General features: G+C 63.7%; 47 protein-coding genes. 30 read left to right on the top strand and 17 right to left on the bottom strand.

All coding sequences use genetic code 11. The features are described 5' to 3' along the window. The 6 genes from RMO18_RS12500 to RMO18_RS12475 form a co-directional block, all read left to right on the top strand. Positions 1–346, top strand: a 346-nt coding sequence (locus tag RMO18_RS12500) for a hypothetical protein (protein ID WP_309666298.1), incomplete at its 5' end; no start/stop codon positions are given. Continuing rightward, positions 343–1,056, top strand: a complete 714-nt coding sequence (locus tag RMO18_RS12495) for a DUF3307 domain-containing protein (protein WP_309666296.1) — start codon at positions 343–345, stop codon at positions 1,054–1,056. The genes RMO18_RS12500 and RMO18_RS12495, both read left to right, overlap by 4 nt. Positions 1,057–1,078: 22 nt before the next feature. After that, complete coding sequence (locus tag RMO18_RS12490) at positions 1,079–1,438, top strand: iron-sulfur cluster assembly accessory protein (protein ID WP_309666295.1); 360 nt, start codon at positions 1,079–1,081, stop codon at positions 1,436–1,438. Positions 1,439–1,677: 239 nt separating this feature from the next. After that, positions 1,678–2,418, top strand: coding sequence for a triose-phosphate isomerase (tpiA, locus tag RMO18_RS12485; protein WP_309666294.1), 741 nt, complete (start codon positions 1,678–1,680; stop codon positions 2,416–2,418). Between the two features lie 87 nt (positions 2,419–2,505). Continuing rightward, positions 2,506–3,420: a DMT family transporter gene (locus RMO18_RS12480; RefSeq protein WP_309666293.1), complete on the top strand. Its 915-nt coding sequence runs from the start codon at positions 2,506–2,508 to the stop codon at positions 3,418–3,420. 4 nt (positions 3,421–3,424) lie between these two features. Continuing rightward, positions 3,425–4,606 (top strand): cytochrome P450, encoded by a 1,182-nt coding sequence (locus tag RMO18_RS12475; protein ID WP_309666292.1) that lies wholly within the window; start codon positions 3,425–3,427, stop codon positions 4,604–4,606. 63 nt (positions 4,607–4,669) lie between these two features. On the opposite strand, the gene RMO18_RS12470 is transcribed toward RMO18_RS12475, so the two are convergent. Beyond that, the gene (locus RMO18_RS12470; protein WP_309666290.1) at positions 4,670–5,131 is read right to left on the bottom strand and encodes an Lrp/AsnC family transcriptional regulator; all 462 of its coding nucleotides are present in this window, start codon (positions 5,129–5,131) and stop codon (positions 4,670–4,672) included. 137 nt (positions 5,132–5,268) lie between these two features. Between RMO18_RS12470 and cobA the strand changes: the two genes are divergently transcribed. From cobA to RMO18_RS12440, 6 genes are read left to right on the top strand one after another with little or no spacing between them, the layout of a single operon-like run. After that, positions 5,269–6,030, top strand: coding sequence for a uroporphyrinogen-III C-methyltransferase (gene cobA, locus RMO18_RS12465; protein ID WP_309666288.1), 762 nt, complete (start codon positions 5,269–5,271; stop codon positions 6,028–6,030). After that, positions 6,027–6,332 carry a DUF2849 domain-containing protein gene (locus RMO18_RS12460; RefSeq protein WP_309666287.1) on the top strand — a complete coding sequence of 102 codons (306 nt, stop codon included), beginning with the start codon at positions 6,027–6,029 and terminating at the stop codon, positions 6,330–6,332. Before cobA ends, RMO18_RS12460 begins: the two co-directional genes overlap by 4 nt. Positions 6,333–6,341: 9 nt before the next feature. Further along, positions 6,342–8,012 carry a nitrite/sulfite reductase gene (locus RMO18_RS12455; protein ID WP_309666285.1) on the top strand — a complete coding sequence of 557 codons (1,671 nt, stop codon included), beginning with the start codon at positions 6,342–6,344 and terminating at the stop codon, positions 8,010–8,012. Further along, positions 8,002–8,760, top strand: a complete 759-nt coding sequence (locus RMO18_RS12450) for a phosphoadenylyl-sulfate reductase (protein ID WP_309666283.1) — start codon at positions 8,002–8,004, stop codon at positions 8,758–8,760. The genes RMO18_RS12455 and RMO18_RS12450 overlap by 11 nt, the downstream gene beginning before the upstream one ends. Then, positions 8,757–9,161: a DUF934 domain-containing protein gene (locus tag RMO18_RS12445; protein ID WP_309666281.1), complete on the top strand. Its 405-nt coding sequence runs from the start codon at positions 8,757–8,759 to the stop codon at positions 9,159–9,161. Before RMO18_RS12450 ends, RMO18_RS12445 begins: the two co-directional genes overlap by 4 nt. 55 nt (positions 9,162–9,216) lie before the next feature. Next, the gene (locus tag RMO18_RS12440) at positions 9,217–10,038 is read left to right on the top strand and encodes a ferredoxin--NADP reductase (RefSeq protein ID WP_309666279.1); all 822 of its coding nucleotides are present in this window, start codon (positions 9,217–9,219) and stop codon (positions 10,036–10,038) included. An 86-nt stretch (positions 10,039–10,124) separates the two neighbouring features. Here RMO18_RS12440 and RMO18_RS12435 read toward each other — a convergent pair whose 3' ends face one another. After that, entirely contained in the window at positions 10,125–10,544 is a 420-nt protein-coding gene (locus RMO18_RS12435; protein ID WP_309666277.1) for a hypothetical protein, read from the bottom strand. A 212-nt stretch (positions 10,545–10,756) separates the two neighbouring features. Between RMO18_RS12435 and infC the strand changes: the two genes are divergently transcribed. Further along, on the top strand, positions 10,757–11,296 hold the full coding sequence (gene infC / locus RMO18_RS12430) for a translation initiation factor IF-3 (RefSeq protein WP_405054066.1): 540 nt from the start codon (positions 10,757–10,759) through the stop codon (positions 11,294–11,296). Between the two features lie 88 nt (positions 11,297–11,384). Here infC and RMO18_RS12425 read toward each other — a convergent pair whose 3' ends face one another. From RMO18_RS12425 to RMO18_RS12390, 8 genes are all read right to left on the bottom strand, one after another. Beyond that, positions 11,385–12,392 (bottom strand): molybdopterin-binding protein, encoded by a 1,008-nt coding sequence (locus RMO18_RS12425; protein WP_309666275.1) that lies wholly within the window; start codon positions 12,390–12,392, stop codon positions 11,385–11,387. Continuing rightward, positions 12,392–13,378 carry an XdhC family protein gene (locus RMO18_RS12420; protein WP_309666274.1) on the bottom strand — a complete coding sequence of 329 codons (987 nt, stop codon included), beginning with the start codon at positions 13,376–13,378 and terminating at the stop codon, positions 12,392–12,394. Before RMO18_RS12420 ends, RMO18_RS12425 begins: the two co-directional genes overlap by 1 nt. Positions 13,379–13,492: 114 nt before the next feature. After that, positions 13,493–14,977, bottom strand: coding sequence for an OmpA family protein (locus tag RMO18_RS12415; protein ID WP_309666273.1), 1,485 nt, complete (start codon positions 14,975–14,977; stop codon positions 13,493–13,495). Then, on the bottom strand, positions 14,884–15,390 hold the full coding sequence (locus RMO18_RS12410; RefSeq protein WP_309666272.1) for a hypothetical protein: 507 nt from the start codon (positions 15,388–15,390) through the stop codon (positions 14,884–14,886). Before RMO18_RS12410 ends, RMO18_RS12415 begins: the two co-directional genes overlap by 94 nt. 479 nt (positions 15,391–15,869) lie before the next feature. Then, positions 15,870–17,135 carry a VWA domain-containing protein gene (locus RMO18_RS12405; protein ID WP_309666271.1) on the bottom strand — a complete coding sequence of 422 codons (1,266 nt, stop codon included), beginning with the start codon at positions 17,133–17,135 and terminating at the stop codon, positions 15,870–15,872. Beyond that, complete coding sequence (locus RMO18_RS12400; protein WP_309666269.1) at positions 17,125–18,009, bottom strand: MBL fold metallo-hydrolase; 885 nt, start codon at positions 18,007–18,009, stop codon at positions 17,125–17,127. Before RMO18_RS12400 ends, RMO18_RS12405 begins: the two co-directional genes overlap by 11 nt. Before the next feature lie 67 nt (positions 18,010–18,076). After that, on the bottom strand, positions 18,077–18,949 hold the full coding sequence (locus tag RMO18_RS12395; protein ID WP_309666301.1) for a MoxR family ATPase: 873 nt from the start codon (positions 18,947–18,949) through the stop codon (positions 18,077–18,079). Positions 18,950–19,000: 51 nt separating this feature from the next. Continuing rightward, complete coding sequence (locus RMO18_RS12390) at positions 19,001–19,933, bottom strand: LysR substrate-binding domain-containing protein (RefSeq protein ID WP_309666299.1); 933 nt, start codon at positions 19,931–19,933, stop codon at positions 19,001–19,003. An 89-nt stretch (positions 19,934–20,022) separates the two neighbouring features. Between RMO18_RS12390 and RMO18_RS12385 the strand changes: the two genes are divergently transcribed. From RMO18_RS12385 to RMO18_RS12375, 3 genes are all read left to right on the top strand, one after another. After that, positions 20,023–21,243: an acyl-CoA dehydrogenase gene (locus RMO18_RS12385; RefSeq protein WP_309666267.1), complete on the top strand. Its 1,221-nt coding sequence runs from the start codon at positions 20,023–20,025 to the stop codon at positions 21,241–21,243. 106 nt (positions 21,244–21,349) lie between these two features. Then, positions 21,350–22,369, top strand: coding sequence for a glycosyltransferase family 2 protein (locus tag RMO18_RS12380; protein WP_309666266.1), 1,020 nt, complete (start codon positions 21,350–21,352; stop codon positions 22,367–22,369). Between the two features lie 202 nt (positions 22,370–22,571). Next, positions 22,572–23,474, top strand: coding sequence for a phosphoadenosine phosphosulfate reductase (locus tag RMO18_RS12375; RefSeq protein WP_309666265.1), 903 nt, complete (start codon positions 22,572–22,574; stop codon positions 23,472–23,474). A 6-nt stretch (positions 23,475–23,480) separates the two neighbouring features. On the opposite strand, the gene RMO18_RS12370 is transcribed toward RMO18_RS12375, so the two are convergent. Together RMO18_RS12370 and RMO18_RS12365 are read right to left on the bottom strand one after the other, a co-directional pair. Further along, the gene (locus tag RMO18_RS12370) at positions 23,481–23,876 is read right to left on the bottom strand and encodes a lysozyme inhibitor LprI family protein (protein WP_309666264.1); all 396 of its coding nucleotides are present in this window, start codon (positions 23,874–23,876) and stop codon (positions 23,481–23,483) included. Between the two features lie 22 nt (positions 23,877–23,898). Continuing rightward, positions 23,899–24,261, bottom strand: a complete 363-nt coding sequence (locus tag RMO18_RS12365) for a lysozyme inhibitor LprI family protein (RefSeq protein ID WP_309666262.1) — start codon at positions 24,259–24,261, stop codon at positions 23,899–23,901. An 89-nt stretch (positions 24,262–24,350) separates the two neighbouring features. On the opposite strand from RMO18_RS12365, the gene pyrC reads away from it, so the two are divergent. From pyrC to RMO18_RS12345, 4 genes are all read left to right on the top strand, one after another. Further along, positions 24,351–25,391 (top strand): dihydroorotase, encoded by a 1,041-nt coding sequence (pyrC, locus tag RMO18_RS12360; protein WP_309666260.1) that lies wholly within the window; start codon positions 24,351–24,353, stop codon positions 25,389–25,391. A gap of 17 nt (positions 25,392–25,408) precedes the next feature. Beyond that, positions 25,409–26,089, top strand: a complete 681-nt coding sequence (locus RMO18_RS12355; protein ID WP_309666257.1) for an orotate phosphoribosyltransferase — start codon at positions 25,409–25,411, stop codon at positions 26,087–26,089. A gap of 231 nt (positions 26,090–26,320) precedes the next feature. Beyond that, positions 26,321–27,820, top strand: a complete 1,500-nt coding sequence (locus RMO18_RS12350; protein ID WP_309666256.1) for a replicative DNA helicase — start codon at positions 26,321–26,323, stop codon at positions 27,818–27,820. Between the two features lie 217 nt (positions 27,821–28,037). After that, a complete protein-coding gene (locus RMO18_RS12345) occupies positions 28,038–28,817 on the top strand; it encodes an SDR family oxidoreductase (protein ID WP_309666255.1) in 780 nt (259 codons plus the stop codon). A 102-nt stretch (positions 28,818–28,919) separates the two neighbouring features. Here the strand turns inward: RMO18_RS12345 and RMO18_RS12340 are convergent, their stop codons facing one another. Then, positions 28,920–29,051 carry a hypothetical protein gene (locus RMO18_RS12340; protein ID WP_309666254.1) on the bottom strand — a complete coding sequence of 44 codons (132 nt, stop codon included), beginning with the start codon at positions 29,049–29,051 and terminating at the stop codon, positions 28,920–28,922. Between the two features lie 206 nt (positions 29,052–29,257). On the opposite strand from RMO18_RS12340, the gene alr reads away from it, so the two are divergent. From alr to RMO18_RS12290, 10 genes are all read left to right on the top strand, one after another. Beyond that, positions 29,258–30,307 (top strand): alanine racemase, encoded by a 1,050-nt coding sequence (gene alr / locus RMO18_RS12335; protein ID WP_309666253.1) that lies wholly within the window; start codon positions 29,258–29,260, stop codon positions 30,305–30,307. Further along, positions 30,304–31,086, top strand: a complete 783-nt coding sequence (locus tag RMO18_RS12330; RefSeq protein WP_309666252.1) for an ABC transporter permease — start codon at positions 30,304–30,306, stop codon at positions 31,084–31,086. Before alr ends, RMO18_RS12330 begins: the two co-directional genes overlap by 4 nt. Further along, on the top strand, positions 31,083–31,829 hold the full coding sequence (locus RMO18_RS12325; RefSeq protein ID WP_309666251.1) for an ATP-binding cassette domain-containing protein: 747 nt from the start codon (positions 31,083–31,085) through the stop codon (positions 31,827–31,829). The genes RMO18_RS12330 and RMO18_RS12325 overlap by 4 nt, the downstream gene beginning before the upstream one ends. A 107-nt stretch (positions 31,830–31,936) precedes the next feature. Beyond that, the gene (locus RMO18_RS12320; RefSeq protein ID WP_309666250.1) at positions 31,937–32,371 is read left to right on the top strand and encodes a paraquat-inducible protein A; all 435 of its coding nucleotides are present in this window, start codon (positions 31,937–31,939) and stop codon (positions 32,369–32,371) included. Positions 32,372–32,418: 47 nt separating this feature from the next. Beyond that, positions 32,419–33,777: a DNA repair protein RadA gene (gene radA, locus RMO18_RS12315; protein ID WP_309666249.1), complete on the top strand. Its 1,359-nt coding sequence runs from the start codon at positions 32,419–32,421 to the stop codon at positions 33,775–33,777. Between the two features lie 33 nt (positions 33,778–33,810). Beyond that, positions 33,811–34,407, top strand: a complete 597-nt coding sequence (locus tag RMO18_RS12310; RefSeq protein ID WP_309666248.1) for a CvpA family protein — start codon at positions 33,811–33,813, stop codon at positions 34,405–34,407. A gap of 87 nt (positions 34,408–34,494) precedes the next feature. After that, positions 34,495–35,958: an amidophosphoribosyltransferase gene (gene purF, locus RMO18_RS12305; protein ID WP_309666246.1), complete on the top strand. Its 1,464-nt coding sequence runs from the start codon at positions 34,495–34,497 to the stop codon at positions 35,956–35,958. Position 35,959: 1 nt separating this feature from the next. Next, on the top strand, positions 35,960–36,520 hold the full coding sequence (locus RMO18_RS12300) for a DUF2199 domain-containing protein (RefSeq protein ID WP_309666244.1): 561 nt from the start codon (positions 35,960–35,962) through the stop codon (positions 36,518–36,520). Between the two features lie 17 nt (positions 36,521–36,537). Then, a complete protein-coding gene (locus RMO18_RS12295; protein WP_309666241.1) occupies positions 36,538–36,903 on the top strand; it encodes a DUF1801 domain-containing protein in 366 nt (121 codons plus the stop codon). Positions 36,904–36,972: 69 nt separating this feature from the next. Beyond that, on the top strand, positions 36,973–37,650 hold the full coding sequence (locus RMO18_RS12290; RefSeq protein ID WP_309666239.1) for an SDR family oxidoreductase: 678 nt from the start codon (positions 36,973–36,975) through the stop codon (positions 37,648–37,650). Positions 37,651–37,737: 87 nt separating this feature from the next. On the opposite strand, the gene RMO18_RS12285 is transcribed toward RMO18_RS12290, so the two are convergent. The 4 genes from RMO18_RS12285 to RMO18_RS12270 all read right to left on the bottom strand — a co-directional run. Further along, positions 37,738–38,850, bottom strand: a complete 1,113-nt coding sequence (locus RMO18_RS12285) for a cystathionine gamma-lyase (protein ID WP_309666237.1) — start codon at positions 38,848–38,850, stop codon at positions 37,738–37,740. Beyond that, positions 38,847–39,746, bottom strand: a complete 900-nt coding sequence (locus RMO18_RS12280; protein ID WP_309666235.1) for an NAD(P)-dependent oxidoreductase — start codon at positions 39,744–39,746, stop codon at positions 38,847–38,849. The genes RMO18_RS12285 and RMO18_RS12280 overlap by 4 nt, the downstream gene beginning before the upstream one ends. 47 nt (positions 39,747–39,793) lie before the next feature. Further along, positions 39,794–41,224: an aldehyde dehydrogenase family protein gene (locus RMO18_RS12275; RefSeq protein ID WP_309666233.1), complete on the bottom strand. Its 1,431-nt coding sequence runs from the start codon at positions 41,222–41,224 to the stop codon at positions 39,794–39,796. Between the two features lie 7 nt (positions 41,225–41,231). Further along, positions 41,232–42,045: trimethylamine methyltransferase family protein (locus RMO18_RS12270; RefSeq protein ID WP_309666231.1), on the bottom strand; the 814-nt coding region annotated here is incomplete at its 5' end.

Raw genomic sequence — 42,045 nt, 5'->3', positions numbered from 1 at the left:
CACGAGAGATCAAGCAATGATGATTGCGGGTGACGCAGTCGCTGGACTCGGGCAATCGGCAAGGGCCGAAAGACTGCGTGGCGTGATCGAGTGGTCTGACGCTGCAATGTTGCCAATGTTGGGCTTCATCGCTCGGCGGTGGAGCCACGCGCAAGCAGAGGCAATCGCCATCGCGCTTAAAAATGACAATCAGACGCAAGCAACCATTGCCGCGAAACTTGGTATCACACGCCAAGCCCTAAATCTGCGACTGACCGGTGCAGGGTATGGTCCGATTCTAGACGCGATCAAGCTTACCGAAACCTTTTTTGAGGACACCAGCAACGAAGACGGACATAACGCATGATCCAAACCCTCACAGCCCTGCTCCTCGCCCATGCCCTCGCCGATTTCCTGTTTCAGACCGACTGGATGGTCGCGAACAAAAGCCGGCCCACGGCCATGCTGGCGCATATCGCGGTGGTGCTGGCGTCTGCGATCCTGATCACCGGATCATTGCATCCGCTGATCTTTGCGCTGGCCGGGGTGCACATGGTGGTTGATGCCGTCAAGGCGGGGTATTTCCCGAACCGTCTGGGCCCGTTTCTGGCGGATCAGGCGGCGCATCTGGCGAGCATTGTTGCGCTGGCAATGTTCCAGCCAGACCTGTGGTCTGGGGGGATCTGGGCAAGCATTCAATGGCTTCCGAGTGTGATGCTGGCCCTGGCAGGGCTGATCCTGGCAACCCAGGCGGGCGGCTTTGCGGTGGGCCTGTTGATGCAGCCATGGGCAGATGCCACACCGGCGGGCCTGCGCAACGGTGGCCGGGTCATCGGAACGTTGGAACGCGGGCTGATCTATCTGCTGGTGCTGACCGGGCAAGCCGCCGGGATCGGCTTTCTGATCGCGGCAAAATCGGTTCTGCGCTTTGGCGCGGTCAAGGATGAAGGCAAGCTCAGCGAATATGTGATCATCGGCACGCTGGCCTCTTTCGGTTGGGCGATTGCAGTCTCGGCGGGCGTCATCTGGATGATGAAACTGCTGCCTTCTCTTGGAATTCCCGATCTGCTACCTTAACTAGAGGAAAAGCGAGGTTTCCATGTTCGGCATTCCCGGCAAAGCAGCAGTGACCATCACCCCATCCGCCAGTCGCCAGATCGCGCGACTGATGGAAAAGCAAAGCGCGACCGGATTGCGCATTGGCGTAAAGAAGGGCGGCTGCGCGGGGATGGAATACACGATGGACTACGTGTCCTCGATGAACCCGCTGGATGAGGTGGTGGAACAGGACGGAGCGCGGGTGATGATTGCACCCATGGCGCAGATGTTCCTCATCGGCACCGAGATCGACTATGAAACCGGGCTTCTGGAGGCCGGGTTCAAGTTCCGCAATCCGAATGTGGCCGAAGCCTGCGGATGCGGCGAATCGATCAAGTTCAAGGACCAGCCCGCCGCCTGACGGGTTTGCGGCCGTCTGACGGGTTTCGGCGCCTGACGAGTTCCGGGCGGAGCGGCAGAGCCGCAAGCCGTTTGTCTCGCCGCAGCGCCAAGGCGCTTTGGCTCGGGGTTAGGGGGCGTTCCGCCCCCTCGCCGTTCCGGCTCACCCCCTGAGGATATTTGTGGAAAGGGAAGGGCACAGGTCTTTCCCTTTTGCAGGTGAGGCGCTACGCCTTGCGGTACCTTTGGGGGAGACTGGCGATGAAAAAGCTTGCAGCGGGAAACTGGAAGATGAACGGCACGGCGGCGGCTTTGGCCGAGGTTCAGGCGCTGATCGCTGCGCACCCTGCCCCGGCCTGTGAGATGCTGCTGTGCCCGCCCGCCACGCTGATCGGGCATATGGCCAGCCTCGCAAAGGATAGCGCGCTGTGTGTGGGCGGGCAGGATTGCCACCCCAAGGCATCTGGTGCGCATACCGGCGACATTTCTGCGATCATGCTGAAGGATGCCGGGGCCAGCCATGTGATCGTCGGCCATTCCGAGCGCCGCACCGATCATGGCGAGACGGATGCATTGGTGCAGGCCAAGGCTGTGGCGGCGGTTTCTGCGGGGCTGGTCGCGATTGTCTGCGTCGGCGAGACCGAGGCCGAGCGTGACGCGGGCCGCACGCTGGCGGTGATTGGCGGGCAGTTGGACGGATCGGTGCCTGCGGGTGCGGTGGCGGCCTCGCTGGTCGTGGCTTACGAGCCGGTCTGGGCGATCGGCACCGGGCGCACACCGACCCTTGCCGAGATTGCCGAGGTGCATGCTTTCATCCGTGCCCGCCTGACCGCCCGGATCGGGGTCGAGGCAGCCGGGGTGCGGCTGCTGTATGGCGGGTCGGTGAAGCCGTCCAACGCCGCAGAAATCTTTGCCGTGCCCGATGTCGATGGTGCGCTGGTGGGCGGGGCGAGCTTGAAGGCCGCAGATTTTGGAGCAATCGTGGCAGCCCTGGGCACCTGACGAAACGATTTCCGCATCGTTCTTTCGACGACACCGGCTGTCGCGCGCATGACAGCATTTCAGCACCTGTGGCGCTAAGGCTGACCCATGACACTCACTGACATTGCGGCACGCCGCTCGCTTCTTTCGGCCAATCTGATCTGTCTTGCGTCGATGGTGACGTGGGCTGCAGGTTTGCCCGCGGCTGATCTGATCGTGCCGCACATGCCACCGATTGCCCTTACGGCAGGGCGGGCGACGCTTGCAGCACTGGTGCTGCTGCCGATCTGGTGGGCCGTCGAAGGGACCCAGGGCCTGCGCCACGCCAACTGGCTGCGCGGTGCTTGGGTTGGCTTTGTGGCGCTTGGGCTGGCGTCGTTTTTCGTGATCATCGCGCTGACGCTGACCGATGCGGTTACGGTCGCCATCGTCACCGCCATCATGCCGGTTGCGGGGATTGCGCTGGAATGTGTGGCTGACCGGCGGCCGTTGACGCGCGCGGTGGTGCTGGGGCTGGTATTGTCGCTGGCCGGGGGGCTGATCGGGCTGTCGGGCGGGATGACGTCGGTCAACCTTGGATTCGGGGCGCTGGCGGCACTGGCATCGGTGCTGTGCTATACTTGGGGCTCGCGGGAAACGGTGCGGGCCTTGCCGCAGATGACGGCGCTTGGTCGCAGCACGGTGACGGTGACAGGGGCGGCGGCAGTGATGCTGGTCGCAGCGCTGGCCGATGGCGTGATACGGGACGCCTGGCCGGACTGGTCAGCCATCGGGATGAACGAGATGGCGGGACTTGCGATCTTCGGCATTGGCTCAATGGCGGTCAGTCAATTGCTGTGGATCATTTCGGTCGGGCGCATCGGCATCGGGGCGGCCAGCCTGCATATGAATGCGGTGCCGTTCTATGTGATGGCAATCGTGTTTGCGCTTGGGGGCGCGTGGAACTGGTGGCAAACCGCGGGGGCGGTGGTTGTCGTGACAGGGGCGCTGGTGGCGCAGGGGTTGTTGAAGGTGACCCGGTAAGTCAATGGAAACGCTGTCGCAATCTCCGCAAGACCCCAGGTTCGTGCAAGACCCTTATCCGTTTTACGAGACCGCCCGCAGTCATGGGCCGTTCTTTCGCTGGGCCGAGTATGGGATGGTTTGCACCGGCAATGCGGCTGCCGTGAACGCCATCTTCCGCGACCGCCGTTTCGGCCGCGAAGCGCCCGTTGAATTGACCCCCGTCTTCCCCCCGCATCTTGTGCCGTTCTTTGCGGTCGAGGCGCATTCGATGCTGGAGCTGGAGCCGCCGCGCCATACCCGCCTGCGCAGCCTTGTCTTGCGGGCCTTCACCTCGCGCCGGATTGCCGCCCTGCAGCCCGAGATCGAAAGCCTGAGCCACCAGTTGGTCGACCGCTTTCCGTCCGGCCCGTTTGACCTGCTGCAAGCGTTCGGCCAGCCGCTGCCGGTAATCATCATCGCCCGGCTTCTGGGCGTGCCCGAAGCGATGGCCCCCGATCTGTTGCGCTGGTCCAACGCGATGGTCGGCATGTATCAGGCCAGCCGCACGCCCGCGATGGAAGCCGCCGCCATAGGCGCGACAGAGGCCTTCGTGGCCTTCCTCACCGGCTACATCGCCGAACGCCGCGCCCGGCCCGCCGACGACCTGATCACCCACCTCATCGCTGCCGAAAGCGAGGGCCAGCGGCTTTCGACCGAAGAGCTGATCTCCACCTGCATCCTTTTGCTGAACGCCGGTCATGAGGCGACCGTGCACACCTTCGGCAACGGGGTGAAGGCGCTGCTAGAGGGCGCCACGTCCCCGCAGCTGCTCGCACCCGAGGCGGTTGAGGGCACGGTGGAGGAAATCCTGCGCTTTGATCCGGCGCTGCACATGTTCACCCGCTGGGCTTATGAAGATGTCGAGGTGATGCGGCATACCTTCCGGCGCGGCGATCGCGTGGCGCTGCTCTTGGCTGCGGCAAACCGCGACCCCGGCCAGTGGCATCATCCTGACCGGTTTCAGCCTGACCGTCGCATCAAGCCGCACGCAAGCTTCGGGGCCGGGTTGCACTTCTGCGTGGGCGCCTCTCTGGCCCGGCTGGAACTGCAGACCGCATTGCCGATCCTGTTCCAGCGCCACGCTAGCCTGCGTCTGGCAGAGCCACCGCGCTATGCAGACGTTTACCATTTCCACGGGTTGCAGCGCTTGATGGTCAATACCTAACGCTGAATGGCTTCCTGTTCCCCAAGTATCCCGGGGGTCCGGGGGCTGGCCCCCGGCTTGCAGTCACAAAGGCAATACGGTCGTCGATTTGATCTCTTCCATGCTCAGCAGCGCAGTCACGTTGTAGATCCGCACCTCCGAAATCAGCGCCTGATAAAACGTATCGTAAGCCCGCGCGTTCTTGACCCTTACCTTCAGGATGTAGTCGATGTCGCCCGCCAGCCGGTGCGCCTCCAGCACCTCAGGGCGGGACCGCAGGGCGTTCAGGAACTTGCGCTGCCATTCTGCCTCGTGTTCGCTGGTGCGGATAAGCACGAAAAAACACGCCTCAAGCCCCAATGCCTCAGGATCAAGAATCGCGGTCTGCCGGGTGATGACGCCCTGCTCTTTCATCCGGCGGATGCGGTTCCAGACCGGGGTCTTGGAGGAGCCGACTTTGCGGGCAATCTCGTCCAGCGATTGCTCGGCATCGGTTTGCAGTTCGGACAGGATTTTCCGGTCCAGATCATCCAGCTGGGCAGCCATTCGCCTGATCCTTCCGCTTGCGGAACCACGTTCCGATCCGGGGCAGTATCGGAACAAACATCCTTATCTGCAAGGCCCCCTCGCCTCAGGCCGGGAAAATCTTCTATATTGAGGGTCTAATTCAAGGAAATTCCGTCATGTCCCGCCTACCCGCCCTGTCCCCGGTTACCTTTGTTGGCGCAGGCCCCGGTGCGGCTGCGCATCTGACATTGGGCGCCTACCGCGCGCTGACCGAGGCCGAGGTGGTGATCCATGACCGGCTGGTCGGATCGCAGGTGCTGGCGCTGATCCCCGCGCATGTGACCCGCGTCGATGTCGGCAAGGAAGGTTTCGGTCCCTCGACCGCGCAGGCCACAATCAATGCAGCCATTGTCGCACGTGCGCTGACCGGCAAGCGCGTGGTGCGGCTGAAGGGCGGCGATTGCGGCATCTTCGGGCGCCTGGACGAGGAGATCGAGGCGCTGGAAGCGGCGGGTCTGACCTTCACCATCCTTCCCGGCCTGACCTCTGCCACTGTGGCCGCAGCCAGCATCGGCCAATCGCTGACCCGGCGCGGGCGCAACGCCAGCCTGCGTATCCTTACCGGCCACGATATGGCGGGGTTTGCCGAACAGGACTGGCGCGGTCTGGCGCGTCCGGGCGAAGTGGCGGCGATCTACATGGGCAAGAAATCGGCCCGCTTCATTCAGGGCCGCCTGATGATGCACGGCGCCAGCGGTGATACGCCTGTTACCGTTGTCGAATACATCTCGCGGCCTGAGGAGCGGGTGATCCCCGCCACCCTTGCCACCCTGCCCGAAGCAGCGGCCAAGGCGCAAGGCCCGGCAGTGATCCTGTTCGGCCTTGCCCCGCGCCGCGCCGCCGCTGCCCTGTCAACATTGAAGGAGGTCCGCGCATGAGCCGTCGATTCACCCCGAAGATCGTCACTGCCAACCTGCTGCGCGAAGGCGATGTCGTCTACCTGACCGCCGATGACCAGTGGTCCCCCCTGCACACCAAAGCCGAGTTGATCGAGGATGAGGCCCATGCCCAGATGCGGCTTTTGCATGCGTCCGCGCAGAAATTGCTTGTCGTCGGCGCCTATCTCGCCGATGCAAAGGCCGGGTCGAACGGCCCTGAACCAACGCATTTCCGCGAGGAGTTCCGCACCCGCGGCCCCTCCAACTATAACCACGGCAAACAGGCCGATCTGACGAGCTGAGGCGAGCGCATGTATTCCTATTCCGATTTCGACGAGGCCTTCGTGCGGTCGCGCGTGGCGCAGTTCACCCAGCAGGTGGAACGCCGCCTTGACGGTTCGTTGACCGAAGACGAATTTCGTCCGCTGCGCCTGATGAACGGGCTGTATCTGCAACTGCATGCCTACATGCTGCGCGTGGCCATTCCCTACGGTACCGTCAGTCCGCGGCAGATGCGGCAACTGGCGCTGATTGCCGACACTTGGGACAAGGGCTATGGCCACTTTACCACCCGGCAGAACATCCAGTTCAACTGGCCGAAACTGCCCGACGTGCCCGCAATCCTGGGCGCGCTGGCCGATGTGGAAATGCACGCGATCCAGACCAGCGGAAACTGTGTGCGCAACGTCACCGCTGACCATTTCGCCGGGGCTGCCGCCGATGAGATCGAAGATCCGCGCCCCTATGCCGAGCTGCTGCGCCAATGGTCCACTGACCATCCCGAGTTTCAGTTCCTGCCACGCAAGTTCAAGATCGCCATCACCGGCAGCCCCAATGACCGCGCCGTGACCAAGGCGCATGACATCGGCCTGCGCATGCACCGCAATGCCGCGGGCGAACCGGGGTTCGAGGTGATGGTCGGCGGTGGCCTTGGCCGCACCCCGATGATCGGCCATACGGTGCGTGATTTCCTGCCCGTGGCCGACCTGTTGCCCTACGTTGAAGCGGTGCTCAGCGTCTACAACACGCTCGGGCGGCGCGACAACAAGTACAAGGCGCGCATCAAGATCACGGTGTTTGAGACCGGGGTGGAAGAGATCACCCGGATGATCGAAGACCGCTTTGCCGACCTGCGCCCTGAATTCCACGGCAACGACATCAAGCTTTTGGCCGAAATCACCGAGGCTTTTGCCCCGCCGGCCTTTCGTAACGCGCCGGTCGATGCCTATGACGCCTTCTACAAGGCCGACCCGACGTTCCGCGCCTGGGCCGACACGAACCTCGCCCAACACCGCAATGCGCAATACGCCATTGTCACCATCAGCCTGAAGGCGCATGGCGAAACCCCCGGCGACGCGACCAGTGCCCAGATGCGGCTGATGGCGGATCTTGCGGAAACCTATGGCTATTCTGACCTGCGCATCAGCCATGAGCAGAACGTGATCCTGCCGCATGTCCACAAGTCCGACCTGCCGGCCGTGCATGCGGCGTTGATGCAGGCGGGGCTTGGCACCGCCAATGTCGGGCTATTGTCCGACATCATCGCCTGCCCCGGCATGGATTATTGCAGTCTGGCCACGGCCAGCTCGATCCCCGTGGCACAAGAACTGGCGCTGCATTTCGAAGCGCTGAAACTGGAGCATGAGATTGGTCCCCTGAAGATCAAGATCTCGGGCTGCATCAACGCTTGCGGGCACCACCATGTCGGCCATATCGGCATCCTTGGGCTGGACCGCGCCGGGGTGGAGAATTACCAGATCACGCTGGGCGGCGACGGCACCGAAACCGCGGTGATTGGCGACAAGATCGGGCCGGGCTTTTCTTACGAAGAGATCACCCCTGCGATTGAGCGCATTCTGCGCGCCTATCTGGCCCTGCGGACAGAGCCGACCGAGACCTTCTTGCAAGCCTACCGCCGCGTCGGGCTTACGCCGTTCAAGCTGGCCCTTTACGGGGCCGAGGGAGCCCAGGATGCCGCGTGATCTTCATTTAGGTGCGGTGGCCGACCGGGTCGCGGCGCTGAATGCCCGCTATCGCCACCATTCAGCGACGGCGGTGCTGGAGCATTCGCTGAACGACGCTGATCTGGGCCAAGTGGCGCTGGTGTCGTCTTTCGGCGCGGAATCGGTGGTCTTGCTGCACCTTGTCAGCGTGATCGCGCCGGAAACGCCGGTCTTGTTCATCGACACCCGGATGCTGTTTCCCGAAACCCTGGATTACCAGCGCGAGGTGGCCGAGAAGCTGCACCTGTGCGATCTGCGCACCATCCGCGCCGCCCAACCCCGTGTGGCGTTTGAAGACCCCGACAACACGTTGCACCAGTTCAACACCGACGCTTGCTGCAACGTGCGCAAGGTCGAACCGCTGGAGCGGGCGCTGTCCTCCTTTGACGGCTGGATCACCGGTCGCAAACGCTATCAAGGCACCAGCCGCGGATCAGTGGAGTTCTTTGAGGCGGAAGGTGACACCCGGATCAAGGTGAACCCGCTGGCCCACTGGGGCCGTGAAGATATCGAAGAATACATGGTCGAGAACCGGCTTCCCCGCCATCCGCTGGTGGCCAAGGGCTTTCCCTCAATCGGCTGCGCCCCCTGCACCACGGCGGTGAAACCGGGCGAAGATCCCCGCGCAGGTCGTTGGCGCGGCAGCGAAAAGGTCGAATGCGGCATTCACTTCATTGACGGCAAGGCCGTTCGCGTCCCCCTGACCAAAACGGAGTCCGCCGCATGAGCGTTCTTGTCACCGACACTGGCTTTCACCCCGCAACGCAAGCGCCAACCGTCGCCTTTGCGGACATTGCCACCCATCAGGGCGCACTGGACATGGCCAACACCGATGATCCGGCGCTGCTGGAACCCTATCTACCCGCCCTGACCCTGATCCGCGTCGCCTTTCCCGCCTTCAATGATGGGCGCGCCTTTACCATCGCGCGCCGCCTGCGGATGATGGGCTATACCGGCAGGCTGATCGCCCTTGGCCCGGTGATCGCCGACCAATATGCCATGGCGCGGCGCGTCGGCTTTGACGCGGTGGAAATCCCGGATGACCTTGCCGCCCGCCAGCCTGAGGATCAGTGGAGATTCCGCGCCGACTGGCGCGCGCATGACTATCAGTCGCGCCTGCGCGCCTGACACGCAGGCTTTCCCCCGGCGCATATTCGCCCTATCACACAAAGAACGCATGCAAATGAACGAAGTCCGCGCCATGACCACCGACGCCGCCAAGCCGCATCTGCCCGACGCCCAGACCGTGACCGCCGTCACCCACTGGACCGACCGGCTGTTTTCCTTCCGCGTGACGCGGCCGCAGTCCTTGCGCTTTCGGTCCGGCGAGTTTGTGATGATCGGCCTGTTGGGCGACACCGGCAAACCGCTGCTGCGCGCCTATTCCATCGCCTCGCCCGCCTGGGATGAGGAGCTGGAGTTCTATTCGATCAAGGTGCCGGACGGCCCGCTGACGTCAAGGCTGCAGCACATCCAGCCGGGAGACGAGATCATCCTGCGCCCCAAACCGGTGGGCACGCTGGTGCATGACGCGCTGCTTCCGGGCAGCCGGCTGTGGTTTCTGGCCACCGGTACCGGGATTGCCCCCTTCGCCAGCCTGATGCGAGAGCCGGAGACCTATGAGAAATACGATCAGGTCATCATGATGCACACCTGCCGCGAGGTGGCGGAGCTGGAATATGGCCGGCAGCTGGTGGAAAGTCTGAAGGATGACCCGCTGATCGGCGACATGGTGGGCGACAAGCTGAAATACTACCCGACCACTACGCGCGAACCGTTTCACCATATGGGCCGGATCACCGACAACCTCACCTCGGGCAAGGTGTTCGCCGATCTCGGCCTTGCCCCGATGGACCCGGAAGACGACCGTGCGATGGTCTGCGGCAGTCTTGCCTTCAACCATGACGTCAAAGCGGTTCTGGAGACATTCGGGCTGCGCGAAGGTGCCAATTCCGAACCGCTGGAATATGTGGTCGAAAAGGCCTTCGTCGGCGACGGCATCTGATCGTCAGCAGAGCACCCGACCGCGCAGACATGAAAACGGCCGCAGGATCGCCCCTGCGGCCTTTGTCGTTTGCAGTGCCGTCTGGCTTACATGCCGAGCGCGGTTTTCACCTGAGCGATGGTGTCAGCCACCAGTGCCGGGTTGGTCCTTGCAGCTTCGACAGCGGTCTTGAGCGTGGTTTTCGTCGCATCATCGAGGGTCGATCCGTCGATCAGCGCAACAACTGCGTCGGCGTTGAAGTTTGCCGGGTCCAGTGCAGCGGCTGCGGCAGGCGCTGCATCAGCAGCGGCAGCGGCAGCGGCGGCAGCCTCGTCAGCAGCGGTCTTTGCGGCGGCGGCGGCAGCGTCTTCCGCGGCCTTTGCAGCAGCAGCGGCTTCTTCTTCAGCCTTTGCCGCGGCGTCAGCAGCAGCCTGAGCGGCTTCTTGTGCCGGCTTGTAGCTGAATTGATAATATCCGCCGGCGGCCAGCAGAACAATGATGGCACCGATGATTACATTTCTGTTCATGTCTAAGACTCCCATAACCGGAGGAAGGATCCGGATGGCAGTTGATATGGCAGTTTGGCGGCCAGTTGAAAAGACCGCAGCGCAGGATCGGCAGGAAAAACCGCGCATTGACACCCATTCGCGCCATAAAAACGCCCGGTCGCGGGTTGAAGTGGCGCGCCCAGCCGTTTAGATTGCGCCCGCAAGCGACAACAACCCGAAGGACGCACACCATAGCCCGCAGACCCCACAATGCGCCGCCCCAGCGCGAAACCGGCCCAAGAATCAATGACCGCATCCGGTCTCCGGAAATTCGCCTAATCGGCGCAGATGGCGAAAACGTTGGTGTGGTCACGCCTGCCCGGGCGATGGCCCTGGCCGAAGAAGCCGGGCTGGATCTGGTCGAGATTTCTCCGAATGCCGAACCGCCGGTCTGCAAGATCATGGACTTCGGCAAGTTCAAGTATGAGAACCAGAAGCGCGAAGCCGAGGCCCGCAAAAAGCAGAAGATCATCGAGATCAAGGAAATCAAGTTCCGTCCGGGAACTGATACCCATGATTACGACGTGAAGATGCGCTCGGTGATGAAGTTTCTGGATGAGGGCGACAAGGTCAAGGTGACCCTGCGCTTTCGCGGCCGCGAAATGGCCCACCAGGAACTGGGGCTGGAGCTGTTGAAGCGGGTTGAAGAAGACGTGGCAGAGGTCGGCAAGATCGAATCTTTCCCGCGCCTTGAAGGCCGTCAGATGGTGATGATGATCGGCCCGCGCTGACGGGCATCCACAGCATGGATAGGCTGCGGGGGCCAATCGGCCCCCGTTTTCATTAGCGGCCCACCCCCGCAGGTCTAATCCAACTGGTCTAATCCGCCCGGGCCTCGCGTGGGCGCCCCCGCGACGGGATTTCCTTCAGCAGCCCGCCGACCCCCATCGCCATGATCTGTTCGGGACCGACCGCCACGCCGCATATCACCCGTTCCATCACCCAATCGGCCCCGTTCAGGGCCGGGCTGCGCGCGCAGCCCGGCAGGCCGATCACCGGGATCACCCCCAAATGGCCCAGAAACAGCAGGTTTCCCGGATCCACCGGCATCCCGAAATGGGTCAGCACGCCACCTGCGACGCCCAGCGCCTGCGGTGCCACGTCACGATGGTCCGACGTGGCAGAGCTGGTCAGGATCAGGATCAGTTCCGTCCCGGACGCCGCCGCATCGCGGATCGCGGCTGCCAATGGTGCGATCTGGTGCGGCACCACCCGTTTCGGCGCAAGCGTCACCGAAAGGCGGTGCAGGCGGTCTTGAATGGCGCGGTGGCCTTTTTCCCCGTCATCCATGGCTGGAGACGTCTGGATCAACGTGGTCCGCGACAAGGCAACCGGACGCATCCGCAATGCCGCAGCCCCTGCCGCACAGGCGGCCAGGACCGCCGACCGCGCGACGCCATAAGAGATGATTTTGACTGTGGCCATCATCTCGCCCTGCGCCAGCCGCTGCCATTCCGGCACGGTGGCCACGGTGATCATCGGGTCTACCGCGTTCATCGCATCGATGCGGGCGGGCAGAATTTCCGCCAGTCCGGTGACATCGGCGTGTATGTTCACCCGCCCGGTGCCGACCGCCCGCAGGCTCAGCCCCGCCGCAAGCGGACCGGGCACCAGCGCTTGGGCCAGCAGCAGCGCCGCCTCATCCTCGGCAATATCATCCGGGCCAAGCCGGGCTACGGTGACCTCACTCAATCCGACGGCGGCCAGACGCCCGAGATCAGCTTCGGTCAACACCGCGCCCTTGCGCAAGCGGCCTTCGGGCAGCGGAACCGAATGGGCCAGCACCGCACCCAAGGCCTGCACCAAAGGAACCGGGCCGAAGTCCATCACTGCCGCAGCACGGCGGTAATCTGGGCCAGCACCGACACAGCAATTTCGGCGGGGGTTTTCGCGCCGATATTCAGGCCGACCGGGGCGTTGATCCGCGCGATCTCGGCTTCACTGAAGCCAGCCTGCAGCAACCGGTCAACCCGCTTGGCATGGGTCTTTTTGGAGCCCAGCGCCCCGATGTAGAACACCGGGGCGCGCAGGGCAAAGCACAAGGCGGGGTCATCAAGCTTGGGATCATGGGTCAGCGTCACCACAGCGGTCCGCGTGTCGGGGGCAAGGGTCGCCAGCGCATCATCGGGCCAGTCATCCAGGATCGTCTCGCCCGGAAACCGTGCGTGCGATCCAAAAGCCGCGCGCGGGTCGATCAGGGTGCAGGCATAGCCACAGGTCCGCGCAATGGTCAAAAGCGGTTGGGCAATATGCACAGCCCCGACCACGATCAACCGCAGCGGCGGGTTGTGGACTGCGATGAACCGGCCGTCCTCTTCCATCCCCGATCGGTCAGCACGCAGCCGCGCATCCACCGCAGCCTCCGCCCCCGCCGACACAAGAGTGCGGGCCCAGCCTTCGGGCCGCGTCACCAAAGCCACGGCCCGGGCACTGGCGCGGGCAGCCACCAGTTCGGCCAGCAGTGCTTCTGGCAGCGCCTCTGTCCCCTCGCCCACCGGTTCCACCAGCACCCGGATCGTGCCGCCGCAGGCAAGGCCCACGTTGAACGCCGTCTCGTCGCTGACGCCATAGGTCAGCATCCTTGCACGCCCGTCGGCCAGCGCCTCCAACGCCTCGGTGACCACTGCGCCCTCGACGCAGCCGCCTGAGACTGAGCCGACCATTTCGCCAGACCCGGATATCGCCAGTTGGCTGCCCGCCTGACGTGGCGCTGATCCCCAGGTTTCCATCACTGTCGCAAGCGCTGCCCCTTGGCCGGCGCAATGCCAGGCAAGGGCGGCCTCGGGGATGCTGTCATGTGCGGCTCGGGTCATCGATCATCCTCCGTCACGCCGAATATGATCCCGCCGCGACCGTGCCGCCAGTGGCAAATGCAACCGCCGCGGACCATTGGCCCGCGGCGCAGCTGCTTTCTTATGGCAGGTGGCTTAGTTCCGGGCCACGTTGCGCAGAAGCGGCGTGATCACGCGCACTTCCACCCGCCTGTTCAGCGGCTCGTTTTCCAAGGTGTCGATCAGCAGTTCGGTTTCACCGTAGCCTTGGATCACCATGTTTTCCGGCGGAATGTCGAAGTATTCCGTCAGCGCCAGCGCTACCGATTCCGCACGCCGGTCTGACAGCGCAAGGTTCATCGCAGCCTTGCCGGTGGCATCCGTGTGGCCCTCGATGAGGAACATCTCGCCGGGGTTTTCATCCAGCAAGTCCTGCATCACCCGGCCAAGATCGGCCAGATTGCGCGCTTCGGCTGCAGCAATTGCCGCCGATCCGCTGGCGAAGGTCACGCTTTCGACGTCGATCGTGGCCGCAAGCGCCCGCACTTCCGGGATCTCGCGGATCTGACGCAGCGAGAACTTGCGCCCCGCCTTGTCAGCCTCAAGCCCAGCCAGTTCCCGCTTCAGCGCCGCGTCATTGTCCTTGGAGGAGATCACGATGCGCTCTTTCGGTATCGGCAGGTCACGGATCACCACGACCTCTTCTTCGGCCAGATCATCGATCAGAATAATCTCGCGGCCAAGCCGGTCATATTGCGCACGGCGCAACACACGGCCTGTGGCGTCACGAATGGTCACGACCTGAGTGCCGTCCGCACGCTCTACAATGGTCCGGGTCGAACCGTCGCGGTAGGTTTCAGTCCGCACTGTCGATCCGGGCTGGCGGATGATGCTGTCGTCATCCCGGTAGACCTGGTAGGTGCCGTCCGGCTTTAGCACGATCACCCGGTCGCCAGTGTTCGACACGACGCGGCTGTCGCCAACCGGGCCTTCGTTGACTGAATTGTTAATCCGATTGTTCTTGATGATCGCGCCGACGACAAGCGCCCCCAGCACGATCAAGCCGGCCTTTTCCAGATCCGACAGTTTGTTCTTCTTGCCGCTCGCCAATGCCACCGGCGCTGCACCAAATTCTTCAGCCGAGGTGCGGCGGCTGTCTTCGGTCAGCACTTCGGTCACCGCACTCACCGCATCGGCGGGGGCTGCGGTTTCCAGCAGGGATGTCCCTTCGGCAGGCGGCGCTTCGGCCAGAGTTTCGGCAGCACCCAGCGCCGTCGCATCGCCAAGGGCCGGGTCGGCTGTCAAAAGCTCGGTCAGCGTTTCGACTTCGGTTTCGCTGACGACTGGTGCATCGACAGGTTCCACCACCACCGAAGCGTCAACTTCGGCGGTTTTCAGGCCGGCAGCCGGGTCCGCAACGGTTCCGTCATCGGTGATGGCAAGCTCTGCCTCAGCCGCAGCAAGCGCCTCAGCTTCAGCAGCCAGAACAGCCGGGTCTTCAACAACCGGCGCTTCGGCCACAGGTTCTTCGGTGACCGGCTCTTCAGTTACAGCCTCCTCGGCAACCGGCTCTTCAGCAACTGGCTCTTCAGCCACAGGCTCTTCGGCCACAGGCTCTTCGGCAACCGGTTCTTCAGCCACCGGTTCTTCAGCAACAGGCTCTTGCGCGGCGGCGGCGGCTGCATCTGCTTCGGCCTGCGCTGCAGCGGCTGCATCTGCTTCAGCTTGCGCTGCGGCAGCGGCGGCGGCTGCGTCTGCCGCGGCCTGTGCGGCGGCTGCATCTGCTTCGGCCTGTGCTGCAGCGGCTGCAGCGGCTGCATCTGCTTCAGCTTGCGCTGCGGCAGCGGCAGCGGCAGCGGCAGCGGCATCCGCTTCGGCCTGTGCGGCTGCGGCTGCATCAGCTTCCGCTTGCGCAGCGGCAGCGGCGGCCTCTGCTTCAGCTTGTACTGCAGCGGCAGCATCTGCTTCCGCTTGCGCTGCGGCAGCTGCGGCAGCTGCTTCAGCTTGTTCTGCAGCGGCAGCATCTGCTTCCGCTTGCGCAGCGGCAGCGGCATCAGCTTCTACCTGTCCGGCGGCAGCGGCATCTGCTTCGGCCTTTGCAGCTGCGGCTGCGTCGGCTTCCGCTTGCGCTGCGGCCGCAGCTTCGGCTTGGGCTGCGGCGTCTGCGGCAGCGGCGGCCTCTGCGTCTTTCAGAATGGCCATGATCGCGTCAAGATCGCAGGGGGCCTCCGCCGTCGGCACACAGAGCACCGATCCATCCGGGCCGATGACCGATCCGTCCTCGGCCACGGTTTGGGCAAAGCTGGGAAACGTGCTGAACGGGGATAGCGCCACAGACAATGCCGTGGTCGAAATCAGAAGCTTTCTCATACCAAATCCTCTTGCTGGCAGACCCTTGGTAACGCGGACCGATTCGATCTGGTTCCCTCGTGGGTCTCTACCCGTCCTAACAAAGCGCCAATTGATCCGATATGCGATATCACCCGGCGGCAATGCGATAGCATTGGGCGGGCTGCCGCTTAGCCAAGCGCGGTCAGGCGGCCCCGATCATCGCCATCAGCCGTGCCTTTTCACCGGCATCACCGGGGTCGGATATGGCACGCCCCAGGTCCTCCAGCGAGGCAATCGAATGGCCCGCGCGAAAGCTGTCGACATGCGGCAGCATGGCGCGGATGCCGCTGGCCTTTGGCGCAAAGCCGGTCCAGCGCAACAAAGGGTTCAACCAGATCAGCCGGCGGCACGACAGATGTAGGCGCTGCATTTCGCCACCCAGCAGATCGGTGGCGTCGCGGTCCAGCCCGTCGGTGATCAGCAGGACCACCGCCCCCTGCCCCAGAACCCGGCGCGACCAATCGCGGTTGAAGGCCCGGAGCGACGCCCCGATCCGGGTGCCGCCAGACCAATCCTGCGCCTCGGCCCCCGCCGATTTCAGGGCTGCATCCACGTCGCGGCTGCGCAGATGGCGGGTGATGTTGGTCAGCCGGGTACCGAAGGTAAAGGCATGCACCCGTGCCCAGCCCTGCCCTTTGCGGTTGGCCACCGCATGCACGAAATGCAGCACCATCCGGCTGTAATCCGACATCGAGCCGGAAATGTCACAGAGCACGATCAGGTTCGGCCAGCGGATTGCCGGGGCCTTGTGCGCTAGTGCCGTGATCTCGCCCCCGGTCTGCAGGCTGGCGCGCAAAGTGCGGCGCACATCAATGCGGGGGCCGTGCACAGCTGCGCGGCCACGCCGGGTGACCAGCGGCTTCACCGGCAGCGACAACTGCGCCAGCATGCGCTTGGCATCCGCCATTTCGGCCATCGACATCAGTTCGAAATCCAGCGTGCGCAGCCTTTCGTCCGACGACATCGTGACCGAGGCGTCGATCTCGATCTCGTCGCCGTCCTCGGCGGCAGTGTCGGGCTTTGGCGGTGGCGGCTGGGCACCGTCAAGCAGCGCTTCGGCGGCGCGGCGCTCGGCGGCCTCGGCGGGGCGGTCCTCCTGCACGCCACGGATCTGCGGCAACAGCAGCGACATCATGTGTTCCAGATACCGCGGGTCGCGCCAAAAGAGGCGAAAGACCTGTTCGAACACCCGGCGTTCCTCGGGCCGGCTGACAAGGCAGGCTTGCAGCACATGAAAGAAGTCGCGCCGCTGGCTGAACCCCGCAGCTTCGACCGCGCGGATGGTGTCGATCACCCGGCCGGGGCCGATGGGCAGCCCGGCCTTGCGCAAGGCGCGGGCAAAATGGGTGATGTTATGGGCCAGCTTGCCATCCTCGGGGATGTCGAGGGGGGCATAGTTAGCGGGCATTGCCAGACAAGACCTCGGTCACGTTCGATGTGTGTACCCGCGCGTAGGGTTCAAACCAGTGCAGATCGCCAGCGGCAAGATCTGGGGCGAGAATGTCTTGCAACGGGGTATTGCCGCGTTCGGGATGATCCTTCAGAGCGACCAGAAAGCCCACATAGCGCGCGGTGGCCGCAATCAGGCCCGGCCCGTAGCCACCTTTGGCGATGATATCCGGATCGCCATGGCAGGGCAGGATATGCGCGGGGCCAAGGGCTGCGAGCCGTGCAAGATCGGCCAAGTGGGTGGCGAAATGTTCAGGTTCGCCGACATAGGTCAGCGTGTCTTCCATCGTGTCACCGGCAAGCAGGATGCGCGCGGCGGGCAGCCACAAGACCGTGGCATCGTCGGAATGGATGTTCACTTCGATCAGCTCGACCGCGAGGGTGCCAAGGGTCAGCGACAGGTGGTTCGAATAGGTGGTGGTGGGCAGGACCAGCGGCTTGATCGGCGGCCACTCAGCCCCTCCCTCGATCTGTTCCCGGCGGGCGGCAAGATGGGCCGCCGTTTTGGCCGTGGCAATCACCTCCACCCCGGCGAATGCCGCCGTGCCGGCCACATGATCCTTGTGCCAATGGCTGAGGATCACGCGCATGTGCCGCACGCCAAGCCCGTCAAGATGCGCCCGGATCGCCTGGCCGTGGGCGAGCGTTGTGCCGGTGTCATAAACCAGCGCCTGATCGCCCTGCACCAGCGCAAAGCTGGCGATTCCCAGCGACAGCGCGCCGTCATCAACCCAGTTTTCACGCAAATCGAAGCGGTAGCCGGGAACACGGCCGTCGTAATAGGCATAGAGGCCGGGATGCGCGGTCAGGATGCGCAGGTGTGGCGGGTGCATGGCGGGCCTTTGTGCGGGATGAAAGTGCGGATGCCTCCGGCGGGGATATTTTTGGACGGATGAAGACCTAAGCGGAGGGCAGCTCCTTGCGAACCTCGTCAAGGATGCGTTTGGCTTCAGAGCCTTGCAGTTTCTCAATGTCGTCCTGGTATTTCAGGATGGCGCCCAGCGTATCGGCGATCACCTCTGGCGACAGTTGCACGCAGTCCAAAGCGAGCAGGCATTTCGCCCAGTCGATGGTTTCGGCCACCCCGGGGCGCTTGAACAGATCCTCGCGGCGCAAGCGCTGGACGAAGGCCACCACCTCGCGGCTGAGCCGGTCTTGCGCTTCGGGGGCGCGGGCCTGCAGGATCTGCAGTTCGCGGGCAAAATCGGGAAAATCGACCCAGTGATAGAGGCAACGGCGTTTCAGCGCGTCATGCACTTCGCGGGTGCGGTTGGAGGTGAGAATGACGATGGGCGGTTCGGGGGCCTTGATGGTGCCAAGTTCGGGGATGGTGACTTGGAAGTCCGACAATGCCTCCAGCAGGAAAGCCTCGAACGGTTCATCGGTGCGGTCAAGTTCGTCGATCAGCAGCACCGGCGCGCCGCCCACCTGCGGGCGCATTGCGGCCAGCAGCGGGCGTTCGATCAGATATTCCTCGGTGAACAGCTCGGTCTTCAGGGCGTTGCGGTCGGCCCCGCCGCCTGCCTCTGCTGTGCGGATGGCGATCATCTGGGCAGCAAAGTTCCATTCGGCCACCGCCGAGGCCGCATCAAGCCCCTCATAGCATTGCAGCCGGATCAGACGGCGACCAAGGCCCGTGGCGATGGCCTTGGCGATCTCGGTCTTGCCGACGCCGGCCTCGCCTTCCAGAAACAGCGGCCGACCAAGCTTCAGCGCCAGAAAGACCACCGTCGCCAGGGGGCGCGAGGCGACATAGTTCTGCCCGGCCAGCATGGTTTCAACTGCGTCGATGGAGGTTGGGGCGGCGGTCAAGGTCTGCTCCGGTCAGGACACGCCATGCTTGGCCGCACCTTGCGGCCCGGTCAAGGCGGCATTCTGCGCTTCGGCTTCGGCCCAGCGGCGGAAGGAGGCCAAGGGCGCGCGCGGCGGCTGATCCTTTGGCCAGACGAGGTAGTAGCTGCCCAAGGCAGGGATTGGCCCGCCGAAGGCCGGAATCAGGCGGCCTTCGGCCAGCTCACGCGCAATCAGGAAGGTCGGCACCAGCGCCAGACCCAACCCGTGCACCGCGCCCTGCGTCATCGTGGCGAACTGGTCAAACAGCATGCCCGGCGGCTTTTGCCCCGCCACCCCATGATGCGCGAGCCAGCGACCCCAATCCCCGGTGCGGCTTTCCATCTGCAACAGCGGAAGGCGCAGGATGTCCTCGGCGCCGGCAAGCGGGGCCGAAAGCAGTCCGGGCGCACCCACCGCCAGGATCGCCTCGTCCATGAGTTTCAGGTAGTCCACCCCCGGCCAATCCTGCCGCCCGTAATGGATGGCGGCATCAAAGCCGGAGCCCGCGAAATCAAACGGGCGCAGCCGGGTGGACAGATTCACCGTCACCTCGGGGTGGCGCTGCGCAAAGCCCGCTAGACGCGGTGCCAGCCAGTGCATCCCGAAGGCGGGCAGGATGGCTAGGTTCAGGCTGCCGCCCGTAGGGTTGGCGCGCAGGGTCAGCGAGGCGGAGGCCAGTGTTTGCAGGGCGCGGCGCACCTCGCGGACGTAATCCTCGGCAGCCGGGGTCAGGCGCAGGCGCTGCCGCTCACGCATCAGCAGGGGCACGCCAAGTTGGTCCTCCAGCACTTGCAGCTGGCGGCTGATCGCGCCTTGGGTCAACGCCAGTTCCGCGGCAGCGGCAGAGGCGGTTCCCAGACGGCCGACCGCCTCCAGCGCCATCAGCGACGGGATCGAGGGCAGATAGCGGCGTGGTAGCATTATGAGTTTTCCTCATGACTCTGCGACCGGCTTTCGATAGCGCGCGGCGGCGTTTCATGCAATCCTAAGTGTAACAGATACCGGAGGATGCCATGCTTGATGCCCCGCAACTGAAATCCAAAGATGCGCCCGACCTTGCCAAGTTCGATTGGGAGGATCCATTTCGCCTGAATGACCAGCTGACCGAGGAAGAGCGGCTGCTGCGGGATGGCGCGCGCGCCTATGCGCAGGAAAAGCTGCAACCCCGGGTGATTGCCGCCTACCGCGAGGAGAGCACCGACCCCGCGATCTTCCGCGAGATGGGCGAGATGGGCCTTCTGGGCACCACGATCCCCGAGGAATACGGCGGGTTGGGTGCAAGCTATGTCGCCTACGGCTTGATCGCGCGCGAAGTGGAGCGGGTCGACAGCGGCTATCGCAGCATGATGTCGGTGCAGTCCAGTCTGGTGATGTACCCGATCTACGCCTATGGCACCGAGGCGCAGCGGCAGAAATTTCTGCCTAAACTCGCCTCAGGCGAGTGGATCGGCTGCTTTGGTCTGACCGAACCGGATGCAGGGTCTGACCCCTCCGGCATGAAAACCACGGCGAAGAAGACGGCCAATGGCTACGTGCTGAATGGCGCAAAGATGTGGATTTCCAACGCGCCGATTGCCGATGTCTTCGTGGTCTGGGCGAAATCCGAGGCACATGGCGGCAAGATCAAGGGATTTGTGCTTGAAAAGGGCATGACCGGGCTGTCTGCGCCGAAAATCGGGGGCAAGCTGTCGCTTCGCGCCTCGGTCACCGGCGAGATCGTAATGAAGGACGTTGCGGTCGGCGAGGACGCGCTGTTGCCCTTTGTCGAGGGGCTGAAAGGTCCGTTCGGCTGCCTGAATCGGGCGCGCTATGGCATCAGCTGGGGCGTGATGGGCGCGGCGGAGTTCTGCATGCATGCCGCGCGCCAGTATGGGCTGGACCGCAAGCAGTTCGGCAGGCCACTGGCACAGACGCAATTGTTTCAGCTGAAGCTTGCCAACATGATGACCGAGATTTCGCTGGGCCTGCAGGCCAGCCTGCGGGTCGGTCGGTTGCTGGACGAAGCCAATGCCGCGCCCGAGATGATTTCGATCATCAAGCGCAACAACTGCGGCAAGGCGCTGGATGCAGCCCGCATGGCACGTGACATGCACGGCGGCAACGGCATTCAGGAAGACTACCAGATCATACGCCATATGGTGAACCTGGAAACCGTGAACACCTATGAAGGCACGCATGACGTGCACGCGCTGATCCTGGGGCGGGCGATCACCGGGCTGCAGGCGTTTTTCTGATTTTGTCAGCCTGCGAGTGCCGTGCTAGGCCTGCACCGGTGCGCGCGGTGGTGGCTTCGGAAGCCTCTGGCGGGGATATTTGGGGACAGATGAAACGGGCAGGCAAATGCGGGTGACGGCCGTTCTGACGGTGCGCAATGAAGGCGCATTCCTGCTGGAATGGCTGGCGCATCACCGCGCCTGCGGCATTACCGATTTTCTGGTGTTCTCCAACGATTGTGACGACGGTACCGATGCCATGCTGGACCGGCTGGCCGCGATGGGCTGGCTTACCCACCTGCGCAATGACGGGCCGCATGACGGTGGCCCGCAATGGGCGGCGCTGAAGCAGGCGGATCGGCACCCGTTGGTGCGGGAGGCGGATTGGCTGCTGCCGATCGACGTCGACGAGTTCGTCAACATTCATGTTGGCGACCGCACCGTCACTGCCCTGCTGGGTGCTCTGCCCGAGGCGACTGCCATTCCGCTGACCTGGCGGCTGTTCGGCAACGCGGGCGTGGTCAGTTATGAAGACCGCCCGATCACCGAAACCTTCACCTTTGCGGCCCCTGCCGTGCTGCATTGGCCGTGGCGCGCGGCGCTGTTCAAGACGCTTTACCGCAACGACGGCACCTATGCGAAACTTGGGGTGCATCGCCCGCGCAGCCCCAAGACGGACCGGTTGGCGGCCCAGCGCTGGTTTGACGGTGCCGGGCGACCGCTGTCCGATACATTTCTTACCAAACGGATCTTCTCCGATTTCGGGCGTGACAACCACACTCTCGTCCAGTTGAACCATTATCCGCTTGGCGCGATGGAAAGCTTCTTGCTGAAATGTGACCGGGGACGTGCCGTGCACGAGGACACGGGGCTTGATGTGGGCTATTGGGTAGAACGGAATTTCAATCAGGACGAAGACGCGTCGATCCTGCGTTTGAACAGCGCCGAGATCCGGCGCGCGTTGCACAGCGATCTGGTTTTGGGGCCATTGCACCGTGCCGCAGTGCAGTGGCGGAGGGACCGGTTTCTGACGCTGATGAAGCAAGAATCATGGCGTTCGATCTTCGGTAAACTTCTGATGACACCCGCCTCACGTGCCATCAGTCGCGCCGAGGCGGAACTTGTCTGGCAGCATGGCAAAACGTGAATACAATCCTGAGTTGTACGGATCATTCCGTACCGTGATCTTTTCGCCTTAAGCGGGAAAATCTGGAACCTGACGAAACAATGCTGGTTCGTTGTTCGCTGCCTGCGCAGGCCGGAAAGCCGGTGGCACCTTGTTCGCATCGACGCAACAGGCGAAACTCTTGGCTAACTGCTTGCAAGTAGGATGGAAAGCCAAGTTCTCGATGACGGACGTCCAAGACCCAGGACCTGAGGCCGTTGTCGACTGGCAACGCGCCATGGAAGTTGCGACCGTCGAGAATGGCGATCTCTTGCCTTTGGGCAATCGCCACTGGGCGTTCTTTCTGGAGCAGAAGCCGATCCTATTGGTGACTTTCGAGCTGGCCGAAGACATCCGCAGCCGCGAAGGCAACATGCCCGCGCATCAGGCTTTGGCAAACGCCCGGGGCTGGTCGCACCTGTGCATCATCGCCGAGGGTGAGACGTGGTGGCGTGACCCGGCGGTGTACCGCTATTTTGACAGGCTGGTCGACGACGGATTTCTCGAGGAGTTCGACCACGTGCTGTTTTACGGGTCGGGCCCGGCGGGCTATGCGGCCGCAGCCTTTTCGGCGTCGGCCCCCGGTGCCGAGCTGGTTCTGGTCGCCCCGTGCGCGACGATGGACCCCGCACGCGCAGGATGGGACAAGCGTCATCTGAAAGCCCGCAAGTTCAACTTTACCGACCGCTACGGCTATGCCCCTGACATGACCGAAGGCGCCAACCGGGTCTGGCTGATCCATGATCCGCTGAACAGCCGCGACGCGATGCATGCCGCCCTGTTCGACCGTCCATGGGTCACGCAGCTGCGCGCCCGCCATACTGGTGAGGGTACCGAGGATACACTGATCGAGATGCAGGTGCTTGACCGCATCCTTGCCGCGGTGATGGACGGCAAGATGACCGCTTTCGGCTTTTCACGGCTTTGGCGCGGGCGGCGGTCCAACGCCAGCTACCTGCGGGCGTTGCTGTATGCGGCCGAACGCAGCGGCCATCCTGCCCGCGAGGTGATGATCTGCCGGTCAGTCACCGCACGGCTACGCGCACCGCGATTTGCCAAGCGGCTTGCCGATCTGACCGGCGGCTGAACCCGTTCAGAACTGGTTCAGCTCGGCCAGTTCTTGGGTCCGATCGACAGTCATCCGGCGCAGGCAGCCATAGACCAGCAACGCCTCGGCAGACCCGCCCCGCATCTCGAACCCGGCCGCTTCGCAATTTGCGTCGCGAAACGCCACCCAGGCGCGCTGCGCCTCGCGCAGCGCCGCCTCCGCGCCTTGCAGCTCTTCCGGCAGACCTTCATCCATTGCCTTCATTTCGGCCATCACCTCTTTGTAGGTAATGTTCAGGGCGATGTCGGCCTTCTGCCAGTCCTGTTCAGCGCAGATGTTCAGCTCTTGCTGGGCCATGGCGTTGGCGCAATCCACCTCTTGCGCGGTGGCGGGCGCACAAAGCAGGCAAAGCAAGGCAGCAAGGCGCAGGCTGTGGGTCATGGGATCTCTTTCATCATTGGTTTCAGCGGTTAGGAACACCGGAAAGCTCTGCCGTCCGCCGTTTGGTTTCTTCGATCTTGCAGCTCAGCGCATTGACCGGGGCGATAGTGCCACCATCGTCCCAGGCAACCATGAAATGGCACTGCGCATCCCGATAGCGAAACCAGTTTTCCTGCGCGATATCAACATTGAACGCATATTTCGGAAAAGCCGCGCGGGCGTCATCGGCAGCTAGTGCCAATTCGCGCTCTGCTTCGGCCAGCCAGAACTGCTGGCACTCAATCATTTCCAGCGTGGTCTTTTGGGTGATGCAGGCGGCAGGCTCGGTCTGGGCCGTTGCCTGCCCTGCTGCCAACACTGCTGCAAACATCACTGGAATGCGCATGTTCCCATCCTCGTTTGCGGCCTATCATAGCCGGAAATTGCGCCACGAAGCCACTGGCCTTGGGGTCTGGTTTGCGCTACCCGAGGGGCATGCAACAGATCACGATCCGCCGCCCCGACGACTGGCACCTGCATCTGCGCGACGGGGCGATGCTGCGCGCCGTATTGCCCGAGACCGCCCGCGATTTCGCCCGCGCGATCATCATGCCGAACCTTGTGCCGCCGGTGGTGACGCTGGCCGATACAGTTGGCTACCGTGACCGGATTTTGGCGGCGCTGCCCAAAGGGGCGGTGTTTGAACCGCTGATGACGTTGTATCTGACCGAAGACACCGATCCCGCCGATGTTGCCGCCGCAGCAGCCTCTGGCGTTGTGAAGGCGGTCAAGCTGTACCCGGCCGGGGCCACCACCAATTCCCACGGCGGGGTGCGCGATCTGACCCGCGTCTTGCCAGTGCTGGAAAAGATGGCCGAAGTCGGTCTGCCCCTGTGCGTGCACGGCGAGGTTACCACGCCCGAGGTCGACATTTTCGACCGCGAGGCCGTGTTCATCGACACCGTGCTTGATCCCTTGCGCCGCCGCTTGCCCGGCCTGCGCGTGGTGATGGAGCATATCACGACAGAGGAAGGCGTGGCTTACGCCAGCAGCGCCGGCCCGACGCTTGGGGCGACCATCACCACGCATCACCTGATCCTCAACCGCAACCACATCCTCGCAGGCGGGATCAGGCCGCATTATTACTGCCTGCCGGTGGCCAAGCGCGAAAAGCACCGCCTTGCCCTGCGCGCCGCGGCGACCTCGGGCAATCCGCAATTTTTCCTCGGCACCGATTCCGCGCCGCATACTGACGCGCTGAAGGAACAGGCCTGCGGCTGTGCCGGCTGCTTCACCGCGACCAACACCATGCCGCTCTTGGCCCATGTCTTCGAAGAGGACGGCGCGCTGGACCGGCTGGAGGCCTTCACCTCGCTGAACGGCCCGGCCTTCTACCGGCTGCCCGTGAACCAGACGACGTTGCGCCTGGTCAAACACGCCACCCCCCCGCCTTTCCCCGACAAGATCGTTACCGAGGCAGGCCCCGTCACCGTCTTCAACCCCGGTTTCCCCGTGCACTGGCGCGTCGAAGCCTGATCCTTGCGAGCCCTGCCATGATCCCCAGCGCCTTCCCGCCCCGTGACGAAATCGCCCGCCTGACGGCCCGCGCCTTGCTGGAAATCAAGGCCGTGCATTTCAACGCCGAAACCCCGTTCACGCTGGCCTCCGGCCTGCCGTCGCCGACCTACATCGATTGCCGCAAGCTGATCAGCTACCCGCGTATCCGCGCAACTTTAATGAATTTCCTGACCATCACCGTGATGCGAGACGCCGGGTTTGAGGCGTTTGATAACATCGCGGGGGGCGAAACCGCAGGCATCCCGTTTGCAGCGCTGGTGGCTGAACGGATGGCCCTGCCAATGACCTATGTGCGCAAAAAGCCAAAGGGTTATGGCCGCAACGCCCGCATCGAAGGGGTAATGACACCCGGCCAGCGCGTGCTGTTGGTCGAAGACCTTACCACCGACGGTGGCTCTAAGCTTTCGTTCGTTGACGCAATCCGGGAAACCGGTGCCACCTGCTCTCATACGGCGGTGATCTTTTACTACGGCATCTTCCCCGAAACCACCCAGCGGCTCGCCGATCACGGCATTGCCTTGCACCACCTCTGTACCTGGTGGGACGTGCTGGCCGAGGCTCGCGCGCAAAATAGCTTTGATGCCGCCACGTTGACCGAGGTCGAAGCCTTCCTCACTTCGCCCCGTGCCTGGCAGGATGCGCGCAAACCGGCCTGACGCGGCAGTCAGCGCAAACAAACCGGTGGGCGGCGCTGTGGGGCAATTGTGGATAAGCCTGGTTCCGAATCGATATCGTTGCGGCGGACTTCGCCTGCCTCGCAAGATGTGGTAGGCTAACCCGCAAACCACGGGCAAAAGCCCCAATCGACCCCGGCTTATCCCCAGACTTGTCCTGATTGCAGGAACAGGCGCGGATCAGGCAGAGAAGGCGCTTGGCAGGAGGCAGAGATGACCGAGATCACCGCATTCAGACCCCTCGTCCCGGCCCCCCCCGCCGACGCCGACGTGCTGCCGCACAACATCGAGGCCGAACAGCAACTGCTCGGCGCGATCCTCACCAACAACGACACCTATGATCGGGTGTCCTCGGTCATCAAGGCCGACCATTTCTTTGACCCCGTGCATCAGCGCATTTTCGAGATTGCCGCCGCTCGCATCCAGAAAAACGCCCTCGCCTCCCCGGTCACGCTCAAGGCGTTCCTTGAGGATGACGCCGGCCTGAAGGAACTGGGCGGGCCGTCCTACCTTGTACGCCTCGCCGGGGCCGCGATTTCGGCCTATGCGGCGCGTGATTACGCGCAGATGATCTATGACCTCGCGGTGCGGCGCGAACTGATCCAGCTTGGCCGCGATATCTCGGCAATGGCGGCAAAAGTGGATATCGAGTCCGAGCCGAAGGACCAGATTATCGAGGCGGAACAGCGGCTCTATCAGCTGGGCGAACAGGGTGTCACTGAACGTGGATTTCAAAGCTTTCTCAAAGCGGTAACCGACGCTGTTAACATGGCCAACGCCGCCTACCAGCGCGATGGTGGCATGGCAGGCACCGCCACCGGCCTGATCGATCTGGACAAGAAACTGGGCGGTTTGCACCCCTCTGACCTGCTGATCCTTGCCGGACGCCCGTCGATGGGCAAGACCTCGTTGGCCACCAACATCGCCTTCAACATCGCCAAGGCGCATCGCCGCGGCCGCCTGCCAGATGGCAGCGATGGTTCTGTCGAAGGCGGGGTCGTCGGCTTTTTCAGCCTCGAGATGTCGGCCGAACAACTGGCCGCACGGATCCTGTCCGAAGCCTCCGAAGTGCCCTCCGAACAGATCCGCCGCGGCGACATGACCGAAATCGAATTTCGCCGCTTTGTCGAGGCCGCCAAGGCGCTGGAGGCCTGCCCGCTTTACATTGACGACACCCCCGCGCTGCCGATCAGCCAGGTCGCTGCCCGTGCGCGGCGACTGAAACGCACGCATGGCCTCGACGTGCTGATCATCGATTACCTGCAGCTTCTGAAAGGCTCCTCCAAGGAAAACCGGGTGCAGGAAGTCTCCGAGATCACCCAGGGCCTGAAAGCCATCGCCAAAGAGTTGAACATCCCGGTGATCGCCCTCAGCCAGCTGTCGCGCGCCGTGGAAAGCCGCGACGACAAGCGCCCGATGCTCAGCGACCTGCGCGAATCCGGCTCGATCGAGCAGGATGCCGATGTGGTGATGTTCGTGTTCCGAGAGGAATACTACCGCGAACGCGAAAAGCCCGCGGATCACGAGCTGGAGAAGATGGCGCAATGGCAGGTGCTGATGGAAAATGTGCATGGCAAGGCCGAAGTGATCATCGGCAAGCAGCGGCACGGTCCGATCGGCACAGTGGAACTGAGCTTCGAAGGCCGCTTCACCCGCTTTGGCAACCTTGCCAAACCCTGGCAGGGATCGGGCGGGCCGGACGTCGGGTTCTGATGCCAAGGTGTTGGTGGTGACCGCGCGCCAAAGATGAGTATTTTCGCAAAGAGCAAGCCCATTTGCCTTTCGCCCAAATACTCATGCTGCAACTTGCGCCGCCAGACGCCATCTCTCCGTGGCAACGCCGCCGCGCGGGGCTCGATGCCCGGCGCGGTGGCTCCCCCTTTGCAAGCAGCGCCGTCTCGGCCATGGTTTGGCAAAGGGGAGACACAGCATGGATCTGGGACTTCAAGGCAAGGTCGTGATTGTGACCGGTGGCGGCGCCGGCATCGGCGGGGCAATATCGCAGGCATTGGCCGATGAAGGTGCGATCCCGGTGATCCTGTCACGCCGCGCGCCAGAGCCAGAGTTTCTGCACGCCCTTGCCGCAGTCCAGCCGCGAACCACCTGGATCAAGACGGATCTCGCCCACGACCAGGATTGCCGTGCCGCCGTCGTGGAAGTCCGCGCCCGCTTTGGGCGCATCGACGGGCTGGTCAACAACGCTGGAACCAATGACGGCGTTGGGCTCGATGCCGGGCCGGAGGCGTTCCGCGCGTCACTGGACCAGAACCTGGTGCATTACTACACACTTGCGCATCTTTGTCTGGAGGATCTGAAGACTGCTACTGGCGCCATCGTCAATATCTCGTCGAAAACGGCGCTGACCGGCCAAGGCTCCACTTCGGCCTATGTTGCGGCCAAGGCGGCGCAACTTGGCCTCACGCGGGAATGGGCTGCGGCCCTGGCACCATTCGGCGTCCGTGTGAACGCGGTGATCCCGGCCGAGGTGATGACGCCGATGTATGCCCGCTGGCTGGACAGCCTCCCCGATCCTGACGCAGCCCTTGCCAGCATTACCGCCCGTATTCCGTTGGGCCAGCGGATGACCGAGCCTGCCGAAATCGCCGCCACGACGATCTTCTTGCTGTCGCCGAAATCCGGCCACACCACGGGGCAGTGGTTGTTTGTGGATGGCGGCTATGTCCATCTCGACCGGGCGCTGGGGCGTTAACCGCCCCGGTGGATGTCATCCGCCAGGCGGCGCTACCCCGTTCGGCAGCACTGCCAAAGAGCCGCCAGACCACCGCCGATGAACCTTTGTCCGCGCCAACACTCAGTGGATCACCACCACAAAGCGGCTTGCCGTCACCTGCAGCAGAACCACCCGGCTCGGCGCAGCGAAGACCACCCAGCAGGCGTTGGTCGCGGTGTCGCGTCCGGCGTGGCCAACCGCAGCCCGATCCACTTCGGCGCGGCCAGCGGCGCATCCGTGGCAGTGTCTTCCGTGGCGGCAACGGCTCTGTCATCCTGCCGGTGCACCATGAAAGTCATCTCGGCCGAATGCCGGGATGCTTGCACAAGTCCGCGCAGACACCGGCACCATGGAGCCAAGCCTCGGCCCGCACCATGTTTTCCCTTGACCCGGCCCGTCTGCCAGTCAAAACACGCAAAATGGCTTCAGCAATCCTCACCATTGATCTCGATGCCGTCGGCGCAAACTGGCGTGCCCTTGACCGGCTGTCTGGCCCCGAAGTGCAGACTGCGGCAGTCGTCAAGGCCGATGCCTATGGTCTTGGCGTCACCCGCGTCGCACGGGCGCTGGCGCAGGCCGGGGCGCGCAGGTTCTTTGTGGCCCAGGCCGAAGAAGGTGCCGCCGTGCGTCAGGCACTTGGCCCCGGCCCGCAAATCTCGGTGCTATCCGGCCACATGTCGGGCGATACCGAGATGATCCACGATCTCGACCTCACGCCGATGCTGAACAGCCTAGAACAAATCACCCGCCATCTGGAATCGCTGCCCGGCCATCCTTTCGGGGTGCAACTGGATACCGGGTTGAACCGGCTGGGCGTGGAAATGCTGGAATGGCAGGCCGTTGCCGCCATCATTATCGACGCTGGTCCGGCCTTGCTGATGAGCCATCTCGCCTGCGCAGACGAGCCTGACCACCCGTTGAACCTGGCGCAGCTTGAGGCGTTCCACGAAATGACCGACGGCACTGGTCTGCCCCGCAGCCTTGCGGCCACTGGCGGCATTCAGCTAGGCCCGAAGTACCACTTCGATCTGACACGCCCCGGCATCGGTCTTTACGGCGGGCTGCCGTTTGCCACAGCCGCCCCGGCGGTCACCTTGTCGCTGCCCGTCATCCAGACCCGCGAGGTCGATCCCGGCGAAAGCGTTGGCTACGGCTGCACCTGGGTGGCAGAAAGCACCGCAATCATCGCCACCCTTGCAGCCGGCTATGCCGATGGGCTGCCCCGGACCCTGTCGAACACCGCGATGTTGTGGGACGGTGACATCCCTTGCCCGATCGTCGGCCGGGTTTCGATGGACCTGATCACCGTCGACATCACCCACCTGCGCGAAATTCCTCGCAGCCTCGATATTCTGGGCCCGCACCAAACGGTCGATGAACTGGCCGAGGCTGCGGGCACCATTGGCTACGAACTGCTGACCGCGCTGGGCCCGCGCTATACGCGCCGCTATCTGGAACATTCGGCATGACCGCCACAGGCGCGCTTGCCTCGCTGGGCCGCCCGGTTTTGGCCGCCTTTGCGGCCATCGGGCGGGTGACGCTGTTTGCCGGGGCGATCCTTGGTCACATCCTGCGCCCGCCGTTTTACCTGCGCGAATTTGGCCAGGCTGTGCTGCAAATCGGCTGGTTTTCGCTGCCGGTGGTCGGGCTGACCGCAATCTTCACCGGCGGCGCACTGGCGTTGCAGATCTACGCCGGTGGCTCGCGCTTCAACGCCGAAAGCGTGGTTCCCTCGATCGTCGCCATTGGCATGACGCGTGAACTTGGCCCCGTCCTTGGCGGACTGATGGTGGCGGCCCGTGTCGCAAGCTCCATCGCCGCCGAAATCGGCACGATGAAGGTCACCGAACAGATCGACGCGCTCGTCACACTGTCGACCAACCCATTGAAATACCTTGCCGTTCCGCGCGTTCTTGCGGCAACGCTGACCATGCCGGTGCTGGTCGCGGTGGGCGACGCCATCGGCATCATGGGCGGCTGGCTGGTCGGGATCACCAGGCTCGACTTCAACTCGGCCACCTACCTGAAGAACACTTCGGATTTTCTTGAGACCTGGGATGTCGGCTCCGGTCTGGTCAAGGGTGCGGCCTTCGGTTTCATCGTGGCACTGATGGGCTGCTACCATGGCATGGCTTCGGCGCGCGGCGCGCAAGGGGTGGGGGCGGCGACCAAATCCGCCGTCGTTTCCGCCTCGGTGCTGATCCTTGCCGCGAACTACGTGCTGACCGAACTGTTCTTTACCTCATGATACAGCTGTCCCGCGTCACCAAGACCTTCGGGTCCAACCGGGTGCTGCGGGGGGTGGATCTCACCCTGCCCTCCGGCTCGTCGATGGTGATCATCGGCGGCTCGGGCACCGGCAAGTCGGTGCTGTTGAAATGCATCCTCGGCCTCGTGCGCCCGGATGCGGGCACCATCACCCTCGACGGCGAGGATGTGACCAAGACCGACCGCGATGCCTTTCTCGCCCGCTTCGGGATGCTGTTTCAGGGCGGCGCGCTGTTTGATTCGCTGCGCGTCTGGGAAAACGTTGCCTTCCGTCTGCTGCGCGGCGCGAAAGCACTGCCGAAATCGCAAGCCCGCGAGATCGCCATCGAAAAACTGCGCCGTGTCGGCCTCAAGCCTGAAACTGCCGACCTTTTCCCGGCCGAGCTGTCAGGCGGCATGCAAAAGCGCGTGGGCCTCGCACGCGCCATCGCAGCGGAACCCGAGATCATCTTTTTCGACGAACCCACCACCGGCCTCGACCCGATCATGGCCGGCGTGATCAACGACCTGATCCGTGAAATCGTGGTCGAAATGGGCGCCACCGCGATGACCATCACGCACGACATGTCCTCGGTCCGCGCCATCGCCGACCGCGTCGCCATGCTGCATGACGGGGTCATCCAATGGACTGGCCCGGTCGGCGAAATGGATGCCACCCCGGACCCCTACGTGCAACAGTTCATCCATGGCAGTGCCACCGGCCCCATCGCCACCGTCCGCTAAGCGCCAACACTTTGAATAAAATTTGACTTCCTCTTCGCCAAATATCCCACGGGTGGTCCGGAGGGTGTGAAACCCTCCGGTCCCGCAGCCAACCAAAGGGCCAAACGATGAAATATCTCAACCTCACCCTCCTGATCCTGTTCCCGATCTCCTGGTTCGCGCCGTTGCTGCGTGCAGCCCTCCTGCCGATCTTCGGGATGGACGAAATCTCGGTCGTGACCGGCCTGCAAAGCCTTTGGGAATCGGACGCCGCCCTGGCACTCCTTGTCACCTTCCTTGCGATCTTCGCGCCCTACGCCAAGACCATCGGCCTCGCCCTGCTGCACTTCGGCCTGCTCAGCCCGAAAACCCTGCCGACGCTCAATTTCCTTGGCAAACTGGCGATGGCCGACATCTTTCTGATCGCCATCTACATCGTGCTGGTCAAAGGTGCTGGCTTTGTCACCATCGAAACCGCCTGGGGCCTGTACCTGTTTTCCGGCTGCGTCCTCGCGTCGATCCTGATCTCGTGGCAAAGCCGCCCCGATTCAAGCCAACCTTGACGCAAGCCAGCCTTGATGCCACGCGCCTTTCCGGGCACTAAAGCGGCATGAGCAAATCCTCCCCCAGTTTCACCTGCACCACCTGCGGCACCGCCTATCGCAAATGGATCGGCAAATGCGAGGCTTGCGGCGGCTGGAACACCATCATCGAAGAGGCGCCGCTGTCCACCGGGCCAAAGTCGCTTGGGGCCAAGGGGCGCACCATCCCCCTCACCGATCTTGCGACCGAGGAAAACCCGCCGCCGCGCGCCTCCTCCGGCATTGACGAGCTGGACCGCGTGCTCGGTGGCGGCCTTGTGCCGGCCTCGGCCATCCTTGTCGGTGGTGATCCCGGAATCGGCAAGTCGACGCTGCTCTTGCAAGCCGCCGCAAGTTTTGCCAACATGGGCCTGAAATGCCTGTATATTTCCGGCGAAGAGGCCGCCGCTCAGATCCGCATGCGTGCCCTGCGCCTTGGCTTGCAGGACGCGCCGGTGATCCTTGGCGCCGAAACCAACCTGCGCGATATTCTGACCACGCTTGATGCCGAACGTCCGGCGCTGGCCATCATCGATTCAATCCAGACCATGTGGCTCGATTCCGTCGAGGCCGCACCGGGTTCGGTCAGCCAGGTCCGCGCCGCCTGCCATGAGCTGGTGACCTTCGCCAAACGGCGCGGCGTGGCGGTCATTCTGGTGGGCCACGTGACCAAAGATGGCCAGATCGCCGGTCCCCGCGTGGTGGAGCACATGGTCGATACCGTGCTCTATTTCGAAGGCGAGCGTGGTCACCAGTTCCGTATCCTGCGCGCGGTGAAAAACCGCTTCGGCCCGGCGGACGAAATTGGCGTGTTCGAGATGACTGGCGCGGGTCTGGCGCAGGTTCTGAACCCGTCGGCGCTGTTTCTGTCCAACCGCGACCAGCCCGCACCGGGATCGGCGGTCTTTGCCGGGATCGAGGGCACGCGACCGGTCCTCACCGAGATTCAGGCCCTCGTCGCGCCCTCCACCCTTGGCACGCCGCGCCGCACCGTGGTGGGCCTCGACAGTGGCCGCCTCTCCACCATCCTTGCGGTGCTGGAAGCGCGCTGCGGCATCCCCTTTACCGGCCTTGACGTTTTTCTCAACGTTGCCGGGGGCCTGCGGGTTTCCGAACCGGCAGCCGATCTGGCCGTGGCCGGGGCGCTGCTTTCGGCACGAGAAGATGTGGCAATTCCGCCAGATATGGTGCTTTTCGGTGAAATCAGCCTCTCTGGCGCGCTGCGGCCGGTAGGTCAGACCGAAAACAGGTTGAAAGAAGCCTCAAAACTTGGTTTTTCACAGGCGACAGTGCCGAGCCACTCCAAGATCGAAGGGGCTAGCGGGATCAAGGTTCGCCAGATGCCAGATCTCACGGCTTTTGTCGGCGAAATGTTCGGGGCTGGTTGAGCCTTTGCAAAAAGACGGAATGGGAACGGAACGATGGAAAACTTGACTGCAGTTGATGGCGTGGCCGCGCTGATCGTCGTAATCTCGTCTGTTCTCGCCTTCTCGCGCGGGCTGGTGCGCGAACTCCTGGCCATCCTCGGCTGGGTCGGTGCGGCGATCGCCGCCTTCATCTTCGCCCCTTCAGTGCAGCCGCTGGTCAAGGAATTGCCAATCGTCGGCGATTTTCTGGCCGACAGTTGCGAACTCTCCGTGGTCGCGGCCTTCGCTGGCGTCTTTGCCATCGGGCTGATTGTGGCGGCATTGTTCACACCGCTGTTTTCCTCTGCCGTGCAACGTTCGGCCTTGGGGGGCATCGATCAGGCGCTGGGCTTTCTGTTCGGGGCGCTGCGTGGCGTGTTGCTGATCGCCGTCGCGTTCATCGTTTACGACCGCGTGTTGTCTGACCAGAAGATCGCGATGATCGACGATTCCCGCACAGCAAAGGTCTTTGCCAACTTTCAGGCGAACATCGACGAGAACATCCCGACCGACGCGCCCGGCTGGATTGTCGCGCGCTACAACGAATTGACCACCCTGTGCTCCGGCGGCGCCGCGCTTCCCGGCGAAACCGCCCCCGCTCTAGGAAACTGATCCCGCCGCAGCGCGGCAATGGGGGCGTGACACCGGGCAACCGGTGCCCTAAATCAGTGGCATCTTCCCGAAAGGATTCGCAAAGCCATGCGGCCATTCCTGTCCCACCCCTTCGATGACGACAAGCTGAAGGAGGAGTGTGGGATTTTCGGCGTGACCGGCGTCGCCGATGCATCCAACTTCGTGGCCCTCGGTCTGCACGCCCTGCAACATCGGGGCCAAGAGGCCGGCGGCATCGTCAGTTACCATCCGGACCAGGGCTTCAATTCCGCGCGCCGCTTTGGTTATGTGCGCGACAACTTCACCAAACCCGACGTGATGGATACGCTGCCGGGCCCGCTGTCCATCGGCCACGTGCGCTATTCCACCGCCGGTTCCAAAGGCGCCACCGCGATCCGCGACGTGCAGCCGTTCTTCGGTGAATTCTCGATGGGCGGCTGCGCCATTGCGCACAACGGCAACCTGACCAACGCCACCGCCCTGCGCCGCGAACTGATCGAGCGCGGCTCGATTTTTCAATCGTCCTCCGACAGCGAGTGCATTATCCACCTGATGGCGCGCTCGATCCAGAAGACCCTCGCCGAACGCATCAAGGATGCGCTGCGCCGCGTCGAAGGTGCGTTCTCCGTCGTCGCCATGACCCGCACCAAGCTGATCGGCGTCCGCGATCCGCTGGGTGTCCGTCCCCTCGTTCTGGGCCGGATCTCCGATCTCGGCTGGGCGCTGTCCTCGGAAACCTGCGCCCTCGACATCATCGGTGCCGAATTCATCCGCGAGATCGAGCCGGGCGAAATGGTTGTTATCGAAGGCAACAAGGTGGAATCGACCCGCCCCTTCACCCCCGCCAAGTCCCGCTTCTGCATCTTCGAGAACGTCTATTTCTCGCGCCCCGACAGTATTCTTGGCGGCCGCTCGGTCTATGAGACCCGCCGCCAGATCGGCGTGGAACTGGCGCGCGAGGCCCCGGTCGACGCCGTTCTCGTCTGCCCGGTGCCCGACAGCGGCACCCCCGCGGCCATCGGCTACAGCCAGGAATCCGGCATCCCCTATGCGATGGGCATCATCCGCAACCAGTACATGGGCCGGACGTTCATTGAACCCACCGACCACATCCGCAACATGGGCGTGCGGCTGAAGCTCAACGTCAACCGCGCGCTGATCAAGGGCAAGCGGGTGATCCTGGTGGATGACAGCGTCGTCCGCGGCACCACCAGCCGCAAGATCAAGGACATGATCCTCGAAGCCGGCGCGGCCGAGGTCCACTTCCGCATCGCCTCGCCCCCCACCGCCTGGCCGTGCTTTTACGGCGTCGACACGCCCGAACGCTCCAAACTCCTCGCCGCCACGATGAGCGAAGAGGAGATGCGCGTCTGGATCGGCGTCGACTCCCTGAAATTCGTCTCGCTCGACGGCCTCTACCGCGCCGCAGGCGAAGCCGCCGGCCGCGACGCCGCCAACCCCCGCTTCTGCGACGCCTGCTTCTCGGGTGACTACCCGGTGGCACCGTCAGATAAGATTGAGGAAGGTTTCGAGATGAAGGCGGCGGAGTAGCATGTCGGACGACCGTTTGCGGCAGCTACTGGACAACGGCTTCACCTGCGCGACATGTGGCGAACATCACTCCGGCCTTTTCGACATCGCCTTTGACCATCCGGACCCCTGGACCGGATCGGTCGAGAAAGAGCCAAACGGTGACGTCCGATTTGCGCTGGAAGAAGGGCGCGACATCCTCAGCGAGGATTTTTGCCTGATGGGCGAGCATCGCTTCGTTCGAGCCATTCTTCCGCTGAAGCTGATTGGAACCGACGACAGCTTTGCGTTTGGCGTCTGGGGTACGCTCTCGCAAACCAGGTTCCTAGAGTATGCGGAGATTTTTGACGCTCCCAACGGTAGCCGGATGTCTCCGGCATTCAGTTGGCTGTCGAACCGGCTTCCAAGGGCCGGTCCCGACCCCATTCGAGCCCAGCTTCATCCCCAAGACAATCGACAGCGCCCAAACCTGGAGATTGGCGACGAAGATCACCCTTTTTTCCAGGCACAGTCTGGCGGTTTGTCCTGCGACGATTTGCTGGCTATCTACGAAAACTATGGTCACAGTCCGCTGTTGAATTGAAAGGGGGGCCTTGCGACGTGTCCGCAGGAATCGATGCGTTTATCGCTGCCCTTCCGCACGACCAGCGCGACGCCCTCACCGACCTGCGCGCGCGCCTTCGCGCCCTCCTGCCCGACCATATCGAATGCATGTCCTATGCCATGCCCGGCTTCCGCCAGCCGGGACCGAAGGGCAAGATGGTGGCAGGTTACGCCACCTTCGCCAGGCATCTCGGCCTTTACCCCCATTCCGGCACCGTCATCCCACGGATCGACTGCACTCCGTTCAAGACCTCGAAATCCGGCGTCCTCTTCACCCCCGGCCAGCCGCTTCCCGACGCGCTTCTCGAGCAGATCATCCGCACCCGTCAGGCCGAACTTGCCGCAGGCTACGGCAGGCGCTGACCACTTGCCCTTTCATCCGTCCTCAAATATCCCCGCCGGAGGCTCCAACCTCTGCCATAAGGCCCCAAGATGACCCAGAAGATCGCCCTCGTCACCGGTGCCTCGCGTGGCCTTGGCGCCGCCCTTGCCGAACAGCTTGCGGCGCGCGGCTGGCATGTGGTGGCCGTGGCCCGCACCGTCGGCGGGCTGGAAGAGCTGGACGACCGGGTGAAGGCCCTCGGCCTGCCCGGCGTCGGCGCCCTGACCCTCGCACCGATGGACATCACCAACGATGACGCGATGCGTCACCTCTGCCTGAGCATCCACGACCGCTGGGCCGGACTTGACCTCTGGGCGCACGCCGCCATCCACGCAGCCCCCCTCGCCCCGGCAGGTGCGCTCGACGCCAAGGACTGGGACAAGTCCGTCACCACCAACACCCGCGCCACCGGCAGCCTGATCCCGATGGTCGAACCGCTGCTGCGCGCCCGAAAAGGTCGCGCGCTGTTCTTCGACGATCCCCGCGCCGGGGCGCAATTCTTCGGCGCCTATGGGGCGTCCAAAGCCGCCCAGATCGCCCTTGCGCAAAGCTGGCAGGCCGAAAATCGCAAACACGGCCCGCAGGTCAGCATCCTTACCCCCGCCCCGATGCCCACCGCCACCCGGGCGCGCTTCTTTCCCGGCGAAGATCGCAGCAAACTCGCCGACCCGCGCGCCGAAGCCGCCCGCCTGCTCGACGCCTGCGCCCTCGAAGCACAACCGTCTTAAGCCAATCAGGCTTCCTCTTCGCCAAATATCCCACGGGAGGTCCGGAGGGTGTGAAACCCTCCGGGGCCACAGCAGGCACCCGGCCCGTCAGCCCAGCGCCGCAGCAATCGCCGCCCAGAGTGGCTCCACCGGCTCCACCCCCACCGACAGGCGGATCAGCCCCTCGGGCACCGCATCGCCCCAGCGCGCCCGCCGCTCGCCCGAGGTATGGGTCGCGCCAAAGCTGGTCGATTGCGCGATGAACGGGCATTCCGCCAGAAACCGCTCGGCCACCACCGCATTCGCCAGGGTAAAGGTGATCAGGAACCCGCCCGATGCCATCTGCCGCTGCGACACCGCATAGGACGGATCGCCCGGCAGCCCCGGATATCGCACCGCCAGCACACGCGGATGCGCCGCCAGCCGCTCGGCGATCACTTGCGCCGAGGCACACATGCGCGAAAGCCGCACCTCCAGCGTCTCGATGCCGCGATGCACCAGCCAGGCCTCGAACGCCCCCGGCACCGCGCCTGACAGCCGCCGCCAATTGCGCACCCGGTCGATCAGCACCGGGTCCCGCCCCGCGACATGCCCCGCCAACAGATCGGAATGGCCAGAGGGCGCCTTGGTATCCGCCGCCACCACCAGATCGACCCCAAGGTCCAGCGGGCGCTGCAACAGCGGCGTCATCGTGGTGTTGTCGGCAATCACCAGCGCCCCGGCAGCATGGGCACGGGCAGCTACAAGCGTGATGTCGCAGACATCCAGACCGGGGTTCGACGGCGTCTCAAGAAACACCACGCCTGCGCCGGTGAACTCGGCCGTGTCATAGGCCGTTGTCGCCAGATACTCGACATGCACCCCGAACGGCTGCAGAAACTCCTCCGCCAGCAGCCGGGTGTTGTAATAGCCATCCGAGGGCAGCACCACGCGGCTGCCCGCCGTCAGGGTCGCCATCAGCGCGCCGGAAATCGCCGCCATCCCGGACGGAAACGCCACCACCGGCGCATCTTCCAGCAAGCTCAGCTGCGCCTCCAGCTCATCCCAGGTCGGGTTCGCGGCGCGGCCATAGCTGTAGCCGCCCTTGGTATGATCCGGCACATGATAGGTCGCCGCTGAAATCAGCGGTGGCGCGATCGGATCGCCCTGCCCCAGCCGCGCCTTGCGGTGGTGCAACAGCCGCGCCGCGCGCAAACCCTCGTCGTCGGCCACTGCCGTCACTCCAACCGGGCCGGAAAGCCCGGCGCGCGCAGGTCGGTGCCCAGCAGGTCCTCCAGCAGTTTTGCAATCATCGGCGACTGCGCCTCACCGCCATAGGCCGCCTTTGCCGCGACATAGGTCTGGTTGGTCATCGAGGCCAGATCCAGCGGCACCCCGAACTCGCGCCCGAACCCCAGCGCAAAGCCCAGATCCTTCAGCGCCAGATCGATGTTGAACGCGATGTCATAGGACCCGTTCAGGATCAGCGCGCCTTCCGTCTCATGCACAAAGGAATTGCCCGACGAGGCCGCAATCGCATGCCACGCCTGCCCAAGATCAAGCCCGCCCCGCTTGGCCAGCATCAGGGCCTCGGATGTCGCTTTCAAATGGATGAAGGCCAGCATGTTGGTGATCACCTTGATGATCGATGACGATCCCAGCGGCCCCATGTGGAAAATTCGGTCGCCCATCGCCTGCATCGCTTTGTGGTGCAGCTCGAACAGGTCCTTGTCGCCACCAGCCAGCATGGTGATCTTGCCCTGATGGGCCAGATGCACGCCGCCAGTCACCGGCAGTTCCATCATCCGCACGCCAGCCTCTGCGGCCACGGCTGCAAGACGCAACACTTCCTCACGCCCAAGGGTCGACATCTCGACCCAGCTTGCCCCAGGCTGCATCCGCGGCAGAATGTTGCGCAGCACCCGCTCCGACACCGTCGGCGACGGCAGGCAGGTGATCACGTGATCGACCGTTCCCGCCACCTCTTCGGCGCTGCTGGCCAGAACCGCCCCCAACGCCACCAGCGGTGCCGCAAGCGCCGGGTTCAGGTCATAGACCGTAACCTTGAAGCCCGCCTTTACCAGACAGCCCGCGCAAGCCGCCCCCAGATTGCCAAGGCCGATGTAACCGTAATGCATGTTGTCCCCGTTGAAAGGTGGGGCGGGTTCTGCCCGCCCCGGTTTTGTCAGGCGCCGTAGCCGACGATGCCCTTGACCTCGCAGAAGTCATGGATGCCCCAGTCGGCATATTCGCGCCCGTTGCCCGATTGCTTGTAGCCGCCGAACGGCGCCGATGTGTCCCAGTCCGGATAGTTCAGGTTGATCGTGCCTGCGCGCAACCGCCGCGCCACTGGGATCGCATCCTCCACCGGCCCCGCGACATAGGCGGCCAGCCCATAGACCGTATCATTGGCCATGCGGATCGCATCCTCCACCGTGTCATAGGGCAGGATCGCCAGCACCGGGCCGAAGATTTCCTCCTTGGAAATCGTCATCTCGTTCTGCACATCGCCAAACACCGTTGGCCGCACGAACCAGCCCCGGTTCAGGCCCGCCGGACGGCCCAAACCGCCGGTCACCAATGTGGCCCCCTCGGCGATCCCGGCCTCGATCAGCTTTTGCACCTTGTCGAACTGCATTTTCGAGATCAGCGGCCCCATTGTCGTGCCTTCGGCCATCGGATCGCCGGGCACAATCGCCTCTGCCGTGGTCTTGGCCACGGCCAGCGCGGCGGCTTGCTGGTCGCGCTGCACGAACATCCGGGTCGGCGCGTCGCAAGACTGGCCGGTGTTCGACATGATCGCATTCACCCCCGCCTCGACCGCCGCCGCCAGATCAGCGTTTGGCAGGATGATGTTGGCCGATTTGCCACCCATCTCTTGCGCCACGCGCTTGGCCGTGGGGGCCGCTGCGGCGGCAACGGCGGTTCCTGCGCGAGTTGACCCGGTAAAGGACACCATGTCCACTTCCGGATGCACCGACATGCGCGCACCAACCTCGGGGCCAGTGCCGTGCACCAGATTGAACACGCCCGCAGGCACGCCCGCATCATGGCAAACCTGCGCGAACAGCGTACCCGACAGCGGTGCGATTTCTGACGGCTTCAACACCATCGTGCAGCCCGCAACCAGTGCCGGGGCCACCTTGCAGGCGATCTGGTTCATCGGCCAGTTCCACGGCGTGATCAGCGCGCAGACGCCGATGCCTTCATAGATGATCCGCGTGGTGCCGCGATTGTATTCCCAGACCATCTCCTCGGCGGCCTTGATCGTGGCCTCCATATGCACCTGGCCTGCCCAGGCCTGCGCGCCGCGCGCCCATTCGATGGGGGCACCCATCTCGGTGGACATCACCTGCGCGAACTCCTCGTAGCGCTCGTTGTAGACCTCCAGTACGCGCTTCATGATCGCGATGCGTTCGGCCACAGGACGAACGGTCCAGCCATCAAACGCCGCGCGTGCGGCCATGATCGCTGCGTCGATATCGGCCTGCCCGCCCAGCGCCACTTCGCAGACGATCTCCTCGGTCGCTGGGTTTTCGACCCCCATCCGGGTCTTTGAAATGGGGTCCACCCATTTGCCATTAATGTAGAATTTCAGCATGTTGGCGGGGATCATTGCGACCTCACTTGAAGTGGATATTGTATTTCGCCCGGATCGCAGCGTCGATCTCGGGATCGATCCGACTGCCAGCCTTGGCCAGAATCGCATTCTTGCGGGCAATTGCCGTATCAAGCAACAGCGGTTTTCCGGCCTCGTTCCATTCCTTCGGGCTCATCCGGTTGCCGACCTTGGGATATATGTATTCGGTCTGCATCAGCCGCAGCGTCTGATCCGACCCCAGATAGTGCCCCGGACCGCCCAGACAGACCTCTTTCATCGCCTCGATGCTGGTACTGTCAGGGTTCACGTCAATCCCCCGCACCAGCCGCATCGTCTGACCCAGAAGGTCGTCGCCCAGCACCAGGCTTTCGAGACAGAACCCTAGCAGCGACGCATGCATCCCCACCGCCTCATAGCACATGTTCAGGCCCGCAAGTCCGGCCAGCGCGTTGGTGATGCCCTGCTCCCATCCCGCCTGCATGTCTGGCAGCTTGCTGTCGGAAATGCCGGACGCCGCACCCCCCGGCAGGTCATAGAACCGATGCATCTGCGCGCAACCCGCCGTCAGCAACGCCTGCTCGGCAGACCCGCCCGACATCGCCCCGGTCCGCAAATCAGAAACAAACGGCCATGTGCCAAAAATACACGGCGCACCTTTCTTGATGGCATTGGCATAGACCACACCCGCGAGGCACTCCGCCATCGCCTGCACAATCGTCAGCGCAATCGGTGCCGGTGCCGTCGCCCCCGCCTGCCCCGCCGACAGCAAGAGCATCGGCATCCCGCGCCGGATGCAGTCTTCCATCGTGATGCAGGATTCCTCGGCAAATTTCATC

Source organism: Tabrizicola sp., from assembly GCF_031377265.1.
GTDB lineage: Bacteria > Pseudomonadota > Alphaproteobacteria > Rhodobacterales > Rhodobacteraceae > JAUYQR01.
Note: the sequence above shows the minus strand (reverse complement) of the source record. Positions and strands in the feature narration are given on the sequence as shown.

What these genes read in the sequence shown, in the direction of transcription:
- RMO18_RS12495 (WP_309666296.1), top strand. Translation starts at nt 343, where the DNA reads ATGATCCAAACCCTCACAGCCCTGCTCCTCGCCCATGCCCTCGCCGAT.
- RMO18_RS12490 (WP_309666295.1), top strand. Translation starts at nt 1,079, where the DNA reads ATGTTCGGCATTCCCGGCAAAGCAGCAGTGACCATCACCCCATCCGCC.
- tpiA (WP_309666294.1), top strand. Translation starts at nt 1,678, where the DNA reads ATGAAAAAGCTTGCAGCGGGAAACTGGAAGATGAACGGCACGGCGGCG.
- RMO18_RS12480 (WP_309666293.1), top strand. Translation starts at nt 2,506, where the DNA reads ATGACACTCACTGACATTGCGGCACGCCGCTCGCTTCTTTCGGCCAAT.
- RMO18_RS12475 (WP_309666292.1), top strand. Translation starts at nt 3,425, where the DNA reads ATGGAAACGCTGTCGCAATCTCCGCAAGACCCCAGGTTCGTGCAAGAC.
- RMO18_RS12470 (WP_309666290.1), bottom strand. Translation starts at nt 5,131, where the DNA reads ATGGCTGCCCAGCTGGATGATCTGGACCGGAAAATCCTGTCCGAACTG.
- cobA (WP_309666288.1), top strand. Translation starts at nt 5,269, where the DNA reads ATGTCCCGCCTACCCGCCCTGTCCCCGGTTACCTTTGTTGGCGCAGGC.
- RMO18_RS12460 (WP_309666287.1), top strand. Translation starts at nt 6,027, where the DNA reads ATGAGCCGTCGATTCACCCCGAAGATCGTCACTGCCAACCTGCTGCGC.
- RMO18_RS12455 (WP_309666285.1), top strand. Translation starts at nt 6,342, where the DNA reads ATGTATTCCTATTCCGATTTCGACGAGGCCTTCGTGCGGTCGCGCGTG.
- RMO18_RS12450 (WP_309666283.1), top strand. Translation starts at nt 8,002, where the DNA reads ATGCCGCGTGATCTTCATTTAGGTGCGGTGGCCGACCGGGTCGCGGCG.
- RMO18_RS12445 (WP_309666281.1), top strand. Translation starts at nt 8,757, where the DNA reads ATGAGCGTTCTTGTCACCGACACTGGCTTTCACCCCGCAACGCAAGCG.
- RMO18_RS12440 (WP_309666279.1), top strand. Translation starts at nt 9,217, where the DNA reads ATGAACGAAGTCCGCGCCATGACCACCGACGCCGCCAAGCCGCATCTG.
- RMO18_RS12435 (WP_309666277.1), bottom strand. Translation starts at nt 10,544, where the DNA reads ATGAACAGAAATGTAATCATCGGTGCCATCATTGTTCTGCTGGCCGCC.
- RMO18_RS12425 (WP_309666275.1), bottom strand. Translation starts at nt 12,392, where the DNA reads ATGGACTTCGGCCCGGTTCCTTTGGTGCAGGCCTTGGGTGCGGTGCTG.
- RMO18_RS12420 (WP_309666274.1), bottom strand. Translation starts at nt 13,378, where the DNA reads ATGACCCGAGCCGCACATGACAGCATCCCCGAGGCCGCCCTTGCCTGG.
- RMO18_RS12410 (WP_309666272.1), bottom strand. Translation starts at nt 15,390, where the DNA reads ATGCCGCTGCCGCTGCGCAAGCGGAAGCAGATGCTGCCGCTGCAGAAC.
- RMO18_RS12405 (WP_309666271.1), bottom strand. Translation starts at nt 17,135, where the DNA reads ATGCCCGCTAACTATGCCCCCCTCGACATCCCCGAGGATGGCAAGCTG.
- RMO18_RS12400 (WP_309666269.1), bottom strand. Translation starts at nt 18,009, where the DNA reads ATGCACCCGCCACACCTGCGCATCCTGACCGCGCATCCCGGCCTCTAT.
- RMO18_RS12395 (WP_309666301.1), bottom strand. Translation starts at nt 18,949, where the DNA reads ATGCTGGCCGGGCAGAACTATGTCGCCTCGCGCCCCCTGGCGACGGTG.
- RMO18_RS12385 (WP_309666267.1), top strand. Translation starts at nt 20,023, where the DNA reads ATGCTTGATGCCCCGCAACTGAAATCCAAAGATGCGCCCGACCTTGCC.
- RMO18_RS12380 (WP_309666266.1), top strand. Translation starts at nt 21,350, where the DNA reads ATGCGGGTGACGGCCGTTCTGACGGTGCGCAATGAAGGCGCATTCCTG.
- RMO18_RS12375 (WP_309666265.1), top strand. Translation starts at nt 22,572, where the DNA reads ATGACGGACGTCCAAGACCCAGGACCTGAGGCCGTTGTCGACTGGCAA.
- RMO18_RS12370 (WP_309666264.1), bottom strand. Translation starts at nt 23,876, where the DNA reads ATGACCCACAGCCTGCGCCTTGCTGCCTTGCTTTGCCTGCTTTGTGCG.
- RMO18_RS12365 (WP_309666262.1), bottom strand. Translation starts at nt 24,261, where the DNA reads ATGCGCATTCCAGTGATGTTTGCAGCAGTGTTGGCAGCAGGGCAGGCA.
- pyrC (WP_309666260.1), top strand. Translation starts at nt 24,351, where the DNA reads ATGCAACAGATCACGATCCGCCGCCCCGACGACTGGCACCTGCATCTG.
- RMO18_RS12355 (WP_309666257.1), top strand. Translation starts at nt 25,409, where the DNA reads ATGATCCCCAGCGCCTTCCCGCCCCGTGACGAAATCGCCCGCCTGACG.
- RMO18_RS12350 (WP_309666256.1), top strand. Translation starts at nt 26,321, where the DNA reads ATGACCGAGATCACCGCATTCAGACCCCTCGTCCCGGCCCCCCCCGCC.
- RMO18_RS12345 (WP_309666255.1), top strand. Translation starts at nt 28,038, where the DNA reads ATGGATCTGGGACTTCAAGGCAAGGTCGTGATTGTGACCGGTGGCGGC.
- alr (WP_309666253.1), top strand. Translation starts at nt 29,258, where the DNA reads ATGGCTTCAGCAATCCTCACCATTGATCTCGATGCCGTCGGCGCAAAC.
- RMO18_RS12330 (WP_309666252.1), top strand. Translation starts at nt 30,304, where the DNA reads ATGACCGCCACAGGCGCGCTTGCCTCGCTGGGCCGCCCGGTTTTGGCC.
- RMO18_RS12325 (WP_309666251.1), top strand. Translation starts at nt 31,083, where the DNA reads ATGATACAGCTGTCCCGCGTCACCAAGACCTTCGGGTCCAACCGGGTG.
- RMO18_RS12320 (WP_309666250.1), top strand. Translation starts at nt 31,937, where the DNA reads ATGAAATATCTCAACCTCACCCTCCTGATCCTGTTCCCGATCTCCTGG.
- radA (WP_309666249.1), top strand. Translation starts at nt 32,419, where the DNA reads ATGAGCAAATCCTCCCCCAGTTTCACCTGCACCACCTGCGGCACCGCC.
- RMO18_RS12310 (WP_309666248.1), top strand. Translation starts at nt 33,811, where the DNA reads ATGGAAAACTTGACTGCAGTTGATGGCGTGGCCGCGCTGATCGTCGTA.
- purF (WP_309666246.1), top strand. Translation starts at nt 34,495, where the DNA reads ATGCGGCCATTCCTGTCCCACCCCTTCGATGACGACAAGCTGAAGGAG.
- RMO18_RS12300 (WP_309666244.1), top strand. Translation starts at nt 35,960, where the DNA reads ATGTCGGACGACCGTTTGCGGCAGCTACTGGACAACGGCTTCACCTGC.
- RMO18_RS12290 (WP_309666239.1), top strand. Translation starts at nt 36,973, where the DNA reads ATGACCCAGAAGATCGCCCTCGTCACCGGTGCCTCGCGTGGCCTTGGC.
- RMO18_RS12280 (WP_309666235.1), bottom strand. Translation starts at nt 39,746, where the DNA reads ATGCATTACGGTTACATCGGCCTTGGCAATCTGGGGGCGGCTTGCGCG.
- RMO18_RS12275 (WP_309666233.1), bottom strand. Translation starts at nt 41,224, where the DNA reads ATGATCCCCGCCAACATGCTGAAATTCTACATTAATGGCAAATGGGTG.